36 protein-coding genes and 1 pseudogene (1 of these 37 only partly in view) are annotated in these 48,434 nt (G+C 46.0%); 16 read left to right on the plus strand and 21 right to left on the minus strand.

Annotated features, from left to right (window positions below; genetic code table 11):
• From DYD21_RS19965 to DYD21_RS19995, 7 genes are all read right to left on the minus strand, one after another.
• Positions 1–145, minus strand: partial view of a hypothetical protein gene (locus DYD21_RS19965; protein WP_116038788.1) — the start only. It extends 410 nt beyond the left edge of the window; only the first 145 of its 555 coding nucleotides appear in the window; the start codon lies at positions 143–145; its stop codon lies off the left edge, out of view.
• Positions 146–229: 84 nt separating this feature from the next.
• Entirely contained in the window at positions 230–679 is a 450-nt protein-coding gene (locus tag DYD21_RS19970; RefSeq protein WP_158607384.1) for a hypothetical protein, read from the minus strand.
• 84 nt (positions 680–763) lie between these two features.
• A complete protein-coding gene (locus tag DYD21_RS19975) occupies positions 764–1,417 on the minus strand; it encodes a hypothetical protein (RefSeq protein ID WP_116038790.1) in 654 nt (217 codons plus the stop codon).
• A complete protein-coding gene (locus DYD21_RS19980) occupies positions 1,417–1,872 on the minus strand; it encodes a hypothetical protein (RefSeq protein WP_147303662.1) in 456 nt (151 codons plus the stop codon). The genes DYD21_RS19975 and DYD21_RS19980 overlap by 1 nt, the downstream gene beginning before the upstream one ends.
• Positions 1,873–2,029: 157 nt before the next feature.
• Entirely contained in the window at positions 2,030–3,526 is a 1,497-nt protein-coding gene (locus DYD21_RS19985) for an AMP-binding protein (RefSeq protein ID WP_116038792.1), read from the minus strand.
• Position 3,527: 1 nt separating this feature from the next.
• A complete protein-coding gene (locus DYD21_RS19990; protein WP_116038793.1) occupies positions 3,528–4,610 on the minus strand; it encodes an enolase C-terminal domain-like protein in 1,083 nt (360 codons plus the stop codon).
• Entirely contained in the window at positions 4,603–5,499 is an 897-nt protein-coding gene (locus DYD21_RS19995; RefSeq protein WP_116038794.1) for a 1,4-dihydroxy-2-naphthoate polyprenyltransferase, read from the minus strand. The genes DYD21_RS19990 and DYD21_RS19995 overlap by 8 nt, the downstream gene beginning before the upstream one ends.
• 352 nt (positions 5,500–5,851) lie before the next feature.
• Here DYD21_RS19995 and DYD21_RS20000 point away from each other — a divergent pair, with 352 nt between their 5' ends.
• The 4 genes from DYD21_RS20000 (at position 5,852) to DYD21_RS20015 (ending at position 10,366) form a co-directional block, all read left to right on the plus strand.
• Complete coding sequence (locus DYD21_RS20000) at positions 5,852–6,865, plus strand: glutamine synthetase beta-grasp domain-containing protein (protein WP_116038795.1); 1,014 nt, start codon at positions 5,852–5,854, stop codon at positions 6,863–6,865.
• A 222-nt stretch (positions 6,866–7,087) separates the two neighbouring features.
• Positions 7,088–8,449, plus strand: coding sequence for a glutamine synthetase family protein (locus DYD21_RS20005; RefSeq protein ID WP_116038796.1), 1,362 nt, complete (start codon positions 7,088–7,090; stop codon positions 8,447–8,449).
• Positions 8,450–8,458: 9 nt separating this feature from the next.
• Positions 8,459–9,502 carry a hypothetical protein gene (locus DYD21_RS20010; protein ID WP_116038797.1) on the plus strand — a complete coding sequence of 348 codons (1,044 nt, stop codon included), beginning with the start codon at positions 8,459–8,461 and terminating at the stop codon, positions 9,500–9,502.
• 18 nt (positions 9,503–9,520) lie between these two features.
• Positions 9,521–10,366, plus strand: a complete 846-nt coding sequence (locus tag DYD21_RS20015) for an HAD-IIA family hydrolase (RefSeq protein ID WP_116038798.1) — start codon at positions 9,521–9,523, stop codon at positions 10,364–10,366.
• A 19-nt stretch (positions 10,367–10,385) separates the two neighbouring features.
• On the opposite strand, the gene DYD21_RS20020 is transcribed toward DYD21_RS20015, so the two are convergent.
• The 6 genes from DYD21_RS20020 to DYD21_RS20045 all read right to left on the minus strand — a co-directional run bounded on the left by DYD21_RS20020 (position 10,386) and on the right by DYD21_RS20045 (position 16,939).
• Positions 10,386–11,222 carry a 1,4-dihydroxy-2-naphthoyl-CoA synthase gene (locus tag DYD21_RS20020; protein ID WP_116038799.1) on the minus strand — a complete coding sequence of 279 codons (837 nt, stop codon included), beginning with the start codon at positions 11,220–11,222 and terminating at the stop codon, positions 10,386–10,388.
• Positions 11,215–12,030, minus strand: a complete 816-nt coding sequence (menH, locus tag DYD21_RS20025) for a 2-succinyl-6-hydroxy-2,4-cyclohexadiene-1-carboxylate synthase (RefSeq protein WP_116038800.1) — start codon at positions 12,028–12,030, stop codon at positions 11,215–11,217. The genes DYD21_RS20020 and menH overlap by 8 nt, the downstream gene beginning before the upstream one ends.
• 1 nt (position 12,031) lies before the next feature.
• Positions 12,032–13,729 (minus strand): 2-succinyl-5-enolpyruvyl-6-hydroxy-3-cyclohexene-1-carboxylic-acid synthase, encoded by a 1,698-nt coding sequence (gene menD / locus DYD21_RS20030; protein ID WP_116038801.1) that lies wholly within the window; start codon positions 13,727–13,729, stop codon positions 12,032–12,034.
• Positions 13,719–15,167, minus strand: a complete 1,449-nt coding sequence (locus tag DYD21_RS20035) for an isochorismate synthase MenF (protein ID WP_116038802.1) — start codon at positions 15,165–15,167, stop codon at positions 13,719–13,721. The genes menD and DYD21_RS20035 overlap by 11 nt, the downstream gene beginning before the upstream one ends.
• Before the next feature lie 249 nt (positions 15,168–15,416).
• A complete protein-coding gene (locus tag DYD21_RS20040; protein ID WP_116038803.1) occupies positions 15,417–15,692 on the minus strand; it encodes a DUF4290 domain-containing protein in 276 nt (91 codons plus the stop codon).
• 2 nt (positions 15,693–15,694) lie between these two features.
• Positions 15,695–16,939 (minus strand): SpoIID/LytB domain-containing protein, encoded by a 1,245-nt coding sequence (locus DYD21_RS20045; RefSeq protein ID WP_147303663.1) that lies wholly within the window; start codon positions 16,937–16,939, stop codon positions 15,695–15,697.
• 148 nt (positions 16,940–17,087) lie between these two features.
• On the opposite strand from DYD21_RS20045, the pseudogene DYD21_RS20050 reads away from it, so the two are divergent.
• Positions 17,088–18,074: pseudogene (locus tag DYD21_RS20050) on the plus strand (PLP-dependent cysteine synthase family protein); the annotation flags it as partial.
• 217 nt (positions 18,075–18,291) lie between these two features.
• Positions 18,292–18,612, plus strand: a complete 321-nt coding sequence (locus tag DYD21_RS20055) for a DUF3467 domain-containing protein (protein ID WP_116038806.1) — start codon at positions 18,292–18,294, stop codon at positions 18,610–18,612.
• Positions 18,613–18,634: 22 nt separating this feature from the next.
• Here DYD21_RS20055 and DYD21_RS20060 read toward each other — a convergent pair whose 3' ends face one another.
• Together DYD21_RS20060 and DYD21_RS20065 are read right to left on the minus strand one after the other, a co-directional pair.
• Positions 18,635–19,714 carry an LptF/LptG family permease gene (locus DYD21_RS20060; RefSeq protein ID WP_116038807.1) on the minus strand — a complete coding sequence of 360 codons (1,080 nt, stop codon included), beginning with the start codon at positions 19,712–19,714 and terminating at the stop codon, positions 18,635–18,637.
• Positions 19,707–21,125, minus strand: coding sequence for an LptF/LptG family permease (locus DYD21_RS20065; RefSeq protein WP_116038808.1), 1,419 nt, complete (start codon positions 21,123–21,125; stop codon positions 19,707–19,709). Before DYD21_RS20065 ends, DYD21_RS20060 begins: the two co-directional genes overlap by 8 nt.
• Before the next feature lie 277 nt (positions 21,126–21,402).
• Between DYD21_RS20065 and sprA the strand changes: the two genes are divergently transcribed.
• A complete protein-coding gene (sprA, locus tag DYD21_RS20070; RefSeq protein ID WP_233505597.1) occupies positions 21,403–28,641 on the plus strand; it encodes a cell surface protein SprA in 7,239 nt (2,412 codons plus the stop codon).
• 287 nt (positions 28,642–28,928) lie between these two features.
• On the opposite strand, the gene lnt is transcribed toward sprA, so the two are convergent.
• Together lnt and rsmI are read right to left on the minus strand one after the other, a co-directional pair.
• Entirely contained in the window at positions 28,929–30,467 is a 1,539-nt protein-coding gene (lnt, locus tag DYD21_RS20075) for an apolipoprotein N-acyltransferase (protein WP_116038810.1), read from the minus strand.
• Positions 30,468–31,151 (minus strand): 16S rRNA (cytidine(1402)-2'-O)-methyltransferase, encoded by a 684-nt coding sequence (gene rsmI / locus DYD21_RS20080; protein WP_199535618.1) that lies wholly within the window; start codon positions 31,149–31,151, stop codon positions 30,468–30,470.
• Between the two features lie 100 nt (positions 31,152–31,251).
• Here rsmI and DYD21_RS20085 point away from each other — a divergent pair, with 100 nt between their 5' ends.
• The 3 genes from DYD21_RS20085 to dnaJ all read left to right on the plus strand — a co-directional run bounded on the left by DYD21_RS20085 (position 31,252) and on the right by dnaJ (position 33,529).
• Positions 31,252–31,632: a VOC family protein gene (locus tag DYD21_RS20085; RefSeq protein ID WP_116038812.1), complete on the plus strand. Its 381-nt coding sequence runs from the start codon at positions 31,252–31,254 to the stop codon at positions 31,630–31,632.
• A gap of 148 nt (positions 31,633–31,780) precedes the next feature.
• Positions 31,781–32,344 carry a nucleotide exchange factor GrpE gene (locus DYD21_RS20090; RefSeq protein WP_116038813.1) on the plus strand — a complete coding sequence of 188 codons (564 nt, stop codon included), beginning with the start codon at positions 31,781–31,783 and terminating at the stop codon, positions 32,342–32,344.
• A gap of 9 nt (positions 32,345–32,353) precedes the next feature.
• Positions 32,354–33,529: a molecular chaperone DnaJ gene (gene dnaJ, locus DYD21_RS20095; RefSeq protein WP_116038814.1), complete on the plus strand. Its 1,176-nt coding sequence runs from the start codon at positions 32,354–32,356 to the stop codon at positions 33,527–33,529.
• A gap of 1,127 nt (positions 33,530–34,656) precedes the next feature.
• Here dnaJ and DYD21_RS20100 read toward each other — a convergent pair.
• Together DYD21_RS20100 and DYD21_RS20105 are read right to left on the minus strand one after the other, a co-directional pair.
• Complete coding sequence (locus DYD21_RS20100) at positions 34,657–35,859, minus strand: aspartate aminotransferase family protein (RefSeq protein WP_116038815.1); 1,203 nt, start codon at positions 35,857–35,859, stop codon at positions 34,657–34,659.
• A gap of 79 nt (positions 35,860–35,938) precedes the next feature.
• Complete coding sequence (locus tag DYD21_RS20105; protein ID WP_116038816.1) at positions 35,939–38,119, minus strand: Tex family protein; 2,181 nt, start codon at positions 38,117–38,119, stop codon at positions 35,939–35,941.
• Between the two features lie 215 nt (positions 38,120–38,334).
• On the opposite strand from DYD21_RS20105, the gene hisN reads away from it, so the two are divergent.
• Together hisN and DYD21_RS20115 are read left to right on the plus strand one after the other, a co-directional pair.
• Complete coding sequence (hisN, locus tag DYD21_RS20110; protein ID WP_116038817.1) at positions 38,335–39,102, plus strand: histidinol-phosphatase; 768 nt, start codon at positions 38,335–38,337, stop codon at positions 39,100–39,102.
• A 9-nt stretch (positions 39,103–39,111) separates the two neighbouring features.
• Complete coding sequence (locus DYD21_RS20115; protein ID WP_116038818.1) at positions 39,112–41,391, plus strand: HEAT repeat domain-containing protein; 2,280 nt, start codon at positions 39,112–39,114, stop codon at positions 41,389–41,391.
• A gap of 176 nt (positions 41,392–41,567) precedes the next feature.
• Here the strand turns inward: DYD21_RS20115 and DYD21_RS20120 are convergent, their stop codons facing one another.
• Positions 41,568–42,530 carry a hypothetical protein gene (locus DYD21_RS20120; RefSeq protein ID WP_116038819.1) on the minus strand — a complete coding sequence of 321 codons (963 nt, stop codon included), beginning with the start codon at positions 42,528–42,530 and terminating at the stop codon, positions 41,568–41,570.
• A 250-nt stretch (positions 42,531–42,780) separates the two neighbouring features.
• Positions 42,781–44,028 carry an NADP-dependent isocitrate dehydrogenase gene (icd, locus tag DYD21_RS20125; RefSeq protein ID WP_116038820.1) on the minus strand — a complete coding sequence of 416 codons (1,248 nt, stop codon included), beginning with the start codon at positions 44,026–44,028 and terminating at the stop codon, positions 42,781–42,783.
• A 176-nt stretch (positions 44,029–44,204) separates the two neighbouring features.
• On the opposite strand from icd, the gene DYD21_RS20130 reads away from it, so the two are divergent.
• From DYD21_RS20130 to DYD21_RS20145, 4 genes are all read left to right on the plus strand, one after another.
• Entirely contained in the window at positions 44,205–44,405 is a 201-nt protein-coding gene (locus tag DYD21_RS20130) for a hypothetical protein (RefSeq protein WP_116038821.1), read from the plus strand.
• Positions 44,406–44,443: 38 nt separating this feature from the next.
• Positions 44,444–46,339: a DNA mismatch repair endonuclease MutL gene (gene mutL / locus DYD21_RS20135; RefSeq protein WP_233505598.1), complete on the plus strand. Its 1,896-nt coding sequence runs from the start codon at positions 44,444–44,446 to the stop codon at positions 46,337–46,339.
• 131 nt (positions 46,340–46,470) lie between these two features.
• A complete protein-coding gene (locus tag DYD21_RS20140; RefSeq protein ID WP_116038823.1) occupies positions 46,471–47,157 on the plus strand; it encodes a 2'-5' RNA ligase family protein in 687 nt (228 codons plus the stop codon).
• Between the two features lie 155 nt (positions 47,158–47,312).
• Positions 47,313–48,422, plus strand: a complete 1,110-nt coding sequence (locus DYD21_RS20145) for a DUF3524 domain-containing protein (RefSeq protein ID WP_116038824.1) — start codon at positions 47,313–47,315, stop codon at positions 48,420–48,422.
• The last annotated feature ends 12 nt before the right edge of the window (positions 48,423–48,434 follow it).

Genomic DNA, 48,434 nt, shown 5'->3' on the forward strand with positions numbered 1-48,434 from the left:
CAAATTCCACAACGGCAGGGTTTGTAACGAATTCAAGCGCACTTTCTACAGTGGCTGTTACGTCAATGGTTTCTGTTGCTTCCTGAGCGTAAACTCCATGGGCAAAAAAGAGAGAGAGTAGAGTAAATAGCGCGATTTTTTTCATCGTAATTAAGTTTTTTTCGGTAATCGAGTGTAATCTCACATGGCAGGTGTGAAATAACAGGTTTAGTTCCGCCTTCTGTATCAGTTATTCGTAATAGATAGTAAGTGTTGCTTTCCCCGTGTACAGTCCCGGCAGTATATCGTCAACATCGATTGATCCACCGATAATAATCCACAGGGCACTCCAATACTCCTGTTCTCCACTACTGTATTCACGATTTGATAATTCTATCTGTTCTATACCTTCACGTATAGGCTGAGCTGATTCATTGTAGTTCTCCCCATCTCTATAAAATGCATTAAGAGATAGATTTATCCTGTTATCGGACGCATTATGGGCGTGCTTAAGAACATTAGAGGATTCTAAAGTTAACAGAATTTGACTTGCCTGGTATGTATTAATTCTGAATACGCCGGCACGGGAACTATCAAACCCGATATGATGATGGCCCGAATTAGTCTCAATCATTCCAAAATCAAGATGCTGTTCTACGGTAGCTTCAGATTCAGGCTCAATTTCAATCTGAAAGTTCAAAAACTGTGCTGAACCAGCATTAAAAGCAGCACAATTAAGGAGGATCGAAAATGTGAAAACGAGAAATTTCAAAGCGTAGGCCTTTTACTGGTATTCAATTGTTACGGTGATTGAGCCGGAATAGAAACCTGCAAAAATATTACCCACATCAATTTCACCATAAAGGAAGATAAACGCTTCACTGTTGACAGACTCCTGGTTGAAATCACCACTTTGTGGAATGGGAGGCGGGCCGGGGAGCTGAAACTCACGGGCTTTAATCGGAAAACGGGCGTTCCCAATATTATTTGTTCCCGTTCCGGTTACATGAATATATTCGGCATCCGACACCTGATTGATTCCGCGGTTTGCATAGCCTGCTTTCATTGTGAATGGAATGCTCCTGAGAGGATCACCGCTGTATGATGGATCACCGTTCAGCAACAGTTCTCCAGTTCCATTGATGTCAACCAGAATATCCAGGTAATGAACTCCAATTGCTGAAATAGAAACTGCTTCAGTTAGTGAAATCTCGTACACACCGCCATTTCTGACCACCGCGCCATCAAACTGCAGGTCTGAAAGTGTTACATTTTCAAGATGAAGTGTGTAAGTTCCGTATTCACTGAAATTGATCTCCTGCGAAATTCCGTCTGACGGATTCATCATTGTCATGACGAGTACTCCCAGACTCACCAGAAGCAATTTTAACGAATCAAAAGGTGAACCATTGGTAATATAATGAATAGCTTTAGTCATCAGATATATTCAATTTCTATGGTAAATTCACCATCATATATACCCGGGGCAGCATTCGACAGATCAACATCACCCCCAATCCAAATAAAAAATTCCCCATCCTCATTAAATTGAAGTTCCCTTGTGGTTTGCTCCAGAGGTTCAGCCGAGTTTTGGTCGTTTAGGTGATTACCGGCTATGCGGTACCGAAAAGCGATTGAACCTGGACCATCTGGATTCCTGATTGTGAAGTCCCGGATGTAATTTAGCCTGAATTCACTTCCGGGCAGACCACTGGCAATCATTTTCCCTGCTCTTCCACTTGAAATGGGGCTAATTCTCAATACAGGATTCTGCCGGTCCAACCCATGAAAATCTAGCGTTTGAATGGTGAGCAGTTCGATAGAATTCTGGAAATTGGCCGAGATATGAATAGATATGGATTTAGTTTGGCCGCTTTGAGCTGATACAATCAAAGGAACACATAGAAATACGATCCATAACGGTAACGTGCGACAAACTGTTTTTATAAGTGAGAACACGCAGGAAAAGTTGTTTTGAGAGTCAGACTGTGATTAAATCTGATTATCGTACCAAAACAATATTTTCTTAATTGCAGGAATGCTTGTTATTTCAGAATTTCGGATCTTTTTCATTCTTCTGATAGAGCTTAAAAAGTTCGCCACGCCTGATTTTTCCCAAAGATGTGGTGGGAATTTTATGAACAGGTACATACTCTTTTGGGATTTTGTATCCCGACACACGTTTTTTTAGCTCACCAGAGAACCATTCAGGGTCAAATGATTCTTCGTCTTTTATTTCAAGCAGGGCAACAACTTTTTGTCCCCATTCAGGATCTGATATCCCGGTCACTGCTGCCCGGATCACCCCATCGAAATTTTCAAGAATCTGTTCAATTTCAACCGGATCCACATTTTCCCCACCTGTGATGATTCTGTCAGTTCGCCTGTTTTTGATAAAAAGTTGCTTCCTTCGGTTCAGGTGGCCGATATCACCGGTATTGAACCAGCCGTTTTCATCAAAAACACGTGAGTTGAGAGCAGGGTCGGGGTAAGAATCGATCACTTGTGGTCCTCTCAGCCAAATTTGGCCGATTTCATTCGGCGGCTGAACGGATCCGTTTTTAGGATCACGTATCTGAACCTCGTTGGGTTTAAAAATAGTTCCCACGCTTTTTTTAGGGTGATACATTCCGCGGGGCTGAAGCATCGGATTAGCTGCGATTTGCGCGCAGGTTTCTGTCATTCCGTAACTCGAAACAACCGGTACACCCCGCTCAAGCGCTCGGTCTATCAGCCCATCGGGAACAGGGCCGCCACCAAGAAGAAGTGCTTTAAATTCAAGGTGCAGCTGAAAAAGCGGTTCATCAAGCAGGCGCTGAAGCATCGTTGGAACCAGAGAAGCGACCTGGAACAGGCGATTTTCAGACAGAAAAGTTCGGATTTGATCCTCATCAAAACTGTCCAGCCTGAAAATCGCCGAATGATACAGAATAGATCGAATAACGATTGATATTCCGCCTATGTGATTGAGCGGTAAACAGAGCAGCCAAAAACGGTCGGGGTCAGGTTTAAAGTTGATTGCGGATGCCTGTGTTGCAAAAATTATCTGTCTGCGCAGTAATGATACCAGTTTTGGTCTCCCGGAAGATCCGGAAGTGAAAAAATATCCGAATGGGAGTGAAGGATCAGAAGAGGGTTTCTCGATTGTATTTTCAGATGCAATTACATTCAGATCACGTTTTGCGATATCTAAAACCGGGTAATCATCAGCCCTGGCCCGGTTTTCAGAATCTGTATAAAATGCACCGGGCTTTTTGATATTGATTTGGTCCCGGAGCTCAGCATCGGTCAGGTCGGGGTTGAGCGCGATAAATGGTATTTTCAGTAGATTGCATCCGGCAATCACAAAAATCAGTTCATCACTGCTTCGGCTAAGCAGGGCCAGCGGACGATCTTCCGAAATGTTGTTCTCGCTGCACATTTTAGCGAATATTGAACAAAATCCATAAAGGTGCGAATAATCGTATATCGTTTTTTCCGAAGCCAGGAAGCTTTTCTTGGGGTCAGGTAGTGAAAATTCAGGATAATTCAATTTTTGGGAACTCATTTCAAAAAAGTTTTTCGAGGCGTTCAGGATCTAAAGAGTTAAACGGTACAATCGATTGACCGGAAACATTATCTAAAAGCGCATGGTTTTTGTCATCCGATGTCTTCGATAAATCATACGAAAAAAAGTCTCCGGTATTTAATCCGTGCGCCGAAATTCGGCTGCCGAATATGCCGGCTAAAAGTGTAATGAACCTCCTTCCAACGATAGATTCAAGAGCAGTGGTAAAAATCACTCTGTCTACAAGATGATCGTAACGGGAAATTGTTGCAAATAAAGGGATTAAATTTCCAAGCAGCATAGGTTTAAGAATATAAAAGAGTGATTCAGATTCGAATCGGAAAACATTTGCGTATCCGAATTTTGGAATGGATTCATCAAGCGCAATTGGCAGATGTGAGCGTTCCGTGATTTCGGTTATTTGACGGATGTTTGTAAGCCTAACCGGCTCTTCAAGATACTCTACCGGAAGATGAGCAAACAGTTCCGATAAAATTGAGATTTGTTCAAGTGGCCAGGAACGGTTGGCATCAATTCGAAATTGAATTCCAGGGAACCGGCTGGAGGCGTTATTCAGAATTTGAGCTAACTCACCCGGTTGATTTCCAGTTTTAATTTTGAACACTCTGAATCCCTGATCAACGCCATCAGAAATACGGTTTAAAATGTAATCTCTGTCACCTATTCCGATAACGGCATTGATTTCAAGCTGATTTTGAACGGAATGATTTAAAAGGGTTGACAGCGATTGGTTGCTTCGATGACAAAGCAGCATCAACCCGAGGCTGCTAACGCCGAATTGGAAGGATGGAATTTGAGGTAATGCAGATGTAAAATGAGCGAGTGAATCCAGGGTGAATGGTTCAGAATAAAACTCCTCGATCGACCCTCTGAAATTTGAATAAACAGTTTGAACCTGTTTATGGTTTTCAGAAGAAAAACCAGTGAGCGGAGCTGATTCCCCGATCAGGTCACATTGAGAATTTCGATAACGTAAAATAAATCCTTCTCTGTTTTCAAAGGAGCCGGCAGCGGTGGTAAACCGTTCGGAAAAAGGGAGTCGATATCTGTAGAGGCTAAACATAGGTATCAATGATAAAAGCGGCAGCGAGCAGAAATCCAAACATCATCATCAATCGGGCTGTTTCAGCAAGGGTATCGTTTAGCTCTTTTTTATCGATGTTGGTCCAGATCGTTTGATTCAATTTGTAGGCTGGAAATAGGGTTAGGTAGGCGAGATAAATCCATCCGGAGGCATCCGTTAAAACGTGCATCAATGAAAGAGACAAGTATGAGAGGACAAGCATTGCGGTGTACTCAGCCTTCAGCATGTTTTCACCAAATAGCACCCCAAGGGTTCGTTTATTGGCCGCCCGGTCCTGTTCAATATCACGGAGATTATTTACAACCAGAATATTTACACAGAGTGCGCCAACCGGAATGGAGGCCCAGAAAGAGGTTACTGACCAGCTCAAAGCATTCACATAATACGTTCCTGTTACAGCAACGATTCCAAAAAAGATAAACACAAAAAGGTCACCCAGTCCATTATATCCAAGCGGGTAGGGGCCGCCGGTATAAAGCACGCCAAAAAGGAGCGATAGGAGCCCGATCAGAAGTACAACCCAGCCGCCGATCCACACAAGGTAAAGCCCGGCAAAAAAAGCTATAAGCATGGCGGCGATTGTAGCATTTCGCATCGCTTTGGGGGTGATGAGTCCGGCAGCCGTTGCCCGTTCAAAACCGAGACGTTCATCGGTATCGGCACCTTTTATAAAATCGAAATAATCGTTGGCAAAATTGGTACCGACCTGGATAGTGAGGGCGCAAAACAGGGCGACAAATGTGGTGTCAAAACGGAAAAGCTGATGGTTCCAGGCGATCGCGGCGCCGGTTAATACAGGCACTACTGCAGCCGCCAGGGTTTTAGGGCGGGATGCGCTCAGCCAGAGCTCTATTTTATTCTTTTTCAAAGGTTTAAGTGGTAATTGTGGTGTGAGTATTTTGGTTTCATGAAGATAGTGAATCTGGTGCACCCTAAAAAAGTTCAGTTAGCAAACCGTTAGTTCAGTCGTATACTTTAAATTGTTAACTCGGAAGCGCTTCTACGGTAATAAATAAAAGAAATAATCAGTTTGAATTTCTTTAGTAAATAACTACATCTGAATTGATTAAAAAAATTTTGTTAATACTCATCTGGTCAATATATTTACCACTGTTTTTGAATTTTAACTCAAGCTGGTTGACGTTTACTGCACAGGCTCCGAAGGCTCAGGCAGTTAAACAACCAATCAACTTTATAAAACTACAAATACCCACGAACGCATGGCATACTCTAAACTTGAATACATTTGGCTTGATGGATATGAGCCTACTCAGCATCTGAGAAGTAAAACCAGAGTTATACACGATTTTAGCGGAAAACTTGAAGATGCACCCATTTGGGCATTTGATGGAAGTTCAACTCTCCAGGCAACCGGGAGCTCTTCTGATTGTCTGTTGAAACCGGTTGCGATCTATCCTGATCCTGATGTGAAGCATGGATACCTGGTGATGACTGAAGTTCTGAATTCAGACGGTACCCCGCACGAAACGAATTCAAGAGCTGCAATTGATGAAGATGACACCGATTTTTGGTTTGGTTTTGAACAGGAATATTTCCTTGTAGATCCTGAAACAAATCGCCCCCTCGGATTTCCGATCAACGGGTATCCCGCACCGCAAGGCCTCTACTATTGCGGCGTTGGAGCAAGGAATGTTTTTGGACGCGAAATTATCGACGAACATCTTGATATCTGCCTGGAAGCAGGATTGAATGTTGAGGGCACAAATGGCGAAGTTGCAGCCGGACAGTGGGAATTTCAGATTTTTGCAAAAGGCGCAGCCCAGGCCGGTGACGAAATCTGGGTTGGCCGCTACCTGATAGAGCGAACCGCACGCAAGTATGGAATTGCAGTAGACTGGCATCCGAAACCACTCGGTGATACGGATTGGAACGGATCAGGAATGCACGCCAACTTTTCCAACGGTTTCATGAGAGATACCGGCGGCGAGGAAAATATGAAAAAGATTTGTGAAGAGTTCGGAAAGCACATCCAAGAACATATTGATGTTTACGGTGCTGATAACGACAAGCGACTTACAGGTAAACACGAAACGCAGTCTATCGACAAATTCAGCTATGGTGTATCTGACCGGGGAGCTTCTATCCGGATTCCGATCTCTACGATCGATGATGGCTGGAAAGGACGTCTGGAAGACCGTCGTCCCGCTTCAAATGCCTGCCCGTATGAAGTAGCTTCACGAATTATTAAAACGGTACGTAACGTTAAGCCGTAATTTATTCTTTGCATTTGCTATGAATAATAAAGCCCCATCTTTTCCAGGTGGGGCTTTTTTTTGCCTGCAAACAGAATTTAGATTGATCAGTAAAGCAGGTATTTTTATGGAAAATGTTGCTGCCCCCGAAGTTTAATTCATCCCGTAAAGAGTGTACATTCTTTAGAATCTTTAATAGAAATCCGAAGAGTCCCACAGGGTAAATATCAGAAAACGTACATCATGAAATACACGAAAGATGAAATTGCGGGATTAATTGAATCACATCCGTCAAATCACATAAAAGTAGCTGTAACGGATATTGACGGAGTGTTGCGCGGAAAGCTGATCTCGAAGAAAATTTTCCTGAAAGCACTTCACAGCGGCACCGGATTTTGCAATGTTATCTTTGGGTGGGATGTAAATGACAATGTGTATGAAGATTCAAAAGTTACAGGCTGGCACACCGGTTTTCCCGATTCAAAAGTGACCATCGATCCCGGAACGTTTCGAGCAATTCCGTGGGAAAACGATACTCCGTTTTTCCTGGCTGATTTTAATCAATCGAAAGAATTAAGCGGAGTTTGTCCGCGTTCACTCCTTAAAAAAGTTGAGAAGGAATGCCATTCAATGGGTTACCGTCCTTTTTTTTCAAGTGAATATGAGTGGTATAATTTCAGTGAAACTCCACAATCATTAAGTGAAAAAGGGGGCGTAAATCCAACGCCATTCACACCGGGTATGTTCGGATATTCAATGCTTCGTGCATCACAACAGAACGATTATTTCAACGCACTGGCTGAGGAATTGAGCCTGTTTCATGTTCCGGTGGAAGGAATTCATACAGAGACGGGTGACGGAGTATATGAAGCGTGTATCGAATATACCACAGTTCTCGAAGCTGCCGACAGAAGTGTTCTTTTTAAAAATGGAGTGAAAGAGATCGCTTCAAGGTTTGATATCATGCCCAGTTTTATGGCGAAATGGAACAATCATCTGCCGGGCAGCGGAGGTCATATACACCAGAGCTTGTGGGATGAGGATGGAAGTAAAAACCTCTTTTATGATGAAGAACGAAAAGAAAAGTATTCTGAATTGATGGAGCACTATATCGCGGGTCAGCTTCATTGCCTTCCCTATATCCTGCCGCTGTATGCTCCAACGGTAAACAGTTACAAACGATTTGTTTCAGGTTCATGGGCATCTACGAGCGTCAGCTGGGCTGTAGATAACCGGACGACTGCACTGCGTGTGATCGCATCAGGGCCCGAAGCTGCCCGCCTGGAGACGCGCGTGCCAGGCGCCGATGCGAATCCCTACCTGGCAATAGCAGCGGCTCTGGCGTCTGGATTGTACGGCATCAAAAATAGGCTTACTTTAAATACACCTCAGACAGAAGGAAATGAATACAGCCGGGATACATCCGAACAACTGCCGGCCACACTGAAAGATGCCACGGAAAAAATGAAGGCATCCGATCTTCCGGCTGAACTTTTTGGTAAAGCATTTACGGAACATTTCATCTACACACGGGAGTGGGAATGGAAACAATTCTCACAAGCCGTAACGGACTGGGAGTTAAAACGATATTTTGAAATCATCTGAAATTACTTCATGAATCAAATTGATTTTATTGGGATTGTCAGAGAAGCGGTTAAGAGTTTTGATGATTCCAAACGGATTGTCAGAATTGATGACATCAGTGCGAAGGTTTCTACTAATCACGTATACCGGATAAAGTTTTCTGACCACAACATTATTATTGCCAAACTCTCATATTTTGGCAAATTCGAACATTTTGTGGAAGATCACAGCATTATAAATTCGCTGTCAAATAATTTGCCGGCACCGTTTGAAAATGTGCTTGCCCGATCGCTGATCAAAGGAAATACGCTTTTTGTTCATCGCCATACCGACTCTTTTATTGATGCGTGGATTGTGTTCTACCGGCCGATGCGCGTTCGAAAAAAATTACCGAAACGGCTTAACGAAGAACAAATTAAAAAGCTTGGTCGTACGTTTGCACAATTTCACCAGGCTTGTTTTAGTGTGAAAAATACGCTGCCACCATCATCGAAAACAATGCAGATTGATATTGAACACCTGCAGCGGATCCTGCAAACTCCATTGGGTCAGCACGACCACCGGATGCACGTAGACCTGATCCGCGAGCAGTGTAACATGTTTCTTGAAAATTCAGCAAAACTGAATGCGGAAAGTTTTGAAACAATCCCGGTCTTTGTAGATTGGAACATTGGCAACTTTTCGGTGACCAAGCAGCTGACACTTCATTCGCGCTGGGATTACGACTGGTTCCGCGTTAGTTCGAGGATGATGGATTTTTATTTTTTCAGCAGAATTGTTTCTGATGTTGGTGATCAGACTACTTTCAGCTATGATATTGACCGGTTTATGGAGGAACGGTTTATGATTTTCCTGAAGGCGTACCACGAAGAGTATCCGCTGACGGAAGCTGAAATACGGTTCCTTCCGGAAACGTACCGGTTTTTTCTGCTCAATTATGTTGTAAAGTACGGCCGCTACTTTTTTCATGAGGTCTTTTCCAACCGGCTGCAGCAGGAAGCGTATAACAATCACCTGCCGACCATAGAGGAGAAGTTTGATGCAGAGCCTCTTTTACGCACGATTTTCGATTAACTATCAGTAACAGCTATTATGGAAAAAGTATCTTTTAAATCAATTATCTCAAACTATAAGGCAGTTTTTGTAGATTCCTACGGAGTACTGAAAAATCATCAGGGTTTGATTGATGGCGTGGAAACTGCGATCAAACACGTGCGCGATGAGGGTAAAATTTTGCGTGTACTCACCAATGATGCATCCCGCAGCCAGGATGAACAGGTGGAGATGTTCATGAACATCGGGCTTAATACGTTGAAAAGCAGTGAAATTATCACCTCCGGTATGCTTGCCAGGCATTTCCTGGAATTGAAAATTAAAACGGGGAAAATTGCCTACCTCGGCACACCAAGTTCTGCAAGGTATTTTTTGCAGTTTGGGATTGAACCGGTTCCCGTAGCTGAAATCGACCTGGAGGATATCGACGATATTCTCGCTTTTGTTTTCCTGGATGATGAAGGCTTTGACTGGAATGAAGGGATCAACAAAACGGTGAATTTTCTGCGGCGCAAAAACCTTCCGGTGATTGTTGCCAACTCCGATAAATACTATCCGATCTCTAACAATGATGTCGCCGTGGCAATTGGGGGGATTTCCAGGCTGATAGAATCAGTTCTGAACCAGAAGTTCATCCGTTTCGGAAAGCCAGATTCCCAGATGTTCATGTATGCGTATGACGATATCAACAAGTACGGTAACTTTTCCAAAAGTGATATCCTGATGGTGGGGGATACGCTGCATACCGATATCCTGGGCGGAAATAAATTTGGCCTGAAAACGCTGCTGGTACTTTCCGGAAATACTCGCCCGGAAAACTTTGAGATGAAAATTAACTCCACCGGTATTATACCCGATTATATTACAGACTCCATTCTCACCTGATCAACTGGACACCAAAAAGTCATAGTGAAAGCCAGGGGAATTTTTTGAAATCGGGTTTTCGTTTTTCCAGAAATGCGTTGCGTCCCTCTTCAGCTTCATCGGTCATGTAGGCCAGCCGTGTCGCTTCGCCCGAAAATACCTGCTGCCCCACCATTCCGTCATCCACTAAATTAAAAGCGAATTTAATCATTCGGATGGCGGTCGGACTTTTTTCAAGAATTTCCTGTGCCCACTGATATGCGGTCTCTTCAAGTTCTTCGTGGGGAACCACTTCGTTCACCATTCCCATTTCGTATGCCTCCTGAGCGGAATAACTTCGGCCGAGAAAGAAAATCTCGCGGGCACGTTTCTGCCCAACCTGCCGGGCGAGGAGTGCCGAACCGAAGCCGCCATCAAAACTGGCTACATCGGCATCTGTCTGTTTGAAAATAGCGTGCTCTTTACTGGCAAGGGTCAAATCGCAAACCACATGCAGGCTGTGGCCGCCGCCAACCGCCCAGCCCGGGACGACGCAGATTACAACCTTACTCATAAAACGGATCAGCCGCTGGATATCGAGAACATTCAGTCGCTGCACGCCGTCGCCGCCTTCATAGCCCCGTTTGCCGCGTACTTTTTGATCACCGCCCGAACAAAACGACCAGACGCCATCATCTGCGGGACCTTCTCCGGAAAGCAGAATGACACCAATAGAAGTGTCTTCACGAGAATCGATCAGTGCCTCTTCCATTTCATAAAGAGTTTTCGGCCGAAATGCATTTCGGATATTAGGCCGATTAATGGCTATCCGTGCAACACCGTTTGATTTCTTGTATGTGATATCTTCGTACTCTTTTACCGTTTTCCAGTCAGACATGGCTGTTTAAAAATTGAGTTAATATTTTGGCAATCTGTTCCGGCCGGTCGGCATGAACCCGGTGGCCGGCATCTTCAATAATTTCTACTGTAGCATTGCTGCAAAGTTGAGCCATTTGAGTCATCTTATCAACATATTTTTGATCAATTTTTCCGGCGATCAGGAGTTTCGGATGGTTTAAATCAGCAAGAGTTTTGCAAACGGGAGACATCACACCGGCCCCGAAACCCCGTAGTGAAGCAGCCATCCATTTTGGGTTTTGCTGTCTGATGATCTGTTCATAATTGATTTCCGACTCATCATTTTGGGAATCGAACAGAGGCAGGCGAATCCACTCATCAACAAACGATTCAAAATCTTCTTCAATCTCCTGCGCCCGGTTTTCATCAGTCGCTGCACGATTTTCACGCTCATTAGAATCTGTAATTCCGCAATGGGTGCTCTCCAGGATCAACCCTGAAAAATAGGAGGGATGATTAGCCACAAGATGCTGTGCGAGGCGTCCGCCCATGCTGTAGCCATAAATAAAAAGGTCAGGCAGCTTCAGTCGATTGAGAACAGACAGCAGATCGGCGACCTGGTTCTGGGCAGCAAATCGATCCGGATTCACTTCATCGCTGATGATCGTATCGCCGTGGCCGAGAAGGTCGATCGTGACAGGGTTACACGTCTCTCGGACTCTGCTGATAACCGGTTCAAACACTTTGGATGAGCCCATAAAACCGTGTAAAAAGAAGAGGTACGGAAGGTCAGCCCGGTTTTGATGGATGTTAACTTTGTACATCACGCCGTTTGTATAAAGTTTCATCCTACGATCCCCACAATTCTTTTCTCATACTCATACTTGCGTCGGGATCGGTAATGCATTCGATGATCCGTACTCCTGGATTTTTAACTGACGAAAGTCCGGTTTCCTCCAGTTGCTGACGATTTTCTACACGCTGATATATGATGTTGTGCGCCTTTGCGATGTCCTCAATGTTTACATTTTGTGGTGTTTCAAAAAAGTCGGTGTACGTCTTTTTCTGATCGTAAACAGGCAGCATTCGAAAAATATTTCCGCCTTTGTTGTTTACAACTATAACGGTGAACGGAGTTTCTGATTTTTGTAATGTGAGCAAGGCATTTGAATCGTGAAGAAAAGCGAGATCACCGGTCAGGCAGGTTGTGGGCTTGCCGGATGCAATTGCGGTGCCGATCGCTGTGGATAAAATCCCGTCGATGCCCGCAGCTCCGCGGTTGACCGTTACATGTTGTCCCGGTTCGCCAAACAACGCCGCATCCCGAGGCGGGAGAGAGTTCGAAAGCATGATGCTGTTTCCTTCGTTGCTATCATGTATAAAGCGGGAGAATATATGACCGTCTGTTAACCTGTTTTCCTTTTCTAAGAACGAGTGCAGAATTTCACCGGCTTCTTGATCTGCATCTTTCCATACGGTTAGTTTGTAGGAAGTGGTTTGGTCAAATATTTCCAAATCAATTGTTTCACCGGGGGAGAGATTCACCACAAGATCTGAGCTCATCTGGTGATCCTGCCATGAATTCCGGTAATCAAACCGTATCGTATCAACATCCTTCCAATCCTCCAGTGCGGTTAGCACCGATTTTGTGAATGGCTGGTCACCAAAACGGAGAATCAGATCGGGTTTGAGTTTTTGACGAGTAGCTGGATTTCGTAAAAACTGTTCATAACGGTGAACTCTGAGCGGATGTTCACCCAGCTGAGAACCCGGCTCCGCGATAATCGGACCAATGAATTGTTCGGCAAACCGGAAAGCAAGCTTTTCAGGGGATTGAAATGCATTTGAAGGTCCGGCTATAATCAGCGGATTTTCCGCATGTTTGATGCGATCTGTGATCTCATTACCCAGGATTACGGATTTGGTGAGATCGGCTTTTTGATTAAAACTGTTTTCATTCTCACTTCGGAATAGGTTTTCCGCTCGCTTTAATTCGTTTTCTTCCGGTTCAAGTGGTTTTCGAAAAGGTACGTTGATGTGGGCTGCTCCGCCTTTCGTTACAGCATCTGAAATCGCCTGTCTTGCAGAAAATCGGATTCTGTCAATGTCCCAGCTTTGATTGACCGGTTCACCAAGTTCATGAAAAAGTACGGTGTGATCCCCAAAGAGTTTTATCTGATCAATCGTCTGGGAGCTGCCGATACCGCGAAGGTTTGGCGGCCGGTCAGCAGTGAGAACCACTATCGGTACACCGGAGGCGCGGGCTTCTGCCACAGCCGGAAAATAGTTCGCCGCTGCAGTTCCGGAAGTGCAAACAAGAATGGCCGGAACGCCGGTCTGCTTTCCAATTCCCAAAGCGATGAATGCGGCTGACCGTTCATCCAGCACCACTGTTGATTTGATCTTCTGGTGATGCGCACAGGCCAGTGTCAGCGGAGTGGAGCGGCTCCCGGGGGATATGACAGCGTGACGGACACCAAACCCAGTGAGGGCATGAATCAGTTCAGCTGCAGTTTCATATGGGGAGAGCAGGCGGTCAGAGCTCATTCAGCGCAGTGGTGATGGGCTGAAATTTCATCAGGGTCTCCTGCCATTCACTTTCGGGGTCAGAATCACCCACGATCCCGCATCCTGCAAAAAGGTGTGCGTTATTTTTATGGAGCAGGGCGCTTCGGATCGCCACGGCAAATTCTCCGCATCCGTTCAAATTGTACCAGCCCACGGGTGCAGCGTACCATCCGCGTTCGATCTGCTCAATTTCCTGGATAAACGGCACGGCGTTCTCCCTCGGAAAACCGCCAACAGCAGGAGTTGGATGAAGCTGCTGAACAAGATCATGAATCTTCACGCCGCTTTTGATGGTAGCAGAAATAGGAGTGAAGAGATGTTGAACGTTATTCAGTTTTTTTATTTGCGGCTTATTGGGGTGCTCCACCCTGTAACTGTACGGAGCGAGAGAGTTGTCAATTGCGCGTACCACAAATTGATGCTCTATCCGGTCTTTGTGGCTGTCAAGAAGAGATTGTGCGAGGGCAGCGTCTTCTGAGGCACTTTTCCCGCGGGATGTACTTCCGGCAAGGCCTTCGGTTTTGAAGGTTCCGTCCTCAAAAGAAGCGAGCCGTTCCGGGGTGGCACCAATGAACGATGTTTCCTTATCAATCTGAATGATAAAATTGTAGCATTCCGGATATTTTTCACGCAGATGGTAGCTGAGAAGCGTTGGATTCAGATTATGTTTCGATTTCAACTTGACCGATCGTGCGAGCACAATTTTCTCGAATGCTTTTTCGTGGATCAGATCTTTGGCGCGATCCACACGATCCAACCAGGTTGGTTTATCAAAAGCAGACTGCATGTTGCAAAGAATATTCTGATTGCCATTTATGGCTGGCGCTGGTAAGGCATGTCTGCCCGAAATATTGAGAAAGTCGGTAACCCGCTCAATAATCTCCATGTAGATATCGTGAATCGCTTTTGATTTCCGCTCGAGTATGAGCGTCAGCATATGCCTGTGACCGCTTTTTACAAGAATCCACTCCGGCAGCACAAAACGTGCGGCTCCAAATCGTTTCCAGATTTTACCAACATTGTGATCGCCAAAACTGTATCCGCCTAAAAACAGCGGCCCGGCCATGTTATGAGTGACTGATGTGTAGGCAGAGATTCTCTTCTTCAGTTTGTTTGTCTTTTCAGAAATCTCATCAAATCGGTTTTGTCCCGTAGCACGTAATTCTGAAACTTTACCTGCTGCAGAAATAGAGATTTTATTTACGGGATGATCCCAATAAAATTTATCCTCTTCAGAAGAGTGCTGTTCCAGCGCAACGAGCGGGTCGATAGGAGCGATCGGCAGAGTGATAGATATCAGGCGATCCGGGTTCTTTTTTTCCTGGGATAACGCATGAAGAAACGCTTTGAAAGACTCGCTGTCCAGCGTTTCAATAAATTCTGTTGTGGTTTTTGGAAACCGTTCTGCAGATATCATAGCTTCGAAACTTGTGATGTTATATAACTTTCAATATAAATTGAAAGTTTAACAATCCCAAAGTAAAAGGTTTAAAAGAATAACCACTCAAACATCGATTAGCAATTGAAGCCTAACAGCTTAACCGATTTTGGAGCACTTCGTTAGAGATGTTCAAAAATGCAATTGAGATCCTGCATTGAGGGGGCAGGAAGACTGCATTTTGAGATTTTGTAAAGCCTTCATAGAAGTATTCAGGAAAATACGTAGCTATTTTGCGTCGTCGGGCTGACCGATTTCAAACGGATTCTGGATCCCGTATTCTGTTGGATCAAATTCAGCCAGTTCAAAGAAATAATCCCATGCCAGCTTGCTCTGTCCGTTTTTTTCAACCCAGTTCGGGTGGCTCTGTTTGATCAGGCCAACAACACGTTTTGCGTATTTCAGCCTCTCTCCGTGATCATCAATATTTGGAATAGCAGCGATCATCAGATCCATGTTATAGCCACAGTCGTAATCTTTTGGTTTACCTTGATCTAAAAACATCTTTATTGATAAAGTGGAAGTTGATTTGATTCAATATCTCCTAAATTTACGATTTTCACACCACTAAAGTAAAAGGAGAGTATATCTTTATAATTCCAGCCGTTTTCGGCCAGTCCGAGTGCTCCCCATTGACACATTCCCACACCGTGGCCCATCCCGCTGCCTTCAATAATAATATCATTCTCCTCCTCAACCCAGCTAAATCGCGTGCTTCGAATGGCCATCGGACCGAATGTTGCGTTTATCATCAGCCGAAATTCATTTCCCGTAAAGCGTAATTCGCGGCCTTGCCCATTCTTGAGGATCAGGTGACTGACCCTTTCTGTTTGATCTTTCTGTAATTCCGCGGATCGGTATCTGAACCCATATCGCTCACGCAGGAGTTCATCCATATCATCCCGATGAAGAGTGTAGCTCCATTCGTAATGCGGCGATGCAGAACAACTTCCGCCATCATTGAGCGCACGAAGGTAGGGGTGCGGCTCTCCTGCCCATACATCTTCATTGTTTGAGGTGTGCCCGCCGCAGGTGCTTGAAAAAACAGCAAGAATAAGCTGATCGCTCCAGGTAAGAATTTCGCCCCGTGTCTGTTGTGTCGCTTCTTCATATCTGGGTCTGTCAGGGAGGTGTCCAAGGTAGACCTGGTTCGCTTCGTAATCTCTGACATCAAAATCCGGATAGGGCGAACCGGCAATGGACCAGAGAGCGTAAGTTCTGGAGACAACCGCCTGCGCTTTCAGGGCCTCCGGATGTTCAAAATTCATTTCACTGCCCACAACGGCAGCAATATACGATTCAAGCGGAACGCTGTTTATGATTTCTATAGAGCGATTATCACGGCCCGGTTTCAGCAGCAGTCTGCCGTGGTAGTACCGGTATCCGTGAGGTTCTGAAATGAGACGCGCCGGAAGATCATCCGAAATGACCATCAGAGAATCGATTTCCTGTTTGATGCCGGACGTTTCCAGGTAGAGCCGGTTTTCTGAAATCTTTACGGCTACATCAATTGAGAGATCTGATAATTCAACTGAAACCTGGTCGCTGTAAAAACGGATGGAAGAGGCTTCGGATGTAATCCTGACAGAATCCGGTGGGTTCAGACTGAAGAGCGATACGCGCACAATCCGGTCCGCCTGAAGAGATCGGGATTCGGGATCGGCAGAATGATCCTGTTTGGAAACTGTAAAACCGCTAAGGAATGGCAGAATCAATGTTAAAAAAAAGAGGTGTTTGATGGTCAATATCAAAAAATTACAGGTAAGTTTGGGGCGGCCTGCAGAATAGCTGTTGTGAAATACATTCTAACAACACGCCGCATTTTTTATATCTTTCACATGAAATTTTAAAAACAAGGTTCTCAGAAACCGAACGGATAACTTACCAAAAACTTTGATGATGATTCAAGATTCAATATTGGAGGCGATCGGCAATACACCGCTCGTAAAATTGCACCATGTTACAGAAGATCTGCCGCTGACGGTGGCCGCAAAGGTTGAATACCTGAACCCCGGACAGAGTATAAAAGACAGAATTGCCCTTAAAATGGTTGAAGATGCCGAAAAAGAGGGACTCATCAAGCCCGGCGGGACGATTATTGAAGGAACATCCGGAAATACCGGGATGGGTCTGGCTCTTGCAGCGGCTGTGAAAGGGTATCACTGTATTTTTACAACAACCGATAAACAGAGCCAGGAAAAAATTGATTTGCTGCGTGCACTGGGTGCCGAAGTTCGTGTTTGTCCGACCAATGTAGAACCTGAAGATCCGGAAAGCTATTACTCTGTAGCAAAAAGGCTCAGTAAAGAGATTCCAAACTCGTACTACCCAAATCAGTACGATAATTTGAGCAATACCAAAGCTCACTACGAAACCACCGGCCCGGAAATATGGGAACAGACCGGCGGTAAAATCACGCATTATGTAGCAGGAATGGGAACCGGCGGAACAATCACCGGTGTGGCAAAATATTTGAAAGAAAAAAATCCTGATATCAAAGTAATCGGCGTGGATAGTGTTGGATCTGTCTATAAAAAATATTTTGAGAGCGGCGGTGAGTTTGATAAAAAGGAGATTAAACCATACCTGACAGAAGGGATTGGCGAAGATATCATCCCGGGAAATATCGATTTCCAGTATATCGATGCAGTTGAACAGGTGAACGATAAAAATGCGTTTATAATGACGCGCGAGCTTGCTAAAAAAGAGGGTTTGTTTATCGGGGGATCCTGCGGTGCGGCCGTATATGGTGCACTTGAATATGCGAGAAAAGAGAAATTAGGTAAAGATGACCTGATGGTGGTAATTCTGCCGGACAGTGGCACACGTTACACCTCAAAAATTTACAACGACGACTGGATGCGGGAAAAGGGATTTCTCGACGAATAGAGAATTCCTGATTTGCAGCCAATGAATGGTTTATGGGGGCCGGGGGTGTGTCAGAAAGGCCGGGTGCTCAAATTAAAACCACTTATGATTAAAAAACCGGGTGATGTTTATCCCCGTATATATAGATTTTTCATCGAATGAAAAGGTTGTCCAGGTAAGTTTAGCTTCTATCTGTCAATTTTAATTTATAATACTATAAACCTATACATACAGAATGGAACAGAAACCAAAGAATAAAAAGAGTAAGCCAATAGAAATTGAACTGGGTAAGGAAGAGGCGTCAGGAACGTATTCCAATCTTGTGATGATCACACATTCGCCCTCGGAGTTTGTGTTTGATTTTATTTCGATGATGCCCGGAGTACCAAAAGCCAAAGTTGTGAAACGAATGGTATTAACTCCCGATCACGCAAAACGGCTGGCTGGTGCACTCAATGAAAACATCAGAAAGTTTGAGAAAGAGCACGGTGAGATCCGTTCTAAAGAGAAGTTCGATATGCCCTTTAACTACAGGGGACCAAAACCGGAAGCCTGATATTTTGTGGCCGGTAAATGGATTATTTTTTTGCGATGAGCAGTAAAATAATTCCAATCAAAAGAAACAGGGCGTGTGGAAAAATGGATGCGAATTCCGGTGAAAGTGTTCCGGCATATCCAAACGGTTCCAGTATTTTCATGAAGGCGAGGTAGATGATACTGATGCCAAGCCCCGCTGCGATGTAGAAGCCGCGGCCACCTCTTCGGCGTTCCGAGGCAAGCGCAAAGCCGATCAGGCAAACCACAAAAATAGATATTGGATAGGCAATACGGCTGTAAAGCTGGGTGCGGGGCAGTGAAGTCCCGCCGGCGCCAATCCTTTCAATGGATTCGATATAGGAAACAGCCTCCGGATAGGTGAGCTGATAGATATCGGAACTGCGCCGGGCCAGATCACGGGGGTAAAGATTCAGATCTACCGTCACATTCATTGTGTCGGTCTCTACATAATTCCCATTGTCGAATACACGTTCGCGCAGGCGGTCTACGCGCCAAACGGAAAGTGAATCATTCCACTCAATTCTGTTCGCGTTAGAAATGCGGCTGACTTTATCATCCCTGAAGGTTACGATGGATGCCTGATATCCGGTGTTTGAACTTGCTTCAAAAAAGTTAAAACTTACAATCGTACTGTCGGAATCCTGCCGAAAAAGCCTGCCGCGGTCAATCCTGTCAGTTGAACCACTCAAATATCTGCTTTCAAATTCAATTCGATCGGCATTAGAGGTGGGAATCACGTAAGCATCGAGATAGCTGACAGATGCCCCGACCAGGAATCCGAATATGAGATAGGGTAACACCAGCCGATATAAACTGACCCCCGAGGCCTTCAGGGCGATGAGTTCGAGCCGTTCAGTCATCTGGCCTGTCAATATCAGGCAGGCCACAAATACTGCCAGAGGCGACATCAGCCGGATCATCTCCGGGATATAGTTCAGGTAGTAGACCGACAGTATCTCGGCGATTGTTGCACCTTTTTCGGTAAACTCATCGCTGTTTTCAGAAAAATCAATCAGAATAAAAATACAGATCAGCACAATCATCACGAAAAAGGTGACGATAAACAGACGCTTGAAAATGTATCGGTCAAATTTAGTCATTCGACTGGAATAGATTGGTGATTCGGAACGCAGTACACACGTGTAGCATCAGGAACGACCCGATTATGAGGTAGACGATATTGATTCCCCACATTCCCATAAATGGAGAAATCACTCCCCGGTCTGCCAGTTTTTCGCCCTGTATAATAGCAATAAAATAGATCGTAAGGATCACTGCACTGATCAGTGCGGCCACTCCGATATTTCCGTTTCGAGTAAGCATACCGATAGGGGCTCCGATCAGCACAAAAAGCATACAGGCGAATGGAATCGAAACTTTTTTATGGATTTCCACCCAGAATTCGGCAATTCGGAGAATTCTCCAGTCGATGTTCGATCGAAAGCTTTCCACATCAGCCCTGTAGCGGCTGAGGCTGTTGGATGCAAGGTTGAGTGTTGAAATCTGGTTTAATGGATGATCGATTAAATTCAGGGCTTCGTAGCTCGACTCAAACGCGGGAATAGAATCGGTTCTGGTTTGTGTAGCTCGCCGGTACATTCCGCTGGTCCGATCAACGGCATACGGAATGGCTTCCTGCTGATTGGTGCGTTCGGTGAAGTTGTTAAATTCGCGGTGGACTTCCTGTTGAATCGAATCTACGACGGCGAGCATAGCTTCTCCGCTCATAGTTCGCCCGGTTCGTGAGCGGCTGTCGGGATTGGTCCTCGAAAATGCGAGATCCGAGAGGTCAAAACTGAGTCGGTAGCGGTTAAACTCGGTAATCTCAACGGTTTCATTTCCGCGCCGTTCTCCGGGTATGTGGCGCATGATAGAGCCGTTATTCAAATATAACGTGAGCGTCTGCTCATCATCGCTTACAAGCTGGCCGGTTTCTGCACGGATATATGCCCTGTACCGGTCCTGAACCGGTTCCTGGAATATGGTGAGATCTCTGAGAGTATCTGAATCGGCATCTAACTGGCGAACCAGAAATGTGTACCCTTCAATTCCTTCATAAAAAGTGTTCTCCTCCAGGTCAAATCCGGGTTTGGCCATCCGGATATCAATAAAAAGTGAGCGGGCTTTATGGTTGGCTTCAGGTAAAATATAATTTGAAAAGTAAGCGGTGGAAACAAAAACAATAGCTGAAATGGCCAGAACAGGCATAACCAGCTTAATCGGGTTGACGCCTGCTGCACGCACTGCGGTTAATTCATTCCATTCAGAGAATTTTCCGAATGCAATGAGCGTTGACACGAGGGTTGCCATCGGTGCGGCAAGCACAACCATGTAGGCCAGGTTGCTCAAAATCAGTTCTACAACCACGAAAAAGGGGAGCCCCTTACCAACGAGTTTATCCACATGAAGCATCAAAAATTGCATCAACAGGAGAAACATCAACACAAAAAAGCAGAATAGAAATGGCCCTACGTGCTTTTTTAAAAGGTCTCGCTGAACTTTGTTAAACATATTTCAAATATACGGGATGATTTTACGCCGGGAAAGATATTAAAAACGGACGTGCATGTTTTATATGATTCGTACTTTCAACATATTTGTTAAAGCATTATTATCAGACCACCGATAACCCACATGAACAGACGATCTCACAAATCAAATTTTTGCCTATAGATTTCAGCGATACGACGTAAGTAAAACAAACGATATAATAGCAAGTAGCACGGTTATCTGCCTGGTGTTTCAGTCGGGATGGAGTATCGTACAGATAGTCAGTATATAAACGAATGTGAGTAAAGTACGTCGAATTTATACGGTAGTTATCAGTCTATGGATTCTGTCGGTGGGATCAGCAGTATCAGGCTATGCCCAGACTGAAACGGAGCAGGATACGCTGAGTGCGATACAGGATACAGTTCATCAGGATCTGAGGCCCGCATTTCGTTCTGTTCGGGGTGATATGGTGACTCGCCCCACTTTAAAACCGATCCCCAGAGTCTATTTCATCACACTTCCTGCCGAAGAGGTTCAGATTGAGCGAACAGAAGAGGGAGACTTTTTTGCCCGTAAATTTATTATGGGATATCCCAGCGGCGCAGCCACTTATTATACTTTTGAACAATATGAAGAGTTCAATTTTCAGCAGGCACTGAAGACTAACTGGAGTCAGCTTGTGCAGGAAGCCCGCCAGCGAGAAGAACGCGGAAGGGGACTGCTCGATTTCAGTCTGGCCATACCGGGAGGTGAACAATCTGCATTTACAACTATTTTCGGACGACCTGAGGTGAACCTTCGGGTCAATGGAGTGGCGTCTATGAATGTGGGAGCATCTATTCAGAAATCTCCAGATGATGTGAACCTTCCGGAAGATCAGCGAACGCGTATTGATCCAACGTTCGAACAGAGCCTTCAGCTAAATATCCAGGGTACAATCGGGGATAAGCTTACTATTCAGACTGACTGGGATACCGAACGGACATTCGACTATCAGAATCGGCTGAGTATTGTCTATGAAGGGTATGATGATGAAATTCTGAAGCGGATTGAAATGGGGAATGTCTCCATGAATACCGGGAATTCGCTGATCCGTGGCAGCGGGGCCCTGTTTGGAATCAAGTCGATTGCCGAGTTTGGTCCGTTGAGAGTTACCTCAATTGTCTCACAGCAGGATGGTGAAAGTAATGTGGAGACGATCAGCGGAGGATCGCAGGAACAGCAGATTCGTGTGCGTCCGGCTGAATATGATGATGATCGTCACTTTTTCCTCGATTTTTACACGCGCCAGGAGTTTGAAAACAGTTTGTCAAATCCGCAGCAACTTAGTCAAACGCTGCAGATTGCCGATGTTGAGGTGTGGAAACTCCGGGAGACGGTTCAGGCTGATGAAGGTGCCCGGCGCGCCGTAGCCCTGGCGGATATGGGGGTGATTGAAAGTCCCGATGGCGGATATATACCACCAAATAACGAAGGGGATCGTTTTTCACCTGAAATTCTGGACCAGTTTCGTGATCCTCAGGAAGGAGTATCGGCCGAAGACCTTGGCATTGAAGATTCAAGGAATTTTGAAGAAGGATATTTCACCCCGCTGCGTGAGGGTGAAGATTATACCATTAACAAAGTGTCGGGATATATATCACTGCGGCAATCACTTGGATCGCGTGAAGTACTGGCAGTTGCATTTAATTACCGGGGTTTTGGCGGTGAAATTGTAAATGTGGGTGAAATCAACCAGGGTGGCGGTGATAGAATTTACCTGAAGATGCTGCGCCCCCGGAATGTTTCAACCGACAACGATCTTTTCCCGCTCACAATGCGGAACATTTACTCACTGGGTGTATCCAACCTGACCCGCGAGAACCTGGAGCTGGAATTACAATTTACCGAGGGAAATGTGTCACAGAACCGTCTTCCCGGCCGCACAACAACGCTGATGCAGGATCTGGGCCTTGACCGGGTAGATTCGCAGGGTGCGCTCAATCCAAATAATGAGATCGATTTTGGAACAGGAACGCTGAATGCGCAGGAAGGAAGGATCATTTTCCCGTACCTGGAGCCATTTGGGAATCGCCTGATTGAACTGCTGGAAGATTCCCCGGCATCGGCAGATGATATCGAACGACTTGCATATCGCGAACTTTACCTTGAACGGCAGAGAAATGCAGCACAGCGCTCAAAAAATGAATTTTACCGCTTTGAGGGAACGTCGCGAGGCGGTGTTCAGGAAAATTATAACCTTGGAATTGCACTTGTTGAAGGATCGGTTCGCGTTCGTGCAAATGGTGTGGAACTGCAGGAAGATGTGGATTACCAGGTGGATTATTCATTCGGGAGTATTACAATCCTCAATGATCGCTACACCGCTCCCGGCCAGGATATTACCATTGAGTATGAAAACCAGGCCTTTACATCAATCGAACAGAAAACATTTACCGGGATTCGTGCCGAGTATGAAGTAAATAATGACATCCGTTTTGGCGGTACCTACTTTCGTTTTAATGAGCGCCCGCTGGATGATAAAATCCGGATCGGGGATGAGCCAATCAGTAATTCAATTCTCGGATTCGATGCCAATGCACGTTTTGACACTCCTTTTGTAACGCGGGCTCTGGATGCACTGCCGCTATTACAGACTCGCGCAGAATCGGAATTCACCTTCAGTGGTGAGTTTGCACAGCTGAGGCCCGGTGTTGCGGAAACAAGGGCTGTGCGGCGTGCGATCAGAAATGATGAACTTTTCCCCGATGAAGAAGAGGGTCTGTCGTTTATTGATGATTTTGAAGGATCGAGCATAAAGCTGAGCCTTTTAAATGCTAACCGGTGGAATCTTGCCGCGGCACCCGCTGCTGTACCGGGTTATGAACCTGATGCACAGATTTTTGAGGAAGATGATTTTCAAAGTCCGCCATCGGGCTCCGCACAGGCGCGACGTGACCGCTCGGATCTGCGGTCAAAATTTAGTTTTTACACCATACCAAGAAATATTTCTTCGATCATTGGCGGGGTGGAATTTACTCCTGAATCTCAGCCGGTTAATGTGCGGGATGTTTTTCCCGGCCGCGAAACACAAAATCCCCAGGATGAAATCATAAACACCCTGGATGTGCATTTTAATCCAACCCTGCGCGGACAGTACAACTATAACATGAACCTGAGAGAGCTGCTGGAACAGGAGCCGGAAAGAACATGGGGCGGAATGACGGCCGTTATACCATCCGGGCAGGAGGATTTTACCCAAAACAATATCGAGTTTCTTGAATTCTGGGTGCAGCCCGTTCTTCCCGGAGGGCAGCTACCCGGCGGTGCGATGATTGAAGATTATGATGGGAAAATATTTATCGATATCGGTCTTGTTTCTGAGGATGTCATCCCGAACTCCAAAAACAATACCGAAGATGGACTGGCTCTGAATCCGGATAATCTGATTCTGGATGATTTCGACAATCCGCGATCTGCTCTTCCGGCAAACCCACCGCCACCTGAAGGTCAGTTTTCGAACGAAAACCGGGAGCTTGAAGATGTGGGGCTCGACGGCCTGCCAAATTCCGGTGGCGTAAACGGGCTTAATGAGCAGACCGTTTTTGCCGATTTCATCGAGGAAATGCGTCAGCAGTATGGTGAAGAAAGTGAGGAGTTTCAGAGGATATTTGAAGATCCCTCGAACGATGATTACCGTTTTTATGGGGCGTCTGCTTCGGACGGCCTTCCGCTCCACGAGCGTTTCCACAGATTGCTCGGTTTTCCTGATGGCAACACCCCGATCGATCAGAGTGATAACCGGGCGATCACCAACCGGCCCGATTCGGAGGGGCTGGTGAACCCATCAACAGTAAACCTCACGAATGCCTATTACCAGTATGAAGTAGATTTTAACCCGGCTGATCAGTCGCGGCTAAGGATTGGGGAACCGGGCACTTATATTGTGGATGAGGTGGGAAATCCGGGTGATCCGCAGCAAGACCGATGGTACCAGGTTCGGATTCCGATTGAGGAGTTCAAGCGACAAGTGGGGAACATCAACGATTTTCAAAATATCACCTACATCCGTTTCTGGATGTCGGGTTATGAACAGCCATTCACGCTCCGATTTGCCACGATGGAGTTTGTGGGGAGTCAGTGGCGGCAAGATGAAGCGATTAATCAGCAGAACGATCCGAATGCGAACATCAGGATCAGCACTATTAATATTGAAGAGAATTCGAACCGAAGGCCGTTTCCATATCGGCAGCCGGCAGGAGCAATTCGGGCCCAGGATCGGGGAAGCCAGCTTCAGAGCCTTCAAAATGAACAGTCTATCGTGCTGCAGGCTGAAAACCTGGGACCACAATCAGTGCAGCTCATCAAGCGGGTATATCCGGGTGGACTGAACCTGCTCGATTACTCGAATATGCGAATGTTTGTACACGGTGAAGGATACAACAGCCGTGATGAAGTGGAGCTTGTGATGCGTTTCGGGAATGATCTTGAAAACAATTACTACGAATATCGGCAGCCAGTTTCTCCTTCAGATGAAAACTTTCCATTCCAGAATTTTGATCCGGGTAACAATCCCCAGCTGCGTGAAGAGGCGGAACAGATCTGGCTTTATGATGAGAACAGTATGAATATTGTGCTCTCCGCTTTCAACCAGCTTAAGCAGCTGCGCGATCAGGAGTTTGGAATTGATCTTGACGGTGTCTACGAAAGGGGAGACCTGCTTGAGAATGCTGTGCCCGGTGCCGTAATTGCGATTCGCGGAAACCCATCCCTTGGGCGTGTAACCGAAATTGGTATGGGGATCAGAAACCCTTACGATCCGGATCAGCCAAATGGCCCGGGTACCCCAATTGTGGATGCGGAACTCTGGCTGAATGAACTTCGTGTATCCGGCTATGATAACGAGCGGGGCTGGGCAGCAAATGCGAGTGCAAGGTTTCAGATGGCCGACTTTGCAACGGTAAACGGAAATCTGACGCGGCAGACACAGGGTTTTGGATCACTTAATTCCCGTTTGGGTCAGCGCAGGGTTGATAATCAGACTGCATATGATCTAAGTACAACCGTGAACCTTCACCGGCTCATTCCAGAACGGTACGGCTGGAACATTCCGGTGAGTCTGTCTACTCGTCAATCATCGTCCATCCCGAAATTTTTGCCCAACCAGGGTGATATCCGGATGTCAGATTTTGAAAGTGCGGTTCGTGCAAGTGAAAATTTATCGGAAGATGATCAGGATCAGCTAATCCGTGAACAACGCCGTGAAGCTGAGACCTACACGGAAAGTTATGCGATAAACCTATCCAATATCACCAAACGTAATTCAGAAAACCGGCTGGTCCGCTACACCGTCGATAATACCACACTGAGCTACAACTACACGACCCGATCGGGAAGAAATCCGCAACAGCTATTTCAGAATGACTGGAGCTATAACGCATCGCTTCGCTACTCTCATACCTTTCGTAACGTATCTTTTTGGCGGCCATTCCGTTTTCTGGATGAAGTGCCGCTGCTGAGTAATTTATCGGGCCTTGGGCTGGGATTACGGCCCAACAATGTAACCACATCTATTGCGACAAACCGTTCGTATGATGAGCGAAAGCGCAGGGTTCTGGAAGGTCAGGATGAATTGCCTTTGCAGCAAAATCACAACTTCACCTATAATACGGTGTTTGGTTTGGGGTATAATCTTACCCGATCGATATCCACATCGTTTCAATCACGAAATACATTTGACCTGGGCCGGTTTACCGTGCGGGATGCGGGGCTCGGCGGAGTGGATGACGAGGCTTTTGAGCCGATCCCTACGTTTGAAGTACTGCGTGATCTTGTTTCGGATACGCTCAATCCCCGGCGGGACACATACAGTGAAGAGTATACCGCAAGCTGGCAGCCCCGATTGAATCAGGTAAGTGCGCTGCAGTGGGTGAATTACAACGCGCGATACAGCGGCGGTTTCAGGTGGCAGAACTCAGCGTTTGGATCGAATCTTGGCGCATCTGTATCCAACAGTTTTCGATTAGATCACACCCTTCGGCTGAATATCAACTCGCTGCTCAGGAAATCATCAACCTACAATGATGCGGTGGATAGTGACCGACAGGCGAGCCGCGAACGTACCGCCAGGCGAAACCGTGATGATGATGATGTGGAGCCGTACGGTATCGATGAACAGGCTTTTTATTTTGGCCGAAAAGTGCTTTTGGCGCTTTTTAGCTTACAGTCGCTGGATATCAATTATAACACAGCAAAAACATCTTCACAGGCCGGTTATGCGGGCGGATCGCAGTTCTACGATATGTTTAACGACGACCAGATTTCCCCCGGTTTTCTCTATCGGATGGGGCTTGAAGAGAGAATCAGCACCAATCAGCTGATCGATAATATCGACGGGGAATCGATCATCCAGCTTCCGGCGAACAACACCTACAACGACAACATTAACCTGAGTGCGCGATTTAACCCGTTTACAAATATCACTCTTGATCTTACCTGGCAAACCCAGTGGGATGAACGGATGACGGAATCGATTTCTCTTGATCCGGGTAGTGAAATTTCCACCGTTCAAACGGCATCGGGTAATATTTCATCTTCTGTTTGGGCTTTTGGCGGCGGGTATCGCGACCTATTTGAACGTCAGCTTGAAACGGCATTTGGTGATATGCCGGTTGGTGAAAACATCATTTCAGATGATTTAGGGGATGGAGACGGCCGTACAGTATTGAGTCGTGTTACGCTCCAGGAAGATTTTAGGGAGGCGTATTTGGGAGGCAGTAATTCTGTTGGTGAACGAAATTTTACACCGATACCGCTTCCAAACTGGCGGGTTACCTGGACAGGAATGGAAAATCTGTTACCGTTTGTAAATCGGTTTATGCAGCGGGCTTCACTTACCCACTCATATAGCGGCCGGTACAGGGTGGGATGGTCGTTGAATAATGATACCGGGTCAGAAATCAGCCGGAATGTGGGTGCCTACTCTGTGATAAGTTTTCGTCCGGAATATGAGCCCAATTCCCTGAATGTGGAACGCAGGTTTGCTCCGCTGGCCCAGTTGAATATCACCTGGGATAACGGTTTGAGAACACAGATCGGCTATGAAACCAGCATGGTAACCAGCATGGCGCTTTCAAACGTGCAGGTGACTGAACGAACATCTAAAGGAGTAAATTTCTCCTTTGCCTATACGATTCAGAATTTCAGGCTGCCATTCCTGAGAACACTTCAAAATGATGTGGATATCTCTCTCAATGGTAATTTTATTGATGATAAAGAAGAGCGGTTTCTGCTTGAACAGGATATTTCCAATGCACTGCAGGTTGGGAGTGAGCAAATCGTCAGAGATCCCACAATTTACAGCATCACCGATCCCCGGATTTCAGGGCAATCCCGTTTTAATGGATCTATTGTGGTAGGATATCGATTTTCTAACACGTTCCGGTCAAATTTTGAGTATACATACACCAGCACCAATCCCAAGTCGACACGTACATTTTCAAGAACCACGCACGATATCCGGTTCAATGTTCAGATCAATATCTCATCGAATTAAAACACCTCTCATCGGATGAATTCGCTTCATCCGATGAATGATCAGCGCCCCGTAGACATGGTATTTCTCAGGACAATCAATTCAGTCCAATTATCTGATGCTGTGGTCGATGAATTATTATGCAAATCTCAGAATCCTCAGAAATATCATGTCTAACATGTCTGTAATGATCAAAAAGGAGAGATATGATATTTCTCGTGCCAATCAATCCAGCACAAAAACAGATGTAGAAATGGGTGAATTGTTTTGCAAGACTTAAAGCTCTCAGAAATACCATATCTACACAACTAATTTTTTTTCACGATCAGAATAACCATCCAGCCGGTAGCGGAAATAAGCAAGAAAACAGGCAGCCAGTCACCAAAGCGTGTATAAATAGTCATGTGATCGGAGCGGTAGATACGGTGAGAGAAAACTTCTTCAGTCCAGTAGTCTGTTGCGGCCTGAATTTTTCCATCCGGTGAAATTATCCCCGAAATTCCATTGTTTGCGGATCTTGCGATCCACCGGCGCTGTTCGATTGCTCGAAGCCGTGCATAGGCAAAATGCTGAATATGGCCGTGTGAATCCCCCCACCAGCCATCGTTTGTGACGATTGAGAGAAAATCAGCTCCGTTATTCACAAACTGGTTCACCCACCCGGGGAAAACGGAGTCATAGCAGATCAGAGCAGGGGTTTTGGCGTCATCAACATCAAAAACAGTCGCACTTTGCCCGAGTCCGTACCCCATATACCTCCCCCAATCCACCCCGTCAAAGATGTCAATTGCGTGAAAAAACTCAACAAAAGGGAATCGCTCCACAACGGGCACCAGGCGGCCTTTTTCGTATATTTCTGTAGTGTTTCCAGAGAAATGGAAGGCGGCATTGTAGATGGAATACGGTCGGTTATTGTGGACTCCGCGCGTGAGAGATGGAGCGTCATCTTCATCGTAATATTTCAGGTAGCTGCTGCCGGTAATCAGCTCTGTATTCCATGTATCGAGGCTGTCGCGAATACGGCTGAAGATTTGGCTGTCGGGAGTCATGGGAGAATCGATCGCATTTTCCGGCCATAAGATAACTTCGGTGGAATCGGTGCGTCCGCGATCAGAAATTGTGAGCAGGTGGGTGACAAGGGCATCGAGTGAGGGGTGTCCGCCATAATCTTCATATGAATCAGAATTGGGCTGCACGATAAGCACATCAAGCGGACGGTCTTCCGGCTGATGGATGAATGGAATGGAAATGAGCGAGAGAACAGGTACAACTATCAGAACGGCAGCAGCCATTTTTTGTATCGATTTCGACCGGGTTACAATGGCGTGATAGGTGAGTGCAGCGGTAAAAACAACCCAGAAACTAATCCCCCATACGCCTGTAACTGAGATGTACTGAATAACCGCTGTAAGATTTGCCCACGCATTTCCAAGTGTGAGCCACGGCCATGCCAGATCCCACTGGTGATGCAGATATTCGTAGCTGACCCAGATGGCTGCTGCAAGAAATGAAGTTAATATCGGCCCGGATTTCTTTAAAAGAACGTAGCGGATCAGCCCGAGAGGAATCAGCATGAGCGCAGCATTTGCAACGATGGCAGCAGCCCCTCCGGTAATCGTCGCCATCATCAGCCAGTACGTGGAGAGCAGGTTCCAGAGGATGAAGGAGGGATAGGCGTAGAAGATCATCTGGCGAACTGACACGCTGATGACAGAAAGTCGTATTAATAGAACAAATGCTGGGATTTGCAGTAAACCGAGATTAAACGGGGGAAACGAGAGCCACAAAAAGATTGCCGGTAAAACTGACAATACCCACGGTTCATCCCATAACTCGTTTTTTCTCATCTATTCGCTGTACGATTTTCCGGAGATAATCACGACAAACTCTCCCTTTATCGATTCTCGCTCCTCCCAGATGCGGATCAGTTCTGAAAGCTGACCACGCTGAACCTCTTCGAACTTTTTGGTGAGCTCACGGGCAATGCAGATCCATCGGTCCGGCTCAGCAAATTCAGAAAAGCGGTTAAGAAAGCGCACAAGCTTATGCGGACTCACGTATAGCACAGTCGTAATGTCCGAATCGGCAATTTCACGAATGCGGGTTTCACGCCCTTTTTTGGGAGGGAGAAATCCTTCGAAGAGGTAACGGTCGCACGGAAGTCCGCTTGCTGCTACAGCCGTTGTTGCCGCATCGGGTCCCGGAATGGCTGTGACGGTATGTCCGTTTTGATGTGCCGCCCGGGCAGCGAGAAAGCCGGGGTCGGAGATTCCGGGCATGCCGGCATCGCTGATCAGCGCAACATCAGTTCCCCCGTTGAGAAGGTTTACCAGGTGATTCACTTTTCGGTGCTCATTGTGCTGATGAAACGAAAAGGTGGGTTTTTGAATTTGAAAATGTTGAAGAAGAACCGATGAAGTTCGTGTATCTTCACAGGCGATCTGATCCACCTGGTTTAAAATTTCAACACCCCGGGGTGAGAAGTCAGACAGGTTACCGATAGGGGTGGCCACTAAATAGAGCGTTGACACAGACAGCTGGTTTCGGTGAAAATTAATTCTTAAAAGATAATACCAAAACTCGTAGTTTATTGTCAGAATAAACAGCAATCTAAATACAGAATACAGATATATGGATTTTAAGCCTTCAGGAATAAACCACATGACCATCCGCGTGAACGAAATTGAGCGTGCCGAGGAGTTTTACGGGTCTATTTTAGGATTTGAACTGGTTCGGAAAATGGGTCAGAGTATGGCTGTTTATAAAATCGGGGAAGAGGACACCCTGGTCATTGTGGAAGCAGAAACCAGTTACGATCCGAATTCAAGAGATTTTCGCGTTGATCATATCGGATTCTATCTGAATTCCGCGGATGAAGTGGATGAAATGGCGAAATATCTGCGTGATAATGAAGTTACCATACTCAGCGGACCTGCAAACAGGAAAAAAGGCCGATTTGTATTTGCATCAGATCCAGACGGTAATATGATTGAATTTTTTTACGAAGGGTAATATTGTCGCGCCTATTCATGCCGGCGAAAGATTGTCACGAATATAGCCTGAATCTGATTCTGGCATGTTATTTGCGTGTCAGTGATATTCAGGTGTGTATATGTATAATAGAATAAAAGAAAAGATTTTAAATACTGATTTTAGTTTTATGAGCAAGAATGAAGATAAACAGGTGGTCGACGAGCGGGAGGAGACCCTGCAGGAGACCGATGATACCGAACTGCTTAAAGAGCAACAGGAACTCATTAACGAAAAGATGCAGCAGATTGAGGAGCTGAAAGATGAGATTCAAACCGTGAAGGAGACACAGCTTCGAAAAGCCGCAGAAATGGAAAATATGCGGAAGCGTCTGGAACGGGAGCGAAAGCTTACGTTTGAGAACGCAAAAAGAAACGCTGTTGAAGCATTTCTGCCTGTAAATGATGACCTTCGCAGAACTCTGAAAGCGATGGAAGAAGCAGAAGCCGAACCGGTTTATTTGGACGGTATACAAATGGTAGCTAACAAATTTGATGATGTTCTGCAGCGGTATGGTGTGGAGCGAATTGATGAGGATGGTGTGCCGTTTGATGTGGATCTGCACGATGCCATGCTCAGGCAAAAATCAGAGGATGATTCTGTGGAGAGCGGTACCGTTTTACAGGTTTTAGAAAATGGATACAGAATTGGTGATAAAACCATCCGGCACGCGAAGGTAATTGTAAGCGAATAAAAGGTATTTATGTCAAAACGCGATTATTACGAAGTATTAGGCGTCAGCAAAGATGCGTCAGAGAAAGAACTGAAAAAGGCGTATCGAAAACTCGCCATGAAGTATCACCCCGATAGAAATAAAGGGGATGAATCAGCGGAAAAAAAGTTTAAAGAAGCGTCAGAAGCATATGATGTGCTGCGCGATCCGCAAAAACGTCAGCGCTACGATCAGTTTGGACACGCCGGCATGAACGGTGGAGGTTTTGGCGGAGGTCAGGATTACGGCAACGCGGATTTTGAAGATATCTTCAGCCGATTCAGCGATATTTTTGGTAGTGATATATTTGGCGGAGGCGGAGATCCGTTTGGCGGGGGAAGATCCCGCAGCCGGCGCCGTACAAGCCAGGGACAACCCGGCGCAGATATGAAACTGAGTGTATCTCTCACCCTCGAAGAGATCGCTGAAGGTGCTGAAAAAACACTGAAGGTTAAGAAATATAAAAAATGCGGCGAGTGCAGCGGCACCGGTGCAGAAACAGAATCCGATTTCGAAACGTGCGGTACTTGTAACGGGATGGGCGAAGTCAGACAGGTTTCAAAAACCATGTTTGGCCAGTTTGTAAACGTACAGCCGTGTCCGAATTGCCGGGGTGAAGGCCGAATTGTCCGGAATAAATGTAAGAAATGTCACGGAGAAGGACGCACCCGCGGAGAAGAGAAAGTGAAGATGAACATTCCGTCCGGCGTTTCAAACGGAAATTATATTACGCTCAGACGCCAGGGAAATGCAGGTGTACGAGGCGGTGAACCCGGTGACCTGATCGTTCTGATTGAGGAGAAAGAGCACGAAAACTTCGAACGTGACGGAAATGATATCTACTACGATCTGCTGCTCAGTATTCCGGATGCCGTTCTTGGCACTGAGGTTGAAGTCCCGACACTGAAAGGGAAAGCCAAACTGAAAATTGAGCCGGGAACACAGCCGGGCAAATTGCTCAGGATGAAAGAGCGGGGAATCAAAGGGTTGAATAACAGCGGCAGGGGTGACCAGTTCATCAAAGTGAACATGTATGTTCCAAAAGACCTCTCCGACGGTGAACGCCGCCATATTGAAGCGCTAAGAGGGAACGAACATTTCAATCCCGAAAGCGCAAAAAGCCGCGAAAAAGGCTTCTTTTCCAAAATAAAAGATGTATTTGCCTGATTCATAATCCTCATCGGATGAATTCGCATCATCCGATGAGTGGATGTGACTCGTAGTTAGGTTCAACGCCCCGAAGACATGGTATTTCTTAGGGCAATCAATCCAATCCAAAAATCTGATGCTGTGGTGGGTGAATTGTAATGCAAACCTCAGAATCCTCAGAAATGCTATGTCTAATAAGCCTGTGAATGCTCAAAAAGGAAAGATATGGTATTTCTCATGAGACAGGATCAGAAGATGTTTCCATGCCTTTTTTGATGGAATAAATATGCAAATCTAAAAACCATCAGAAATACCATATCTACCTTATCCGAATTCATTTCCATCCGTAACGCCTCGAATAATTTTATATACCCGACATGATGCGTCGCCTCGGCGTCTTTTTTTGATTATCATGGTTTTCTACAAACATAATGCACCTACGGCGCATAGATACGGGATCTTCATCGGATGAATTCGCTTCATCCGATGAGTGGATGTGACTCGTAGTTAGGTTCAACGCCCCGAAGACATGGTATTTCTCAGGGCAATCAATCCAGTCCAAATATCTGATGCTTTGGTAGGTGAGTTGTTATGCAAACCTCAGAGTCCTCAGAAATACCATGTCTAATAAGCCTGTGAATGCTCAAAAAGGAAAGATATGGTATTTCTCATGAGACAGGATCAGAAGATGTTTCCATGCCTTTTTTGATGGAATAAATATGCAAATCTAAAAACCATCAGAAATACCATATCTGCCTAACCCGAATTCATTTCCTTCCATTACGCCTCGGATAATATTATTCACCCAACAAGATGCATCGCCTCGGCGTATTTTTTGATTATCATGGTTTTCTACAAATATAATGCACCTGCGACGCATAGTTTCGTGATCTTCATCGGATGAATTCGCATCATCCGATGAGTGGATGTGCCCGATAATTTGTTTGAGGCAGGTAAGCAGATACCTTCATCGGATCCCGAAAACTTTTGGGACTTTTTTTCCAATGAGTAGATGTGACTCGTAGTTAGGTGAAGAAACCGAGTGGGACAAAGTCGAAGGCTTCACTGAAATGTGGGCACATGAATTCGTCCGACGAAAAATACCGCCAAGCGATCCCTGCGGGGCAATCGCCGGACGAAAATTTCTAACTCTTTCCACACTTTTTCAGCGCTGCTACAAATACATCTACAAAACGATCAAGCTGTTCGTAGGTGATCACCAGCGGCGGTACGAGCCGGATTGTGGTGTCCATGGTCACGTTGGATATCACGTAGTTGTCCAGCATCTCCATCACGACAGGCTTGCCTTCATTCGTCAGCTCTAGACCGATCATTAATCCTCTTCCGCGGATCTCTTTAATGAGGCCGAGCCCTTCTGTTTTTTCAGTAATCTGTTTTCTCAGGTACTCTCCTTTTTCGGTTGCCTGGGTCATCAGGTCCTCATCAAGAATCGTCCGGACAGCCGCCAGGCTTGCCGCGCACGCCAAAGGATTTCCACCGTATGTCGTTCCGTGATCTCCGTAATCGAGTGCCTGGGCCGCTTTTTCGCTGGCCATGACTGCCCCGATAGGGAATCCGCCGCCGAGTCCTTTTGCCGTGGCGATGATATCGGGTTTTATGCCGTGATGTTCAAACCCAAAGTATTTACCGGTTCGTCCGTTTCCGCACTGTACTTCATCATAAAAGAGGAGTGCATTGTGCTGATCGCACAGCTCGCGGGCTCTTTTCAGATATTCGCCGCTGACTTCATGAATTCCGCCCTCTCCCTGGATCGGTTCGCAGGCAAACGCAATCGTGTCGTCGTTGATTTCGTTTTCGAGCGCTTCGATATCATTGAATGGGATGGTTTTAAATCCGGACGGGATTGGAGCAAACCCTTTTTGATACTTCTCTTTCCCGAGAGCGATTGCTGCCAGTGACCGGCCGTGAAATCCGCGTTCAACCGCGATAATCTCACCTTTTTTACCGTGATTATTACCAAATTTCCGGGCAATTTTCAGCGATGCCTCAAGTGCTTCCACACCGCTGTTGCAGAAAAAGACGCGTTCTAATCCCGAAAGCTCGGAGAGAAGTTTTGCGAGGTCACTTTGCGGTTTGGTGTAGAAAAAATTGGAGGGGTGAATCAGCTTTTCCGCCTGATCTTTAATCGCCTTCACCACGTTGGGATGGCAGTGTCCGGTGTTGTTAACCGCAATTCCTGCAAGCATATCCAGGTATTCATTTCCTTTGTAATCCCAGACAAGTGACCCCTCACCGCGTTCCAGCGTAATCGGGTACCGCCGGTAGATCGGCAGGTGATGTTTGTGTTCAATATCCTGTGCTTCCGTTGTGATGTCGATTGGATTCATTTTGTGAATTTTGTTTTGGATTAAAAGATCATTGTTGCCTGTCGATTTAAGCTCAGGTCTTGACGTGATGTATAATTTTCTACTTTACCAAAGATAGTCCGATTCGTCCGCGTTCTGTATCTACGCTTTTGATTTCCACGTTGATTATATCCCCGACGGAAACGACGTCGTGCGGGTTCTCGATTCTGCGTCGCCCGCTGCTCATCTGAGAGATATGGAGCAATCCGTCCTGCTTTACTCCGATATCCACAAATGCCCCGAAATCGACCACGTTTCGAACGGTGCCTTCAAGTTTCATTCCGGGGTTGAGATCTTCCATCTTCAGGACATCCTGTCTCAACAGTGGTTTTGGCAGAGATTCCCGCGGATCACGTCCCGGTTTTTGCAGGTTTTCGATAATCAACTCAAGCGTAGGCACGCCAACACCGATCTGGGCAGCAACCTGCTCCGTATTTATCGTATCGAACGCCGACTCAATTTTTTGCTTCTGATCGCCAAGATGTTCAACATCAATCCCGAACAGATTGCAGAGCTTCTCCGTTGCTTCGTAACTTTCCGGGTGGATGGCGGTGTTATCGAGCGGGTGCGCACCTTCGGGGATCCGCATAAAACCGGCCGCCTGCTGAAAACGAAATTCGCCCACTCCGCTGATATTTTTCAACTCTTCGCGGCTTTTGAACGGGCCTTTACTGTCACGATGATCGACGATATTCCGTGCAACTTTTCGGCTCAGGCCCGATACGTGCGTCAGAAGTGAAGAGCTTGCCGTATTCAGATTGATCCCCACTTCGTTCACGCAGGTTTCAACCACGTCATCCAGTTTTTTGGCAAGCTGAACCTGGTTGATGTCGTGCTGATAGAGACCGACACCGATCGATTTCGGATCGATTTTCACCAGTTCTGCCAGCGGATCCTGCACACGTCGCGCGATGGATATGTTTCCGCGCTGGGCCGCATCAAGATCGGGAAACTCCTCTCGTGCCACGGTGGATGCAGAGTAGACCGAAGCCCCCGCTTCGCTGATAATCAAATAGTGCAGTTCTTCATCGGGCTGATTCTCTTTTCGGGCCTGAATCAGATCAGCCACAAACTGTTCGGTTTCGCGGCTGCCGGTTCCGTTCCCGATCGCTAAAAGCGTTACGCCGTTCTGATCAATCAGCTTGTTGACCACTTTTGCACTCTCTTCAATCTTTTTCTGCGGCGGGGTAGGGTAGATGGTGGTTCCGCCGAGGTATTTTCCAATCGGGTCGATAACAGCCACTTTACAGCCGGTACGGTACGCCGGATCGATCCCCATCACCACCTGGTTTTTCAGCGGCGGCTGAAGAAGCAGATTTTTCAGGTTTGTGGCAAAGGTTTCGATGGCGTGTTCGTCAGCGGTTTCGGTCAGATCATTTCTGAGCTCGCGTTCAAGAGAGGGCAGCATCAGCCGCTTGTATGAGTCTTCAACGGCATCCTGCAGATGCGGGATAAAAATGGATGCATCGTTTTTGATCACCACATCATCCAGTTTTTCAAGGGTGATGCTATCCATCAGCTCAAGATTGACAAACAGCACATTTTCACGTTCGCCCCGGTTGATTGCGAGAACCTGGTGCGGCTTCAGGTGCGAGGCCCGGCTGCTGAATTCGTAGTAATCTTCAAAATTGGTCCGTTCATCAATTGCGGGATTTTTTCGGGTGGCAATCACGCCGTGCTCCCGGATTATTTTACGAAGCGTATCACGCACCTCCACGGATTCGTTGATCCACTCCGCCACGATATCGAGTGAGGTGGTGAGGGCGGTTTCGGCGTCAGGAAGTTCGTGTTCGTCGCTCACATATTTTTTGGCGTATTCCAGCGGGTCGCCTTTTTCAATTTCCTGCTGCCAGATAAGTTCGGCAAGCGGCTCCAGGCCTTTCTCCTTTGCCATATCGCCGCGGGTTTTTCGCTTCTTTTTATACGGCAGATAAAGATCCTCAAGCGTTTTTATATCGGTACACGCTTTTATCTTCTTTTCAAGTTCCGGAGTGAGTTTGTCCTGTTCGTCGATCGCTTTCAGAATCGTTTTTTTGCGATCTTCCAGCGTACGGCGGGTTTCAATCTGATCGCGCACAGCCCGGAGCTGCTCTTCATCAAGTCCGCCGGTTGCCTCCTGTCGGTATCGTGCAAGGAATGGAATAGTTGCCCCTTCATCAATAAAATCAGCCACTTTTTTGACCTGTTTGGCAGAAAGCTGAAGTGTGCCTGCAATGTGATCAAAAATCTGAGAATCGGTCATGGAAATTGTATCTTTATCTGTTTAATAGCTTTTAGTTCTTTGGAAAGTTTGGTTAAGGATGAAAGATCCGGTGAAAACCGCGTCATTCCGGATCAAGTCCGGGATGACCCCAAGTGGGAATTTCCCCAAACCCATCAACCAAACTTTCCAAAGAACTCATGCAGATGCATTCGTTCAAAGTCTGTAAAAATAACCATAATCATTGATAAACCCTGATGGATTTTAACCCCGATTCTCTTCGCAAGGCGGCGGTGGAGATCGCCGGCATAGGCGGTGATTCTACACTTAACTTTTTTAAAAAATCTTTCGACCTGGAATTCAAAAAAGACCGGTCACCTGTAACCAATGCCGATCGCAATGCAGAAATGCTGATGCGAAAAGCGATTAAAAGCCGATTCCCAGATCACGGGATCATCGGTGAGGAATTTGGGAAGGAGAATGAGGATGCCGATTTTGTGTGGGTGCTTGATCCGATCGACGGAACGCAATCGTTTATTCACGGAGTGCCGTTTTACACAACGCTGATCGGAATTCTTGTGAACGGAACACCGGAAGTTGGTGTGATTTACGCACCGGCACTGAACGAGATGGTTTCGGCGGCAACTGGAACCGGGTGTTATTTGAATCGCGAAAAAGTTTCGGTAAGAGACTGCGGATCACTCGAAAGTGCCACATTTTTAACAACTGATATTGAGCATATTCACAAACACCAATTTACAGAGCCGTTTGAAAAGCTGTTGTCTGCCACGCGTTTACACCGCACCTGGGGTGATGCCTATGGTCATATGATGGTGGCCACCGGTCGTGCCGATATCATGTTTGATCCCATTCTAAACATCTGGGATGCTGCCGCTCTTTTGCCGGTGATAAAAGAAGCCGGCGGTGTGTACGTTGATGTAGATGGAAATGAAACAATTGATAACGGCAGTGCTATATCTACACAACCGACCCTGAAAAATGAAATTCTGGCTTTTTTTGACTAATTCAAGATTATGAAAAACGTTACTATTCTGTTTACACTACTATTTGCCATTTTATTAACTCTTCCTACATCTGCTCAAGAGCACGATTATCCGGCATATCCGCCAATGGATTTCCGTTTTCAACATCTGGAGGGGACGCTTGAAATTACTGAAATGGCAGAAATTCGGGGGGATATTACCTACACTATTCGTTTTCTGGGTGAAACGTCCGATTCATTAGTGATAGATGCCGAACGTATGCAGGTTGAGGACATACGGGTGGATGAGCGAACAATGGATTTTGAATTTAGTGAGGGTAAACTCACCATTTTTCTGGATGAAGAGTACAGCAGAAATGATACCGCAACTCTTCAGATTGTCTACTCCACGAGGCCTGTATTTGGCGTACTCAATAATTACAGGGGAACGATTTTTAGCTCCGGCCTTCCGCTTTCCACCAGTCACTGGCTGCCGGTTCTCGATCACCCGGGCGTTTCCGCAACGACAGATCTTCGCGTAGTGCATCCATCATCCCGGACGATGGTGATGACAGGGCAGCAGAGATCTAACGAGGTGGTGTCAGTGGAGCAGGAAGAAACACGGTATGCGTCTCAATATCCCGTGCCGTTAACATCACTATTCTTTGCAGTAGGACCATTTCAGTCCGATTCACGATCGATTGATAACGTACGGTATCATATTCACACAGAGCGGCCGAACGGGACTGAACTGGAGGAGTATCGCCTTCAAAATATTGCTGCTGAAACGATTGAAGAACTGACTGAAATTACGGGGATTGAGTACCCGTTGAGTGATCTTCATATCCTGATTCTCAATGACCTGATTGGGGAAGAGCGGCCGTTTGGAGCCGGAACTGTACTTGTGGATGTAAATCATTCGATTGATGAACAAATTATTTTTGGCACCGCAGGGCAGTGGGCCGGTGTAATGGTGCGTGAAATGGAGTGGAAAGATCCGGAAGCATTGCAGCTTTTAATGGGATTCTTTGCCGAAAAACTCGACCTGAATCTGCCTGCTACTGTTTTTGATACCGATCTGGAAGAACAATATGATGCTCTCCGGCCCGGTGCGGTTCATACGTACAGGCACTTTCTTCGTGAAAATCCTTCCGTTAAGGAATGGATCGAAGTATCTCTCTCCTCAATCTTTGACGAACGGGAATATCCGCTGACCTGGAATGATTTCACGCGCATGATATATCGGGAAAGTGGTCAGTATTTGACGGATAAGCCTGTTTTTGAAGCACCGGTTGAGGAAATTGAACAGCGTTATCTTTATTCGGTGAACGTTGAGCATAACGAAGCTGAAGGGGAAGTTTTACTAAAGTTTGATGCACTGGGAGATGCACTCGATGAACTGGTTACAGTGCAAGTCACTGAATTCACATTTAACGAAAGCCGGCAGCGGGAACTTACATTTACAGGTGGCACCGATGAAATTGTACTGAGTGTACCGGCTGATATCGAAAACCTTCTGCTGAGAATTGAAGAACGGGATGATATTGATCTTGAACTGGATAAACCGTTTATGTTCTGGATCCACCAGCTCCGTAATGGAGAATCCCCAAAGGACAGGAGGGAGGGAGCTGCCGGGTTAAGAAATTATTCTGATAACCCCGATCTTCAGCTCGCACTGCTCGATATTATCGAGGATGAATCCGATGCGGACGTATATGCCGAAATTTTAAGGACGCTTTCTTTTGTTACGGACGGTGCCAGCGGAACATCAGATATGTTTCTCAGCCGTACTCGTTCCGATCATCCGGAGCGTGTTCAGATTGAGGCAGTGCGTGCGTTAAGCTCCTATGGTGAAAATGATATGGTGATCAGCAGATTGCAGTCGATCATCCGCTCATCAGAAAATGAAACCATGAGAAGAGAAGCGATTCATTCACTTGCCGCCATCACCGACCTCGACCGCTTCACAACGATCACCGAATCCCTGATTGTTCAGGAATCGACACTTTATGAGGTTCCGTTGCTGCTCGAGACGTTATCATCAAAAGGCGGTGAAGAACGGGCTGTTCAGCTGGCGGATACATTTTTAAGCACCGAATTTCCTTATGAATTGCGCAGCCGGTCACTGCAACTTATTCTGGATCTCGATCAGTCGCAGCAGGGATGGGAGAATCGGATTGATGATCTTATTACTGACCGCGACCCCAGGATCCGGTATCTCGCAGTAGGTGGATTGCAGCATCTTTCCGATGAGAAAATACGCGAACTTTTGGATGTGCGAAAAACTGAAGAGTTCGACTTAAGGGTTTATAGAGGGCTCGAAGAACTTTAAGTCATAAGTAGCTTAAAATCCCTGACAATCCGGGTTGGAAAAAGATTCATTACCAAGCTCCGCTCTCTGACAAGTCCCGCCAGGGCGCGTTAGAGAGCGGACGGGGGTGAGTCAGGAGTGATGCCCGCAGTAAAAGGGGGGACACATCAAAAAAGACATCATTAATCGATCTCAGATTACCATCCATCACTGTCATTATTCCAGTACGGATTAGACGGCTCCAAAAGGGCAATAAGATCGTTTCCATTATGATTGGAAACGGCTGTGTACCAGTAATCTCCCCATTTCCATGAAACCACATGCTTGCCCTCAATATCTTTCACATGATAGTCTTCATACGTATTACACAGCTTAACTGCTTCAGGATCTCGCTCCATATTCCGTTTTTTTTCAAGATCATCTATCCGAAATGCAAAAATATGAACAGTTTCTTCTATCCCGGACTGATAAAACTCCAGGACCGGGGTTGTAAATCCATCAGCAAAAGTAGTGTAATAAACGCTTCTTAGTTCTGCACCGGAAATGGTGGGCATCCTGAGGTTATGGGCCATTTCATCTTCAATAATCTCCGATGCATGTTCGATAGAAGCCGGCTGAAACGAAGCGATGGAGGATGAGACATGGGATCCGGTATTAAAGTGAGAAAGTGCAACCTCTTCAATATCATAAGGAACGGAATAAAGGCCGTTTGAAGAGGTTTTTTCAAGGAGCTCAATTGTGACCAGGGAAAAGAAAAATATCACACTGGCAGCAATCAGATACCGGGCAGGTTTCAGAATTGTATTGATTTTGCCTTTACCATTTTCATCTTCTGTTTTTGAAGACTCTTTAGCACCGGGGATCGATACATTTGAAGGTGAACTTCCAGATTGGATGTCAGAATTTTTATCCTCATCGGAATCGGATTTCAGGTCATTAATCATACCGGATATCTTTTTCTTAAGGTAATCCGGTGCCTGGTCAGGAGAGTATTTCGTCTTGAGAAGCTGCTTGATAAAAAGCATGCTCTCATACTGTTTTCTTATCTCGGTATCCTGTTGTATATATTGAAAGAACGCAACTTTTTCGCTCTCAGTCGCTTCATTATCAACGACGAGGGGAAGAATTTCAAGCGCTTCCTGTTTGCTCAACTTCTTCATGATTCAAACTGCAAATCGTACTTATCCAGGCTGTCTGACACACATTAGGTGTGGAGAAACGCCACGGTTAGGGTTAATGCCCATACTGAAACTCAAAACAGATGAAGCATTGGAATCATTCAGAATGGTACAAAATTGCGACATTCTAATTTTGCCATAGCAAGGTGAGGTTGAATAGATTTGAAAATAAAAACCCCGCCATAAACGGGCAGGGTTTTTTGTTGATTCAGTTTTGAAAAACCGGACCATTTTACATGTTTTCGATGATCTCTTCACCAAACTCTGAGCACTTCAGAAGAGTGGCTCCTTCCATCAGGCGTTCAAAGTCATAGGTGACTTTTTTGTCGCTGATAGAAGCTTCGAGGCCTTTTTCGATCAGGTCTGCGGCTTCGCCCCATCCCATATAACGGAGCATCATTACAGCAGAAAGAATAAGTGAACCGGGATTCACTTTGTCCTGTCCGGTATACTTAGGAGCCGTTCCGTGAGTAGCTTCAAATACGGCAATTCCACTTTCATAGTTGATATTTGCACCCGGTGCGATACCAATACCGCCTACGCAGGCAGCAAGTGCATCGGAGATATAGTCGCCATTCAGGTTCATTGTGGCAATCACATCGTATTCATCCGGACGGGTAAGAATCTGCTGCAGGAAGGCATCAGCAATCACATCTTTAACCACAATACCGTTCGGCAATTCGCACCAGGGCCCTTCGCCGATAACTTTAGCGTCGAACTCTTCTTTTGCTACTTCATATCCCCAGTTCTTAAAGCTACCCTCGGTAAACTTCATGATATTGCCTTTGTGTACCAGGGTTACGTTTTTGCGTCCCTGATCAATGGCATACCGGATTGCAGATCGAACCAGGCGCTTGGTTCCCTCAATAGAGATCGGCTTAATACCGAGAGACGAGGTATCCGGGAAGCGGATGTTCTTTGTGCCAAGATCATCCATCAGAAATTTCTTCAGCTTGTCGTTTTCGGGAGTGCCGGTCTGATACTCAATTCCGGCATAGATATCTTCCGTGTTTTCCCGGAAAATCACCATGTCGGTCAGTTCAGGCTGCTTTACCGGGCTGGGTGTACCGGTGTAATACTTAACAGGACGCACGCAGGCGTAGAGGTCCAGCTTCTGACGAATCGCCACGTTCAGTGAACGGATTCCGCCGCCTACCGGTGTGGTGAGAGGTCCTTTAATTCCGACTTTGTAATCGGTAAAAGCTTTTAGTGTATCTTCCGGCAGCCAGGTGTCTTTATCGTACTTCTTAAGCGCTTTTTCACCGGCATATACTTCGAACCAGTTAATTTTTTTCTTACCGCCAAACGCCTTTTTAACGGCGCTGTCAACAACATGAATCATTACGGGAGAAATATCGATGCCGATACCGTCGCCTTCAATGTATGGCACAATGGGATCGTCGCCAACATTCAGCGATCCATCGGCTTTTTTTTCGATAATTGTTCCTTGGGTAGGTTTTTCTAATTTTTCAAAACTCATCTTTGTGATTTTAGGTTTGGAATTAGCTCAAAAGAAAATAGTGAAAAAAAGAACCTATTGCTGAACGACCGGATGTTAAAATAAAAGCGGATTCCACTGCACATTCATCATGGCAAATTGTATATTTACAATGTAGTTGCCTGCGCTTCGTTAAAAGTGAAATAAACGGAAGAACTATGATTAAACCGATGTTTGGCCACCGGCCAAAGCCCAGAAGATTTAATATGCCCCTTCGCTATTACAATCCTGAAGAGGATGAAAAGCGAAGAAAACGGATCCGCATTAAAGTAAACCGGCGGAAAGACAGATACAGCGGACGTATACTAATTTATGTTGTTGGTTTATCTGTTGTGGTATGGATCATCTCTTTACTTTGATAATTTAATTATTAATCACGTACGCAATTCAGAAGCATTTGAAGAGTATTAGCAGTGAGACGGACAATTCGATCATTGAATCGATGCCACCCGAACTTTCCAACAAAATTGCAGCGGGCGAAGTTATTCAGCGGCCCGCTTCCGTAGCCAAAGAACTTCTCGATAACGCCGTAGATGCCGGTGCCGACCGCATTAAACTAATTGTGATGCAGGCCGGCCGAACGCTGATTCAGGTGATCGACAACGGCTGCGGTATGTCAGCCAGGGATGCACGACTCTGTTTTGAACGCCATGCCACATCAAAAATTAAATCAATCGACGACCTGTTTAAGATCCGTACGATGGGCTTCAGAGGGGAAGCGATGGCATCAATTGCATCAGTATCGCAGGTTGAGCTGAAAACCAAACGTGTGGAGGATGAGGCCGGAACACTCCTTGAGATCTGGGGCGGTGAGGAGAAAAAGTTTGAACCCGTGGCAACTGACGACGGCACATCAATTGCTATTCGGAACTTGTTCTTTAATGTTCCTGCCCGGCGTCAGTTTTTGAAAACCGATGCAACCGAACTGCGTCACATAATCAAAACATTTCATCACGCGGCCCTGGCAAATACGGAGATCGCCTTTGAGATGCACGCAGACGGCGATAAAATTTACCAGCTTCCGGCGCAGTCACTTCAACAGCGTATCACCGAACTGTTTGGGAAACGGTATCGCGCCAGTCTCATTCCGTTCAGTGAGGAAACCAGCTATGTGAAAATCAGCGGCGTTCTGGCCGATCCAAAACTGGCAAAAAAAAGCCGGGGAGAGCAGTTTCTTTTTGTGAACGGGCGGCCATTTCAGCACCGTTCCCTTAGCTATGTGGTGCTGAGTCTGTTTGATGCGTGGACCCGAAAAAATGAATACCCTTTTTATGCGATTTTCCTGGAAATCGATCCATCGATGGTGGATGTGAATGTGCATCCCGCAAAGATGGAAGTGAAATTTGAGGATGACCGAAGCGTGGTTCAGCTGACCCGATCGGTCGTGAAAAAAGCGATCAACGAATATTTTGTCGTACCTGATGTGCAAGGTCAAAGATCTGAATCATCCGGACAGGATTTTGACGTCAGTTTTGAACATTTTGGCAGACATGGGGGAGGATCCTCGGGATTTCCTCAGGGTTCCGGCCGCGATACGAACCGGGGGTACGGCGGACAAAAACCATCCGGCGGGAGCGGGGAGAATTTTAGTTTTCCGTCACGTATAAACCGCCGAGAACGTATCGGGGACGGAGAGGAGCAAGCTGACCGACTTTATGGTTCGCCGGAAGAAGAACAGGCATTTAGTGCAGAGAAAGAAGAACGGACAGAATCGGCATCTCCTCAAAAAAAAGAGAAAGGGTTTTGGCAGCTTCACAACCGGTTTATTCTAACACAAACGCGTACGGGACTTTGTGTGATCGATCAGCATGCAGCACACAAACGGATAATCTACGAAAAGACACTCAGCGCTACAGAAGAATCCCTCCCCGGTACGCAGCAGCTTCTTTTTGCACAAACAGTTGAACTGAACGCTACAGAATTCTCGCTTCTAAAAGAACTCCACGACATCATTCAGAGGATGGGATTCAGCATTGAACTGCTCAGCGGAAATACAGCCATTATTAACGGGGTTCCGGCTGATATCGATATCGGGGATGAACAGGGCGTACTTCGCGCCATGCTGCAGCAGTACCGCAGCCTCGACAAAAAGCTGTCGGTTGATTCACGCCGAAAAGTGGCGATCGCATTTGCCGCACGCACGGCCATTCCGCGGGGGAAAGTGCTGACAGAATCGGAGATGGAGATGCTGATTGATCAGCTTTTTGCCTGCGAAGAGCCGTATCACGATCCGCTTCAGAAGCCAACGCTCATCTACATGCCGATGGACGAGATTCAGAACCGGTTTCGGTGATACAAGGAAGGATTCGTACGAGGGATATTTCCCAGAATTCTACAGACAACTACAAAGGATGCTAATGTATGAATTGAGGGTATAATTTATCTGCATGATCCGATTAATCATCCAACAATCTGCATTTCCTTATGAAATTAGGATCACATTACGATACTCTTTGGAACCGCTCTATTCAAAAATTCAAAACGGGTAAATTTATCTATGATCCATTCATTGAGTCAGATGATGATACTCGTTATGGAATTACGTTACTTGCCCGCCCAGCCTCGCATGTAAAAGAGAAAATTCAGGCTATGGAAGAAACATTACGAAAGGTTGCTCCACATCAATATTATTATCCAAAATCGGATCTGCATGTTACGGTATTGTCTATAATCTCCTGCTATCCGGGGTTTACTCTCGATCAGATCAATCCTTCAGAGTATTGCGAAATTATCCAGGAGGCTGTAAAATCTATTTCCCCTTTCCGACTGACGTTCAGAGGTTTAACAGCTTCGCCATCCAGTATTTTAATCCAGGACTTTCCGAATGACAATCAATTAAATTCTATTAGAAATAACTTGAGAGAAACATTCAGGGAAACAGAACTTAAGAATTCGATTGATACACGATATCATCTTCAAACAGCTCACATAACTGCAGTTCGGTTCAAACGACCCTTAGTAAATGAAAAAGCATTTATAACTGCCATTACCCGGCTGAAAACAACAGATTTCGGAGACTGCTTGATAGATGAACTCGAACTCGTCGCAAACGACTGGTATCAGAGTGATAGAAAAGTAAAACAGATTCAAAAATTCAGACTGTACGAATGAGAATTAGTCTGTCCGACGACAAGTTTTTGGTGCGAAACAATTATAAGGAACGGATGATATAGTCCAGTCATTTTTTTGATGAGATGCGGATTACTATATTCCCATTTTCCCGGAAGGGTTAAACAGATCAAATAAATCAAACCAAACCATCCATCTTGAACATACTTGCGGTAGAACCTTTTTACAGCGGATCTCACAAAGCGTTTCTGGACGGGCTGCGTGAAAACAGCTCTCACAACATCCTTCCCATTAAACTGAACTACAAAGGATGGAAATGGAGAATGCATGGCGACTCGGTGAAACTGGCCGAGATGACCTCCCATGTGGAAGAGAAGATCGATCTGCTTTTGGTGAGCAGCATGACCAACCTGCCCGCTTTCCTGGCGCTCACCAATCCGCGGTTTGCATATACACCCAAGGTGATGATGATGCACGAAAATCAGCTCACGCAGCCGCTGCCGGATGGTGAAGATCGTGACATGACCTATAGCTATATCAACTACCTGAGCATGCTTTCGGCTGATGAACTTCTCTTTACCACCCGTTTTCATTTGGATGATCTGCTGGATGAACTTCCGAGGTTTCTCGACCATTTTCCTGATGACAAATATTTCAACACGATTCAGCAGATACGCGATAAGAGCCGTGTATTTTATCCCGGACTGAACCTGAGCGTGTTTGATGAGCAGCCCGACATCCGGTCAAAAAATGAGCGTCCGGTGATTGTCTGGAATCAGCGCTGGCAGTTTGATCGGAATCCCGGCATGTTTTTCAAAGTGCTGAACCGTCTGAATGATATCGATCTGGAGTTCGACCTGATTCTTGCCGGCGATACAAAACATCAGAAACCGGAAGAGTTTGAGCGCGCCTGGAAACGGTTTGGAGATCAGATCACCCATTTTGGATACGTGGAAAATGTAGAAAACTACAGCCGGCTGCTCCACTCAGGCGATATTGTGGTTTCAACCGCATCCCATGAATTTTTCTGTGTTGCAATTATGGAGGCAATCTACTGCGGCTGCCACCCGCTTGTGCCAAACGCTCTCCACTATCCCGAGCTGATACCAGATACCCTGCACAAACCACTTCTCCACGCTCCGGTTCTCTATGATTCAGAAGATGACCTCTTCCACATCATGAAAAAACTGCTGACCGGTGAGATGAAACCTCTCCCGAAATCATCCCTCCAGAATATCAACAAACACCTGGACTGGAAACGGGTGATTGATGAGTATGATCGGCTTTTTGAAGAGATCAGTGTTTAGTGATGAGTTCTT

Source organism: Rhodohalobacter sp. SW132, assembly GCF_003390325.1.
Taxonomy (GTDB): domain Bacteria; phylum Bacteroidota; class Rhodothermia; order Balneolales; family Balneolaceae; genus SW132.

Coding starts and splice junctions, on each gene's coding strand:
- DYD21_RS20015 (WP_116038798.1), top strand. CDS start 9,521: ATGGAAAAAGTATCTTTTAAATCAATTATCTCAAACTATAAGGCAGTT.
- DYD21_RS20040 (WP_116038803.1), bottom strand. CDS start 15,692: ATGTTTTTAGATCAAGGTAAACCAAAAGATTACGACTGTGGCTATAAC.
- DYD21_RS20005 (WP_116038796.1), top strand. CDS start 7,088: ATGAAATACACGAAAGATGAAATTGCGGGATTAATTGAATCACATCCG.
- lnt (WP_116038810.1), bottom strand. CDS start 30,467: ATGAGAAAAAACGAGTTATGGGATGAACCGTGGGTATTGTCAGTTTTA.
- DYD21_RS20140 (WP_116038823.1), top strand. CDS start 46,471: ATGAAATTAGGATCACATTACGATACTCTTTGGAACCGCTCTATTCAA.
- DYD21_RS20020 (WP_116038799.1), bottom strand. CDS start 11,222: ATGTCTGACTGGAAAACGGTAAAAGAGTACGAAGATATCACATACAAG.
- DYD21_RS20100 (WP_116038815.1), bottom strand. CDS start 35,859: ATGAATCCAATCGACATCACAACGGAAGCACAGGATATTGAACACAAA.
- DYD21_RS20090 (WP_116038813.1), top strand. CDS start 31,781: ATGAGCAAGAATGAAGATAAACAGGTGGTCGACGAGCGGGAGGAGACC.
- menD (WP_116038801.1), bottom strand. CDS start 13,729: ATGAGCTCTGACCGCCTGCTCTCCCCATATGAAACTGCAGCTGAACTG.
- DYD21_RS19975 (WP_116038790.1), bottom strand. CDS start 1,417: ATGACTAAAGCTATTCATTATATTACCAATGGTTCACCTTTTGATTCG.
- icd (WP_116038820.1), bottom strand. CDS start 44,028: ATGAGTTTTGAAAAATTAGAAAAACCTACCCAAGGAACAATTATCGAA.
- dnaJ (WP_116038814.1), top strand. CDS start 32,354: ATGTCAAAACGCGATTATTACGAAGTATTAGGCGTCAGCAAAGATGCG.
- DYD21_RS20120 (WP_116038819.1), bottom strand. CDS start 42,530: ATGAAGAAGTTGAGCAAACAGGAAGCGCTTGAAATTCTTCCCCTCGTC.
- DYD21_RS20115 (WP_116038818.1), top strand. CDS start 39,112: ATGAAAAACGTTACTATTCTGTTTACACTACTATTTGCCATTTTATTA.
- DYD21_RS19985 (WP_116038792.1), bottom strand. CDS start 3,526: ATGAGTTCCCAAAAATTGAATTATCCTGAATTTTCACTACCTGACCCC.
- DYD21_RS20065 (WP_116038808.1), bottom strand. CDS start 21,125: ATGTTTAACAAAGTTCAGCGAGACCTTTTAAAAAAGCACGTAGGGCCA.
- DYD21_RS20000 (WP_116038795.1), top strand. CDS start 5,852: ATGGCATACTCTAAACTTGAATACATTTGGCTTGATGGATATGAGCCT.
- DYD21_RS20010 (WP_116038797.1), top strand. CDS start 8,459: ATGAATCAAATTGATTTTATTGGGATTGTCAGAGAAGCGGTTAAGAGT.
- DYD21_RS19990 (WP_116038793.1), bottom strand. CDS start 4,610: ATGTTTAGCCTCTACAGATATCGACTCCCTTTTTCCGAACGGTTTACC.
- DYD21_RS20105 (WP_116038816.1), bottom strand. CDS start 38,119: ATGACCGATTCTCAGATTTTTGATCACATTGCAGGCACACTTCAGCTT.
- hisN (WP_116038817.1), top strand. CDS start 38,335: ATGGATTTTAACCCCGATTCTCTTCGCAAGGCGGCGGTGGAGATCGCC.
- DYD21_RS20060 (WP_116038807.1), bottom strand. CDS start 19,714: ATGACTAAATTTGACCGATACATTTTCAAGCGTCTGTTTATCGTCACC.
- DYD21_RS20055 (WP_116038806.1), top strand. CDS start 18,292: ATGGAACAGAAACCAAAGAATAAAAAGAGTAAGCCAATAGAAATTGAA.
- DYD21_RS20130 (WP_116038821.1), top strand. CDS start 44,205: ATGATTAAACCGATGTTTGGCCACCGGCCAAAGCCCAGAAGATTTAAT.
- DYD21_RS20035 (WP_116038802.1), bottom strand. CDS start 15,167: ATGATATCTGCAGAACGGTTTCCAAAAACCACAACAGAATTTATTGAA.
- DYD21_RS20085 (WP_116038812.1), top strand. CDS start 31,252: ATGGATTTTAAGCCTTCAGGAATAAACCACATGACCATCCGCGTGAAC.
- menH (WP_116038800.1), bottom strand. CDS start 12,030: ATGAAACTTTATACAAACGGCGTGATGTACAAAGTTAACATCCATCAA.